The following is a 57,671-nucleotide window of genomic DNA, read 5'->3' on the forward strand; positions in this document are numbered from 1 at the left end:
TGTTGTGTGCGCCATGCACCCCCCTTTTTTTTGTGTGTGTGGGTGCCCCGGGGGTGCGGGCGACACCACAGTTACACCCCCGCCCAGGCACGCAGCCTTCTTCTTGCCTCATCAATACTTGCGTCACCCTTACAGAACGACCAACGAACAAACGACCGATAACGTTCCTCATGATCGACAAACGCGGTCACAGGAAGTGCCGCAACGCCACCGCTCTTCGGCAAATCCAAACAAAACTCATCCGCACTCATCCCCACTGCGGCATCACATGTTGAAATATCAGTAACAAAGAAGTACGAACCAGTGCTCGGATACACCGTCATCCCCACCTCCCGGCACGTCGCTGCTAGATGCTTGTAATTCCCTTCCAAACGCTGGCATAACTGCCCCATCCATGTGGACTCATGCCGAAGCGCATACGCAACAGCAGGCTGAACCGGCGTCGTACCCACAAAAGACATGTACTGCTTCGCAATAACGACACTATCCACGAGAGACGCAGGACCCATCACCCACCCCGTCTTCCACCCCGTCGCATTAAATGACTTCGCCGCTGACGACACCGTTACCGTACGCTCACCCAATTCACCAATCGTCCCAAGTGGAATATGCCGCCCACCATGGAATACCAAGTGCTCGTACACCTCATCAGACAACACGACACAATCATGCTCTACAGCAACGTCACGAATAGCCTTCAACTCGCTCACAGTAAACACATGACCCGTCGGATTATGTGGAGTATTCACAACAATCATGGCCGTCGCATCCGACACAATCCCACCCAGCGCATCAACATCAAGAGCCCAACTAGTGTTCCCCACAGAATCCGTCATAGGCAATAAAGAAACCGACCGATGACGCGCACCCGCCAAACGCACCGCAGCAGCATACGCGTCGTAATACGGCTCAATGAGCACCACCTCGGCACCCGGCTCGACCAAAGCTAACACCGCCGCCGATATACCCTCGGTTGCGCCAACGGTCACCGCGATCTCCGTATCAGGATTAAACACCTGACCATACGACTCGCGCCGATCCCATGCAATGGCCTCACGCAAGTCATACACACCCCGACCAGGTGCATACTGGTTATTCCCCGACAAAATCTCCTCAGCGGCAACCTCAAGCATCCTGCGGGGGCCATCGTCGTCAGGAGCCCCCTGGCCCAGGTTAATCGCATCATTCTCCACGGCGATACGCGTCATACGAGTAAAAATCGTTTCCGATATGCCCTGCAACCGGGAAACAACGGGGGAACCAGAAAATGAACCGCTCTGTTCAGTCATGAGGTCATTCTAGGCCCGACCGGATACCAGGCGTACCAAAACCCAAGGTACCCGCACCACAAATCTGCGGACCTAATATCCGCGGCTCAACCGCCGAGACTGAATTGAAGCCAAACGGCGACCAGACTGTCGCCGCGACAACACCCCCACAATGAACGGGCACAATGCAGACCCCACCACAAACCACATTATGGGCACGAGTGCGGCAGCTAATACTTCAGCAGCATTTAATACACCAAACGTCCCCGGGGCAAAAACATGGCGAGACAACTCACCGAGCCAATACACAGGAAAAACCTTCGCAATTCCCTGCACCGTCTCCGGCATGGAACCAAGAGGAAAAATTATTCCCGACACCCAAATCAGAACAAAACCAGCGATGCACACCGGGAGTGACATCATAGGACTACGCGCTAGCCCCCCAAGAATAATGCCTACCGGTATGGTTGAAACAACTGAAAGAACGACGACCGGTACAAACTGTACCCACGACAGGACTTCACTGGGAAAAACACCACCGATGGCGAGATGCGCTGCCGATAATGTCAAGAACGCATTGATACAACCCACAATGGAAAGAACGATCATTTTTCCCACAAGATACGCTGGGATACCCCCCGGAATGACCTTCGCACGGAGGAGGGTCCCATCATCTTGATCCGTCATCAACGTAGACGATAATGTCAGCATCCCCGTCATTGATAAGGAAACAGGCACGTACGCCGAGGCGAGATAACGGAGCGATGACAGACGCGAAGGATCCTCACCCAGGACCTGATAGGAAAAATACGCAGCGATCGGAGTGATGAGCAACCCAAGAAGAGGAATCAACCGACGTCTGTGACGAAGATCAATACGGCTTTGAGTAAGTCCTAGCCGCACAGTGTGCACCACTGAACTACGCCACAAGACAGAATGATTTCCATCATGGTGGCTCTGAGTCGTCGCTGCTAACTGACTAAAAGACGTGCCATGGTGTGTCTCGTTGTTCACTAATCAAGAGCCCTTCCCTTATCAGTACCGCGGATAACTTCTAGATATATGTCTTCCAGTGATCTCGTCCTGACCTCAATATCTGAGACCCCTGGCGTGCTAGCGACCTCCACAATCACGGGGTTCGGGTCCACCTCATTAACGACGTGTGTGGCCCCGGAACCGTCACGCCACGAAATCCTGCTGTAACTACCATGAAATTCTCGTAATTCAGCCGGGGACCCGTCGGCAACAATGGCCCCCCTGGATAACATAATGATTCGATCACATATGTCCTCGGCCTCACCGAGATCATGAGTTGCCCACAGCACGGTCTTGTCCTCCGCTAACTCCCTGACCGCCTGCTGAAAAGACTTTCGCGATTCCACATCAAATCCAGTCGTAGGCTCATCCACGATAAGTATCATCGGATCACCCATCAGAGCAGCGGCGACATCAACACGCCGACGCTGACCACCCGAGAGAGCATCTAATCGAGTATTCCGCTGCTCCACGAGATCAAGCGCCCCAAGAATCCTATTCATATCTGCATGCACCTGACCATGAGCCCGCGCGATGTAATGAAGGAATTCCGAGACGACCCACTTACCGTGATCCTTCCAATTCTGGAGCATAAGTCCGACGTTCTGCCGAATATAACGAGAATCAGATAACGGATTATGACCACAAATTCGAGCCTCACCTGACGTGGGTGCACGAAGACCGGCCATAATTTCGATGAGTGTCGATTTACCAGCACCATTCGGCCCTAAAAGAGCAATCTTTTCACCTACCCTTACATCAAAGGACACACCCTTAAGTACATGTTTGCTTCCATACGACATAACAATGTCATCTAAATGGATGACCGGTTCCCCGGCTATCGAAGCAGACTCGCAGGGAGCGGCTTCCGTCGTCGTCATTCGATGTCCTTTCTCATTGGCAGCCCATCAGAACTCTAGTTCCGGGGGGGGGCAACGCCAGTCGTAATGTAACACTCGCAGCCCCATATACACTGGCTACATGCCTGTTCACTCCACCCCCGACCATCTCCCCGCTGCCGCCGCATCAGATCCCAACCGGGCAGTGACCCCTCCCTCAGACGTTCCACCGGTCGGCACGAGGCAGAGAATCCCGATATCATCGCCACAGAGGTCCACCGGGGGAGCGTCGACCCAGTCCGGTGGGCTCGTCGATCTCCTTGCAGACAACGACATCCTCACCCCGGCGCAGCAGCTCGATCAGATCGCCAGCTTTATCTCTGTTCACTACACAGACGTGTGGGCCGTGATGTTCGGCCCGAGCGAGTTCTCCGCCCAACATGAATGCCACGCGCCCGGGGACCAAGCCCAACTTCAGTTCGACGCAGAACACGCCATCGGCCGACTCAATGATATCGTGACCCACACATCCCAGCTGGTACTAGGCGCTGGCCTTGATCACTCCGTCCCCGGAGTAGCCTTCACCACGACCGGGCCCGACCTGCACATCGTGGGAAAAAACACCGCAGTCTTCGCGCCATCGTCCCCCACCGGGACTGTAGCGGTATCGCTGCACGGCGGCCCCGGATGGCATGGGTCGGGTGAAGAACTCGACATTTTCTGGCGCCCCACCATCGCCGCTATCGCGGAACTATCGGGCACCACCATTGTCGACGTTGACTACCATCTACCCCTGTTACGGCGGCGCGTAGCAACAGACGACAGTGGCAACGCACAGTACGCGGACACCCCGGAAGGCACCGCCGGGATCATCCGCGATGCTCTCTCCGGAGTAGACGCGGCAGAAAGTGTACTCCAAGACCTCATCGGAGACAGGAAATGCCAGAACAGCTACGACATTGTGACGTTTGGGTCGGGCACAGTGGCTGGCTTGGAACTAGCTGCTCAGTTGAACCCCATGCGGATGGTTGTGCAGCATCCTAGGTTGCTTGACCCAACACCGGGAGACACCACCTGGCGGGACCATGATTTTGGTGGAGTCGACGTGCTGATTCAGAAGGCAACTCGGGACACCATCGCTGTGGACGTTGACAACGTTACCGATGACCTCACGCGCGGAGGTGCTCACGTCACTGTGAGAGAGTACCTGGGGTACCACGTGCTCGCTACGCCGGCAGTCCAGCGGCACCGCGCCCAGGATGCTGCAGCATTCCTCCGCCAGAAGGGGTATCGAACTCACCATGATGTGGATTTAGGGTCAGGCGAGGCTTGGTGAAAAATGTTCGAAACATGATATTTAACGTATGTTCGTGATAATTGTTATCGGAATGGGTTAAATTAAATCCAAGAGTTTGCCTGTTAATAGTATGTCTGGAGGAAAGTGAAGACTAGAAATGCTGTCTCGCCGATACTGGCTTTTCTGCTAGCTCTTGTTGTTGCAGTAGGTGTTGCTCCTCAAGCTCCGGCGACGGAGACTTTGAAGGGGGCCACGCTGTCAATTGCGCGAGGTTCTCTGCAAGAAAAGGGGTTAAAGTGGGATAATGCCCAGGTTAATCGAGTAAGTGATACAAAGGCTTGGGTTACTGTTGCTCCTGATCAAAAGCAATTTGGGGGAGGAGCGGAATTCTATCGTGTCGCAGTTGACACGGATCATGGTGTTGCTACCGTTCAGAAGTATGTCGTTTCGAAACCAGATGCCAAGAGTGGCGTTGCCCATGCGAAACTGTATGCAGACGGTGAACTGTTTTGGTCTGGTTCTGTCTCGAAGGACGGAGTCCTTGCTCCAGATCCTGATAGTCCGAAGGTTGACACCACACGTACCAGAGGCGTCTGTAAGTGGGCAATGAATGCAATCTGTGGTACTGGCGGTGGAGCGGCTTGCTATGGTGCATGTATCGGAGTTGGACTCGCTTCGGGACCTGGTGGTTTAGGCTGCGCCGCAGTATGTAGGCTAATTTCCGCTCTTGGGTGCTCTGCGGCGACTAAGAAGGTGTGTGGTTAGAAATGCAGAACTTTTTCACGATATTCTTGTTCATATATTCGATTGTAGTCACTCTAATGCTCCTGCGGAAGGGTAAATAAAGATCAAAAGGGATGGTTGTTAACGTCTGAGAGAAGATTTCTCAGTCCCTCAAAGGGTGAAAGAGTTGAGAAATGATCTCATCTTCGTTGAGCCGATGGCGATGAGCTAGCAATTTTCAAGGAAATATCTATTCCGCTATGAACCTAGTCGAATTGTTGGTGTTGATGCTCGGCTTGGATATCGGGCATAGAGCTGTTTCATAATTCGTGTCGTTTAACTCAACCTTATAAGCCTGAGTGACGTTTGGGTCGGGCACAGTGGCTGGCTTGGAACTAGCTGCTCAGTTGAACCCCATGCGGATGGTTGTGCAGCATCCTAGGTTGCTTGACCCAACACCGGGAGACACCACCTGGCGGGACCATGATTTTGGTGGAGTCGACGTGCTGATTCAGAAGGCAACTCGGGACACCATCGCTGTGGACGTTGACAACGTTACCGATGACCTCACGCGCGGAGGTGCTCACGTCACTGTGAGAGAGTACCTGGGGTACCACGTGCTCGCTACGCCGGCAGTCCAGCGGCACCGTGATGCGCGGTGCCGCTGTCACCGGGGCGTCATACCTCGCCTGGGCGCTATAAAAGAGAGCTCATGGCGACAGCAACAACCCGGCAACATCGGCCACATGACGAAAAATGGCACCTCTAGGCGTGTGGTGCAGGTCGGGTGGCTCGCGTCGAGAGAACCAACCCCACACCAATGAGAAGCAGGCCGAACACCTCACCCCCAAAGCCCGGAAGATTAATCGCACCCAGCGGCATCACGCGGAATGACAGCGCCCCGACACCCGCCAGGAGGCCACCAAGAATAAACAACGCGCGTACCGCCCCCGTGTGGAGAACACCGACAACCGCCGTCACAAAGGACAACACTAACCCAGCCCAGAACAGCATAAAGAACAGTGGACGACTATCGACTGCTGCCACGCTCACCCACGAAGCCAGTGAGAAAACAACGGCAAGAATCGGAACAAGCTTCGTTTTCAACGAGGACAACTCCTGAGACAGTGAACGTTCCAGAGAACACAGTGCTTGTACACGGGGTACCCACACCTTAGCATTCAGTACGATCCTCCCGTCTCACCCGAACAAACAACCACACAAAACACTCATCACTAGACGCTCCCACCCCGCCAGTATCTCGTCACACTCACCACACACTACAGCGGCAGAAGATTCCGCTTCGCTGCCATCACACTGTCAATGCGATCCAGGTTCTCAGCCAGTGTTTTCCACTGAGCCGGCTCAATAGTGCCTTCCGCATCACGGACCACATTCTGATCCTTCGTCGCCCACCCAATCGGCATCGGACTCACCTCGTCCCACCGCTCCTTATGCTGCACCGAACGCGTAGCTGTTACCGCCACTGACGGAATACGCTCACCAACCTCACGCACACTCCCCGGCACCCGCGCGACAGTACGCGCCGACAAGGCCCACCGCGGTTCATCATCGGGACTCACCGACACATTGACCAGGGCCATAATCTCCACATCATGAGGATTCACACGAGCAACCATCGCCGGCACCAACTCATACCGGTCATACAGGGACTGACCAGAGCCCACCTTCTTCGGAATAACCTGCACCATCACCAAGCTAAACAACCCGAAGAGCCCAAGAACAATAGCGAACAACACCCACGCACCATCGTCACCAACAAAAAAGAAAATGAGGACCGCCGCAACAACCAAAAACGCACCCAACACCCCCGCGCCAAACTGCAAACGACGAGAATCCCTCACAAACTCATTATGCTGGCGGTTAAAAGCCTCATCCACAGTGAAATGAAAAGTGCCCATGGTGCTAATCATCCTCAAGGTCCGGTAAATCCGCCGAGTCCACAATCCGGTACGCGTAACCCTGCTCAGCCAAAAAACGCTGACGGTGAGCAGCATACTCTGTGTCGATGGTATCGCGTGACACCACCGTGTAGAAATGTGCGCCCCCACCATCCTTCTTCGGACGCATCAACCGACCCAACCGCTGCGCCTCCTCCTGCCGCGACCCAAACGTCCCCGACACCTGAACCGCCACCGACGCCTCCGGCAAATCAATAGAAAAATTCGCCACCTTGCTCACCACAAGCGTCGAAATCTCCCCAGAACGAAAACGATCAAAAAACTCCTCACGCTTCCTATTCGCCGTCTTCCCATCAACCAGCGGAGCATCAAGCTTCTCACTCAACTCCTCCAACTGATCGATATACGCCCCAATAATCAACGTCGGTTCCCCCGCATGCCGCTGCATAATCTTCCGAACCACACGAACCTTCGCCCCCGAACACGCAGCCAACCGATACCGATCCGACCGCTCCGCCGTCGCATACACCATCCGCTCCGCATCAGTCATCGCCGACCGCACCTCAACACACTCCGCCGGCGCAATCCACCCCTGAGCCTCCACATCCTTCCACGGCGCATCAAAACGCTTCGGCCCAATCAAACTAAACACATCCCCCTCACGGCCATCCTCACGCACCAACGTCGCCGTCAACCCCAAACGACGACGCGACTGCAAATCAGACGTCAAACGAAACACCGGCGCAGGAAGCAAATGCACCTCGTCATAAATAATCAACCCCCAATCACGCGAATCAAACAACTCCAACGCCCGATACTCACCCCGCGTCTTCCGCGTCACCACCTGATACGTCGCAATAGTAACCGGACGAATCTCCTTCTTCTCACCCGAATACTCACCAATCTCATCAGCCGTCAACGTCGTCCGACGCAACAACTCATCACGCCACTGCCGACCCGACACCGTATTCGTCACCAAAATCAACGTCGTCGACTGAGCCTTCGCCATCGCAGCAGCCCCCACCACCGTCTTGCCCGCACCACACGGCAACACCACAACACCAGACCCCCCAGCCCAAAACGAATCCGCAGCAAGCCGCTGATAATCACGCAACCCCCACTCCACAGACTCCGTCGACAACGACATCGCATGAGCCTCACCGTCAACATAGCCCGCCTGATCATCAGCAGGCCACCCCACCTTCACCAACTCCTGCTTCAGACGACCACGCTCAGACGGATGAACAGTCCACGCATCATCCGCAATCGCCGACCCCAACATCGGCCTAATCTTCTTATGCCGCGTGACCTCCACCAACACAGCCCGATCCGTCGCATGAAGAACCAACCCATGAATCGGATCCTTATGCAACGTCAACCTGCCATAACGACCCATCGTCTCCGCAATATCCACCAACAACGGCTGCGGAACAGGAAAACGCGACAAACGCTCCAACACATCAACAACCTGCTCCGCATCACGCCCCGCCGCACGCGCATTCCACAACGCCAACGGCGTAATCCGATACGTATGAATATGCTCAGGCGCCCGCTCCAACTCCGCAAACGGAGCCAACGCAGCACGAGCCTCCTCCGCCCTCGGGTGCCCAATCTCCAGCAACACCGTCTTATCCGACTGAACAATAAGAGGACCATCAAAGGAGCCACCGCTCTGCGTCATACAAACCCTTCCCTCTGAAATCACCGCTCCAACAGCGAAATACTCGTCACATGATGGAACGCCACACGCCGAACCTCCGACGAATAAACATCAATCCCATCAAAATACCCCGACCGCACCGTCAACGGCTCCAACCGATACCGATGCGTCGCACCATCCTTCCCAACGCACGTCACCATCACCCGCATTCCCGACCGCGCACACTCAGACAACTGAGCAACCCAATCCTGCGGCTGCCTCAACACCCGACCACCCGCATCATCAGCATCCTCCTGACGAACACAAGCAACCGCGCCGGGAATACCACCCTCAGGGGCAGAAACACCAGTGCACGAATAACGAATCAGAGGATCAGCCTCACCCACAGGACACCGGTCAACGCGACGCTCACAACGGGCCACGGAACCCGATTGCACCGCCACACCACCAGCGTCCACCTCCATCACATGGAAACCTGCGGCAGAAAGGTCCCGCAAGACCATCGCCAACGGCACCGACCCCACCAGCACAGTCGGCGCAATCATCCGCAGCCCCGCCGGCGACGCCACCGGCGACGCCACCACATCGTCCATCACCTGAGGATCATCAACACACACGTAACACGACGCCGCCCCGCCGCGCACAGAACCATACAAACGGCCAACATCATTAATGAGGTACGTCACCGCCTGTGGAACACCATTGAGAACCCGCTCCGACAAAAACGACGACATCTCATCAGGTGTCAACCCCGAGACCATGCCCCGTCGAATGCTGTCCTCAGACACTCGATACAAGGTAGCTAGACCAGGACTCTCGACCTCAGCGATACGATCCATCACACGCCCAGTCTCACTATCCAGAGGCCCCGGCGCTAACACAGTCATATCACCCTGTGCAATCAACGTCGACGATGCAGCAGGAAACGACTCCTGACAATGACGGATGAGAGCGACAACATAGTGGTCATAGAGGGACAACTCCGACACCTCAGCAGCAGCACCCGAACCTGCCATGCTCTCACCGTCCACTACCCCGGCACCGTCCAACTCCGCAGGACTCGAACAATAAAGGCGTGACAAACGAAGCACGTAATCCGCCATCGCAGTAGAATTCGTCCCACCAGAAGGAGAAACGTCGTGAAACAGTGGCAGTACGATCTCCGCCACACCGGTCGTTGTTCGTCCGGACAACAGCCCCACGTGTTCGGCATTCGCCGCCACATCGGGTATAGCACGAGGATCCATATACACCACATGCTGCGGATACATGAATCCATATGCTGTGTACGTGTCTTCCCTCGCCCCCGTTGTCAACGGATCAAAACCACGCGCTGCCAACAACACCTGCCGTCGCAGAACCAGAGCCCCGGGTGACGCCGTCTCCTCGTCGAAAACATTGACGTTTTTGCCATCCGCATCCTTGCCGACCAGCCACGTCTGCCCCAGCGAACCAAACCACCCCATCGCAAGAATCGCCCACTGTGTGCCAGCGTCAGCATCCATCCATTCGTCAGCCAGTCGAGTGGGGGCCCACCACCCATAAGTCGCATCGTCATACAACGTGTCTGGATCACCCCAATCCAGAAAGCCAAGACCACGGGCAAGTTCAACGATAAACACGAGCTTCGCACGAGTGACACCCATCGACGACAGCTCTTTTTCCGCACGACGGAGTTCTCGAACCCCAATCTCACCATTGCGTAACGCCTTAAAAGGAGTATGCGCGGCAAAACGCAGCACCTCTCGCATATGGGCCAACGTCAGGGCAACCTCAGACACGGCTGCCGATGACACTGCCGCACGATCTTCCGAGATAGCAGCGGCAATGTCGTCAGCTGTCTGCGCCACAGGAACAGGAGGCGGTGGAAAAAAGAAATCTTTAGGTGGACGCAGTGACGTTGGTACGAAGTTCTCATGCCGGCCAGCAACATAGTTATGCACACGCAACGGTAGCCGGACATAGACATCCGCGGATGGTTCAGACGAGGCTGCGTCATACACCTCCAGAAGACCTAGCGAAATAAGGTGAGGGACAGGAGCAGACGGATCCGAATTCTTCGCAGGCGAATGCACACCGCGCCCCCCAGCATCATGAAGACGGTGTAATACTCGGCGCTCATGTTCGGTCAGCCCATTCACAAGTTCGCTCCACGCATCACCCACCGGTAACGGAGGCTCAATAAATGCACACTGCGACGATCGTGACTCCAGTGCCTCGGGGACTACACGGAATGAGGACGCCATATCAGCGTCCTCAGTTGTGGTGGGGAAGGGGAGACCCCACACGATCCCGTGTACAGACAAATAGCCCAAAGCGGCGAGTACATCACGCTCGGTAGGCTGGGCCGACGCGTTCACTCCGGCATCAGTGAGCAACTCTGACAGACAGTCGTAAACCTCGGACACCGTCAGTGTGGCTGTACTGTCGTGGCCATCAAGGACATGCGCCATCGCCTCAAGGCAGGCTGATGACAACATATCTAACGCTTCGACAGTGTGTCTGACGGTAAAAGGGCTGGCCAGGCGTGCGGCCAAATTCCCGCTGCCGACAGGCATAGGAAAGAGATTGTCCAGACGCTCACGGAGAATCAACGAGAGTTGATTGTCGCTTATCTGTGATAGCCACTCAGACAAGCGTTCAGGGACAGAACCGGGAGACGACATAAAACCTCATTCTAACCGGGGGGAATAGAGATCAGCAGGATGACTAATGTGCGATGATCTGAAAAGATGGAAGTATGGCGAAAGAAAAGAAGCACTATGTTGATCCGGGCTGGCCTCAGCATCTCAACGAGGGTGAACACCCGGTGACAGAGGTGATCTCCCACATGGCCGGAGCAACAAGCCCGTATGGTGACGACACGAAGTTCCCCGTCAACTCCGACGAGCTCAACTATGTTCACCCTTACACTCCGGTAAATAGGCCTCATAAGCGTTAGATGCCGACAGACTAGGCTCTGATGCTGTGCTAGCGGCACTGTGCTACATAGGGCTGTGTGGCCGGATAATTAAAGACTGATCCCCTCGGAAGAACCGACTCACAGCGGTGTTCGTCCGAGGGGATGATGCTCGTCTCTATGATGCGTTCACTTACGCGTTATTGAACGTGGAAGCGGTAGCGTACGGCATCGTAAATCTTTGATGCGTTGGCGGCAGCTTGGGTGTAACCATCGACTGCGGCACCGACAGCCTGGTTGTAGGCGCTGGTGAGTTCATCACGGTGAGCATAGTAATAGTCCGTGATGACAGCAGGGAGTGGAAAGCCTGCGTTGGCGAAGGAATCCTGGATAGCCTCGAAAATGTGATCAAGGCTAGCGATGTTCTGTGTGCGTGCCATCTCGGTAACAGCAGCTTGTGGCGTAGGAGCTGGGGGTGCGGTAGGAGTAGCATCCTCAGCGGGCGGAGCGGGCTGAACCGCGGCTTGAGTGCCATTCGCGTAGGCGTTGTCACGCGGCGTGGAACCGGTGCTCAAGCCCAGCTGTGCGGAACATGCGGGCCACGCGTTCCAGCCCTGTGAAGCCAAGACGCGCTCGCCGACAGTGATCTGTTGCTCGCGGGTTGCCTGGTCGGCGGTCGCGGCGTATTCGTTTCCGCCATATGCGGACCACGTGGACGGGGAGAACTGCAACCCGCCGTGGTATCCATTGCCGGTGTTGATGTTCCAGTTGCCGCCAGCCTCGCATTGAGCCAAGCGATCCCAATCGGAGTCCGGTGCGGCGGAGGCTGATGGCGCAACGGCAATGCCGCTAGCTGTGAGGGCCAAGCCGGACAGGGCGACCTTGGCGCCGGTTGGAATACGGTTGGTGTTCTTGGAGTGACGTCCCATGAAGGGGTAAACCTCTCTGTGCGGTAATCAGCGTTCGTACGGAACGGCTGCTTGCGTACTGGCTGGCCACGGTACATGAAGGTAACGGAAAGGTCACATTCCGGTAGCGAATTGGATGCGTCGGTCAGTAGTTAACATTAATAACAGTGCAGTATATGGCCGATTTTCGCCAATGGTAATGAAATGAAAGTTCATTAAAATGTGATTAAGAACACACAAAAACCGGTAGCGGAGCACAACCTCCCCCGAAAAGAACACCCCCACCCGCCAAGGGTGGGAGAAAACATACCAATCGAGTAAAATACGTAGTTTCGCCCAACAGCGCAGGAGGCATCCGCAGCACCATCACCAGCCGGCACGGTGAAACCAGCACTAATACCCTCCAGATGCGCCACCACACAGCACCATCACCACAGAGAAAGGAAAACCCTCATGCCAATCGGAAGAGTCAAATGGTTCGATCCCGATAAAGGATTTGGGTTCGTAACCAACCCGGGCAACGACGACGTCTTCGTCGGCGCCCAAGTATTACCCGACGGTGTAGAAGAACTGCATCAAGGACAAAAAATCGAGTACGAATTCGCGGCAGGCCGAAAAGGACCACAAGTGCTCCGGATCACTGAGATCCAGGAAACACAACGCCCGCGCCGTCGCCCCACCCACAAACACAAACCAGATCAGCTGCAAAGCATGATCCAAGACTTAATGACGCTCTTAGAAAACCATGTACAACCGAGCCTCCAAGCAGGACACTACCCAGGGCGTAAAGAAAGCCACCAAGTCGCCGAAGTTCTCCGTGCCGTAGCACGAGAACTCGACGCTTAAGACCTTACATCGGACTTGCTACGACGTCGGGCTGATAGCCCACACCATCGTGTAGGCATCGTCATCACCAGACGAATGATCCCCGTGGGAAGAACCACCCACAAGAACAGCATGAACCTCCGCAACTTTCAGTCGGGAACCATCTTTACTTCCTTGGATGGTGACCGACTTTTTTCCTTTCGACTGATAGACCACCTCGTCATTTTTGGAGTTGTCCTCATAAATAGTCAGCAATGACCATCGCGTATCAGAGACCATCGACGGAACATCGATAGTCGCCTTCCCATCAGCAGGAATCGCAATTCTCGTCGTCTCCTGCTCCTTACACTCCGTCGACCCCAGTGCACACGCCTGAAAAGGCCGAGCAGCCACCTTATGCCCATCCGCGCCAGTAACAGACAACGACACCGTCGTCGGATCCACCGAACTACGCCGTTGCTCCCAATACGTAAAAGCGATCCCCGCCACAATCGTCACCACCACAATGACCGCCATGACAGACCCCACGATGACCATGGTGCGACGTTCTCGCTGACGCTCAGCCTTCGTTCGCCGCCGCGAACGACGACGCACCACCTGCGATGCAGACGCTGGCACTGACACATCAGAACATCCCGTCGGCTGCACCGACTCCGACGACAGTGATGGTTCTGAGCTGGTGGATGAACCCGAATCGGACATAGAACCCACAATAGCCATGGGCTACCAGCCCCGTAAACGCGGGATATCCACAGCCACACACCAACCGCAACCCCCACACCAACAATGAGGGGCAACCCCCACCACGCTGCACCCGAAAACCAGACTGAGATAGGGCAGCACGTTCCCACCCCCGGGGCATGACAGTCAACCACACCCGGGGCAACACGGTCAGTCTACGCCCTCCTGAACCCATTGAGCTCCACGGCGAACCGCCTCCCGCTGCCACATGTACACGCCGTAGCCCAAAACCCCCGTCACCGCGCCGATGATACTCGTCCACACAAACTGGTCACCCCACCCACGTACGAGCCCACACACCAGCGCACTCACCCCCCACATCATGATCCCGACGATGAGTGCAGGCCGTGGATCTTCAAGAAACCACGGAAGCCTAGGCAGAGGAACATCCCGAAGTGGTGTTGCGCGGAATTGGAATTTACGGCTCACACATGCCAACTTACCCCTGTAGGGTTTTCCCAACCCACATGTCCTCGTCCCACCCCCGTACCCACCACACCTCGGTACGGCCCCACCTGTGTGCAGGAGCTCCGATGCCCAACAACACGTCCCCTACGGACGCCACAACGGCTCCGACAAAGAAAAAACTCTCCGCATTCGACAACTACTTCCAAATCACCGATCGCGGATCAACAATTGGTACTGAAGTTCGTGCAGGTATCGTGACTTTTTTCGCAATGGCCTACATCGTGCTTCTGAACCCGCTCATTCTCGGGACAGTGCCAGACCACACGGGAACACAACTGGGCATTCCCCGCGTCGCCGCTGTGACAGCCTTGGCAGCGGGAGTAATGACCATCTCCTTCGGACTCATTGCGAGGTACCCATTCGGCATCGCGACCGGCCTCGGAATCAACACACTCGTTGCGGTAACACTCGTGTCAACGGAAGGACTCACCTGGCCACAGGCAATGGGCCTCATTGTTATCGACGGCATCATCATTGTTCTCCTTGCCGTCACCGGATTCCGCGTAGCCGTGTTTAACGCCATCCCAGCACCAATGAAGACAGCAATGACCGTCGGCATCGGTCTATTTATCGCCATTATCGGATTCGTCGACGGCGGCTTTGTTCGCCGCATCCCGGACTCAGCCCACACGACCGTCCCAGTGCAATTGGGCACAGATGGATCTATTGCATCCTGGCCGACGGCGGTCTTCCTCGTTGGCCTCCTCATCTGCGGTGTCCTGGTCGCGCGAAACATTCGCGGCGGATTATTCATCGGCATTGTGAGCACCACAATCATCGCGATGATCGTGGACGCTATGGCCAACCCCGGACCATCCGTCGAGAACGGGAAACCCCGCCCCACAGGATGGAACCTTGCCGTGCCGAGGATCCCGCACTCATGGGCAGGGATGCCAGATTTGTCCTTGGTCGGCAACGTTGACCTCGTCGGCGCATTCAGCAAAGTCGGGGCTCTCACCGCGACACTGCTCATTTTCACCCTTGTACTAGCCAACTTCTTTGACGCCATGGGAACCATGACCGGGCTCGGCAAACAAGCCGGACTAGCCGACGACAACGGCGTCCTACCCAACATGAAGCAGGCGTTGGTTGTTGAAGGAACAGGCGCCATTGTCGGCGGAACACTGTCATCCTCATCGAATACGGTATTTGTAGACTCCGCAGCCGGAATCGCCGACGGCGCCCGCACGGGCATGGCCAACGTCGTCACCGGAGTGTTGTTCCTCGCCGCCATGTTCCTCACCCCACTCTACGAAATTGTCCCTACAGAAGCTGCTGCTCCAGTGCTAGTCATCGTGGGAGCGTTGATGGTAGGGCAAATTCGCGAGATCGACTTCTCCCACTTCACAACAGCCCTTCCCGCATTCCTAACCATCGTTGTCATGCCCTTCACATATTCCATCGCCAACGGCGTCGGCATCGGCTTCATCACCTACGTCGTGATGGAGACCGCGGCGGGACGGACGAAGAAAATACATCCACTGATGTGGATCGTCGCAATTCTGTTCATCGTGTACTTCGGGATTAACCCCATCCGGGACGCGGTGAGCTAAATGAACCACCCTCCCCACCAGACCATGGACGCCCTCAGAATTGAACCCATTAGCACCGCATCCGATCCACGTCTCGATGACTTCCGCAACCTCAACCACTCCGACAAACGCCCCGATATGCCCGGCGGAAAAGGACTGATCATTGCTGAAGGTTTGCTGGTAGTACCACGCCTGATCCGCTCACGCTACCCGGCGCGCGCCATCATGGGAACCGAAGCGAAACTCCGGTCTCTCTGTACTGACCGCGCCCTAACGGCAATACTTGCACAGAACAAAATTCCCATGCTGTGCGTGACCCGGGAAGTCATGGCGGACGTGGTGGGTTTTGACATGCACCGTGGCTTGTTGGCCTCAGCAGATCGCGTTCAGGCCCCATCCGTCGAAGACATTCTCGACTCCCTTGACGCCAACAGTGCCCGAAACAACCACGACAATTATGATGGCCAACCCAGTGCTGTACAACAGCAGATCAGCGGAACAATCGCTGTGCTTGAGGGTGTGGGTGACCACGAAAACATCGGCGCCGTATTCCGCAATGCTGCAGCGCTAGGCGTCGATGCAGTACTGTTCGGAGCGGGCTGTGCCGATCCCCTGTATCGCCGCGTCGTCCGTGTGTCGATGGGGCATGTTTTGCGCGTCCCCTTTGCGTACTTCGACGGAAATCGTTCCACCTGGCAGCGTGGATTAGTGGCTCTTCAGCAGCGCGGATACCGTTGTGTGGCACTCACCCCGTCCGCTGATGCACGCATGCTTTCTGACGCCCTCGATGGAGCAGAGAAAGTCGCACTCCTGGTGGGCGCTGAAGGTCCAGGATTAACCGAACACGCTATGCGGGCAACAGATGTGAGGGCGCGCATCCCCATGGCACCAGGAACAGATTCACTCAACGTGGCCACGGCAGCAGCGATGGGATTCTACGAACGGTCGCGGTAATGTGCATCGTTCATGGGCGACTCGGGCTAGCGGCGTGGAGTCCGTCGCCCACTTTTACGAGCGCGAGCGCGAACACGATCACCGATCGCGTGAGGAAACGAGGCCACCACACGGCCACCACGACGAGCCGCATTCCCCACGACAACGGCAGCACGTTTCATGAACGCAGCCACATCAGAGCGGTCAATGTCAGCCCATTCCCGCACCGAGAACGGTGGAACATGGGCGTAGTCGTCATAGTCAGCCTCATAATCATCGGAACGGTGTTCACTAATCCACTCATGGTCGTGGAAGTGACGCGACTCCTGTTCCACGGACGCCACCCCTTGGGCATGGTGAGTGGCGGATTCGCCATGCCGTGGGGGCGTCTGACGGCCACGTCGGGAGGATGACTCGGCGGACAGGTCACGCGGTAAACGCGATGCAGGGCGACCATCAACAGCGAATGCCGCAACAGGAACATCCCTCGATGTTGGGGACAGTGAGAACCCAAGCCAGGACTGAAGCGCATCTCGAGCAAGTTCCGCCGGAAGGAAAGGAAGTTCAAGCGGCTGATGCGTACCGTGGTTTCGTTCACCAGCCCAAAAAGGGCTCTCGAACGATTCTGGTAGACCAGAATCCTCAAAAATGGTGACCCGGTTAGAGCAGAAGGAACGCACCAACGTGCCCTCATGCCAATGCGCAAACCCACCGAGTGGGCTGTGTTCGTCAGCGGCAAACGCATAAATGTCAGTTGCCGGAATAGGCTCAACCAGCTTCAATGGCAAAGTAGAAAGGCAGGCCACATCAAACTCGTACCCAGGAAACGATGCGGGAACATACTGAAGAACAGCCACACCATCGAAGCCGCCGATGTATATTTCACCGGGCCCAGCAGACGTCGACCGGTTCAGAGGGAAATCTCCCATGTGAGTGACGGGCCACTGCGGGTTCAGCTGGGCAAGGAGTTTCCTGCCAAAACCCCGGTCAGGTATGGGATCGCTGGGGAAGGCGCGTTCCGGGTTGTTTGTGGACACACACCAAATAGTGACGGTGGCGGAAGGAAACGGATACTTCTCACGTGGGCTTGACACGTGTGTTGTGAAATCGTGGTTAGAAGCCGATCCAGCTGAATCTGGTACGTGAGCCATGTCATCCCTCCATCTGAGTCACAGTTACACTTCTCCGCAGGTGGGCCTACTTGCGGGCGGGTGGTCCTAGCTTAGTCATGATCGCGGCTGTGGTGCCCTCGATTGCGGGGTGGTTCTGAGCGGTTTGTTCGTACGCCAAGCAAGACATCTTCCCAGTGGGGAGTGACAGCTTTCCGACGACGCCGTGGCCGTGATCCGTTATCAGGATTCTGGACACCTGAGTCAGCGGCTGACGGACATACAGGTCCGCCTTGAGCTACCGAATCGTGCCGATCTGGGTTCCCACTGATGGTCGCATCATCGACGGCAGATGCGGTTTCGCTGTGTTCTGATGTGTCCGTGCCCGGTGTGCTGTTGCCAGCGGATGTGGGGTCACCGCGTCGGGTTCGGTGTTCGTCAAGGCCGATGATTTCCATCCGCGCTTTGCGGCGCCGCGTTCGTCGTCCGCGCGCTGTTCGTGGACTGGTGTGGGGTGGGTGAGATTCGCTGGCGAGGCTGGCCCTGGCCGGTATGCTCGTCGACGTGCGGTCGTTGTTGTTCGATGGGGTGGTAGGAGCATGTGGCGCATTGGTGGTGTCGTTATAAGCGAAGTCGGGGTCGCCTTCAGTGTGTAATCCGTGGAGTGGGGAAGCGGACTCCTTCTGAGGTGACGGTCCATATGGGGACGCGCTAGGTTCGTTGTTTGATCCAGTGTGAGGACGGTCACGGCCCGGTGAGGGGCGTCCGAAATCTGGGTCGACAAGGTCGGTAGCGGCTTCGTTGCGCGCGACTGTCGTGGTTGAGCGTCCGTCAGTGTGGTAACTCCATTCAGCGGTGATCTCAGAGAGCTCGGATGTCCAGGTCAGGGTGATAATCCAGAGTCGGGAGTCATCGCGGTAGGCATTCCACGATGCATCTGTGAGGTTCATGCTGCGCGCGGTGAACGCTGTGGCCACAACATCGTCGAGAGTGAGTGTAGATGGGCCGTCTTGACGAACCGGGTGGGATTGACGAGCAATGGCTGTCATGCGCTCACGTTCTGCGAGGATTGGATGAGCGAATGGTTCGATTTTGTATTCCGGCATGCCAGAATCGCGAGCTAGATCGTGGATTGATTCGCCACCGCGTATCCGTGTTTGTATCTCGCGGGGAGTGAGGGTGAGAGCAGGCTCATCTGTATCGAGGCCTGGAGAGTTGTCATCGTCAGGGGGTGGGGTGTTGTGAGCTGGGGGTTCTGCAGGGGGGACGTCTCCGCGGTCGGCGCCGTTGTTTTCCGTGCCGGTGGATTCAGTAGTGGCACTATTTTTATCGTGGTCCCGTTCCGTGATGTCCGCATCGACGACCTCCGCCTCGATTACGGTGTTCAGGAAGGGAGGAGTTTTCTCACTCTGGGTGGGGGTGTCATCGTTGATGGCTGGGTAGTCACCGTCGGGTATATCGGGTAGTAAGCGTTGGAGCGTGCGGGGGAGGTCGCTGGTGAGGGGGAGTGTGAAACGCGGTGTTGTTTCGGAAAGCTCAGCTAATTGATGGTCGTCATTCTGTGAATGCGCCACCGTAAAGACCAGGTAGTCGTCTGTGCATTCCTCAGGTATGAGGGACAGTGTCTGCATTACTACCTCCTGGTCGACCACATTGTACTTTCATTCCGACCCTGTTTCTTAGATCACCCCTTACCTTAGCTGGATTAATCAAATGACGGTGGATACGCGCTGGACGGAGCGTGCATAGCTGAGAAAAACACTGTTTGCGCGTCGACAAAGCGCATGAGTAAAACTAGTTCTTGGTTGCTAATTCATTGTCAAAAATGTAATCAAGAGCAGACACAAGCTTTTCCACATCACCAGTGTCGATAGCTGGAAAAGTACCAATACGCAGCTGGTTTCGACCGAGCTTACGGTACGGTTCGGTGTCTACCACGCCATGAGCACGCAGAATCGCAGCTATCTGCGCTGCATCGATTCCGTCATCAATATCAATTGTTGCCACAACAAGCGATCGATTTTCAGGATCACTGACAAACGGTTGAGTTTCCGAACGTTTGTCAGCCCAGTTGTAAATTACACGTGACGACGCTGAGGTGCGACGAACCATTTCCTCTAATCCACCGGAGTTATTCATCCACTGTACTTGCGCATCCATCATGATGAGCGTGGCGACCGCTGGCGTGTTATATGTCTGATTCTTTCGCGAATTATCAACAGCTGTCTGCAGATTGAGGAATGCAGGAATAAAGCGACCAGAGCGGGAAATCTGTTCAATTCGATCTAATGCTGCGGGACTCATCGCGGCGAACCACAGGCCTCCATCTGATGCGAAGCACTTCTGGGGAGAAAAATAGTAGGCGTCTGCGTTGCTAACATCGACGGGTAAGCCGCCAGCTCCTGAGGTGGCGTCGATGAGGACGAGTGCATCACTGGAGGGGCGTTCGACTGGAACCATGGCGCCGGTGGACGTTTCGTTGTGTGCCCAGGCAACGACATCAGCGTCAACGTTATTGAGTTCACACGGCTTGGGGGCGCTCCCGGGCTCGCTGTCACAAACAATGGGAGCCTCTAGCCATGGTGCTCGTTGGGCGGCTGACGCAAACTTCCCAGAAAATTCTCCATACGTCAGATGCGCAGAACGATTCTCGATGAGCCCAAACGTTGCCGCATCCCAGAAGGCGGTCGCCCCGCCGAGAGATGTGACTATTTCATACCCATCAGGGAGGTGAAAGAGTGATGTCAAACCATCTTGAATAGAGGCGACGATGTTCTTGACGCCTGGTTGACGGTGAGATGTTCCCATCGTAGTCAGGGCAGCGGCGCTGATGGCGTCAATCTGCTCGGGGCGGATTTTAGATGGTCCGCACCCAAAGCGTCCGTCGGTGGGGAGGAGTTCGTTGGGAATACGGGGCGCCTCATGCGGTGTGGGGGAGTCGGTGGTGTGTGTCATGGTGATTCGGCGTGGTCTCCTCATGTAGGGAATGTGGGAATGGTGGGTTCTACTCGACCATAAAAATAATGATGATGTGAGTGGTTGCGGACGTACCGACGTAGTGTGGCCCCAAAAGAGGGTGGATTTATGTCGGTTCCCTGGGGTGTGTCACCCACGTCACAGCCTTTGTTACACTGTGTGACATACCATTAACAGGGTGTGTCTGCTGTCGTCCCGCGCGTGCGGTTCTGCTCTGGCCTTCAGAGATGGGGCGTCATCGTCATATGGTGGTCGCGCTGGAAAGGTGCGCAACCCGCGCCGATGAACGCGGCTGTCAACTGGGAATCTGCCCTCTATGATGTGCGAGCGCGGGGAGTGTATGAGTGAGCGTCAGTTCCGCACGGCATAACCACTGCTCTCGGAGAAAGGGAAAACATGGCTAACAACAATGCTGCAGAGGCCAAGGATAAGGCTGTACTTACCTACCCTGGAGGCAGCTATGACATGCCGATCATCAAAGCCACTAACGGAAACGACGGCATCGCCCTGGGTAAGCTACTCCAGGAAACCGGCTACGTCACCCTCGATCCCGGCTATGTCAACACCGGCTCCACGCTCTCTAACATCACCTATATTGACGGCGCCAACGGAATCCTACGCTACCGCGGGTACCCTATTGAGGAACTCGCAGAAAAAGCAACCTTCAATGAGGTCTCTTACCTCCTGATTAATGGCGAGCTTCCCACCCAAGAGCAACTCGACGAATTTAACCGCAGTGTTCGCCGTCACACACTGGTTGACGAAGATTTCAAAGATCACTTCTCGATCTTCCCCCGCACGTCACATCCGATGGCAGTCATTGCCTCCGCACTGAACGTCCTATCCACCTATTATCAAGATTCCCTTGATCCACTCGATCCGACCATGCAGAAACTCAACACCTACCGCCTGATGGCGAAGGTGCCGGTCCTCGCTGCCTACTCCCACCGTGCACGCCGTGGACAGCCGTTCATGTACCCGGATAACTCCCTGAACGCCCGCCAAAACTTCCTACGCATGATGTTCGGCTATCCGACCGAAGACTACGAGGTTGACCCCATCCTCACAAAGGCACTTGACCAGCTCCTCATTCTTCATGCCGATCACGAGCAGAACTGCTCCACATCCACCGTGCGCATGGTGTCTTCTGCTCAAGCCAACATGTTCGTTTCCATCGCAGCGGGCTTTAACGCCCTGTCTGGCCCGCTCCATGGTGGCGCCAACCAAGCTGTTTTGGAAATGCTTCAGACCATCAAGGACAACGGTGGCGATGCCACCGAGTTCATGAACAAAGTGAAGAACAAGGAAGATGGCGTGAAGCTGATGGGCTTTGGCCACCGCGTCTACAAGAGCTACGATCCGCGGGCGGCGATCGTCAAGAAGATTGCCGACCGTGTCCTCAACCATCTCGGCATCAACGATGACCTCCTGGAGATCGCCGTCAACCTTGAGCAGATTGCTCTCAAAGACGACTACTTCATCGACCGTAAGCTGTACCCGAACGTCGACTTCTATACCGGTCTCATCTACAGAGCAATGGGCTTCCCGACAGACTTCTTCACTGTCCTGTTCGGAATGGGCCGCCTGCCAGGATGGATCGCCCAACACTTGGAGCTCGTCAACGACAAAACCTCACGAATCAACCGCCCCCGCCAGGTCTACACCGGCTACACTGAGCGCCACGTCATTCCACGCAACGAGCGCTAGAACTCATTGAATAGGCCCCGCCAAGCACCCCCACTGTGAGCCAAGTCCGCCACCACCAGCTAGTGTGGTGAGCCGAACTTGGCTCATTGTGCGTTCAACTACCCTGCACATAGTGAGCCTCCAACCAAAGGAGAAAAACCCATGAGCAAGCCAACGATTGAAGTTCAGTCTGGTCCTGCGCCGAAAGAACTCCTCATCGACGACATCACCGTCGGTGACGGTCCCGAAGCACAAGGTGGCGCCGAGGTGGAGGTCCATTACGTTGGGGTGGACTTTGAAACTGGCGAAGAATTTGATTCCTCATGGGATCGGGGGCAAACCATCACCTTCCCCCTCACTGGCCTGATCGCCGGGTGGCAAGAAGGAATCCCCGGCATGCGCGTCGGTGGACGCCGCAAGCTCACCATCCCCCCAGAGCTGGCCTACGGCCCCGCTGGCACCGGTCACCCGCTTGGCGGTCGCACCCTCGTCTTCGTCATCGACCTCGTTGACGTTAAATAATACCCACCAGTGGGCGGGCAGTGCTGTCATCGACCCGCATGAGCCGTCATTGGCAACAAGGAAGCAGACATACACGGTGTGAACCGAGGCTGCAGAAGAAATATATCGCTGCTGGCTACAACAATGCAGCGAGCCTCTCATAGTGGGCACGGCGCTGCTCGCGCCCACATCGCACCGTGGAGGTAATTTTCACCTCCCACAGAGCATGTGCGATGGCCTCGATAACGGTAGTGCTGTCGGCGTCCGCGTCGCTCGTGCCCAACGCCGGGATAATCCGATCAATAATGCCACGATCGTAGAGTTGGCCCGCTGTCACTGACTGACTCTCGATCATTTCTGCTGCATGACCGACATCGCGGTGAATGACCGCGCTCGCGCCCTCCGGGGGAAGAGGCGCCAACCATGCGTCCTCACACGCCAACACCTGATCGGCAGGCACCAATGACAATGCAGCACCACCGCATCCTTGACCGATAATCACTGATACTGTTGGCACATCAAGATTCACAACCTCGGTCAGAGTTCGGCCAATGGACCATGCCATTCCGGTTTGTTCCGCATGGTCGGACACTTCACCACCAGGCGTATCGATAATGCTGACCAACGGAATGTCTAACTCGCGCGCCAACATCACTCCGCGTCGCGCACACCGCATTGCTTCCGTACCCAGCGGAGTTCCCCCCAAGGGTTTTTGCGCCCTACGATCCATGCCAACGAGCACCAAAGATTGGCCACTGATCCGCGTCACTCCAACAATCACGGCATCAGAGGTTCGGCCATCGCCACTACCTGATAGTGGAATCCACTGGTCAGACAAGACATTGACAAGATCTGCGGTTCCGGTTCTCTGTGGGTTGCGGGTTCGTGTGACAGCATCCCACGCAGACATCACGGTGCCCGATAACGACGCTGGTTCGCACGCTTCACGCATCTGGTCGGGCTGAATGAGAACATCAAAAAGTTTGGTGACGCGATCGCGAAGACCGGCGGGGTGGATTACCCCATCAATAACTCCATGATGAGAGAGGTGTTCACTGGTCTGCACACCCGGAGTCAGCGGGGTGCCTGTTGTCAGTTCGACAACACGCGGTCCAAGAAAACCCACTGTGGCACCAGGCTGTGCGAACGTGAGGTGTCCTGCCGCACCCCATGACGCCATGGCGCCACCTGTTGTGGGATGTCTCAAGTACACCAGGTAGGGAAGATGATGGTCTTTATGTCTGTTGATCGCCGCGGTAATTGAAATTACGAGAACGAAGGCCGATGACCCCTCTTGCATCCGTGTTCCACCTGAGGCGGGCGAAATGAGAAGGGGTAGCCGTTCGGCGGTGGCACGGTGGATGGAATTGATAATTCGTCGGGACGTCGCTGCGCCGAGGGAGCCACCGAGGAAAGAAAACTCTGAGGCTATCACGGCGACGCGGTACCCATTGATCGTTCCCTCACCGGTAACAACGGCTTCATCGACGCCAGATTTTTCACGTGCGTGAGCTAGCGTTGCTATGTAATGATCGGGAATGTCACCATATTCGGGTGGGGTGTCCCAGCTGGTCCATGAGTCGGGATCGAGAACATCGTCGATGAGTTCGTAGGCGGACAGATGCGGGGGATAAGTATCTGGCGTGAAGGCTGCTGGTGGGTTGGTGGTAGATGAGCCGGATGGCGACGTGGGGGACGTGTCTGAATCTGATGCCATTGTTCCAAGCGTAGCTGGTCAAGCTGGCGACGGGGGTGTGTCTGTGACCAGGCCTTCTGCGAGGGAAGTGTGTTCCGTGTTCAATGGATCGCATGGCTAATGATATGTTGACTGGACACACGCCACCACCCATTGGAGGCCCGACTGCCACCTTAAGTGACGGAATGATCATCCCACGACTGGGCTTTGGCACATGGGAGCTCTCCGAGGATGAGGCATATGCCTCAGTGCGCACCGCGATTTCCGCTGGGTTCCGGCGTATCGATACCGCAATGATCTACAAGAACGAGGAATCAACCGGTAAAGCTATCCGCGATGCGATCACCGAGGGAGAAATTACCCGCGAGGAACTCACAGTCTCCACTAAGCTGTGGAATGCAGACCAAGGCTATAGATCAGCCATCGATGCCTTCAATACCAGCGTGAATAAGCTCGGCCTCGACTATATCGACATCTACTTCATCCACTGGCCCTGCCCTGAGAAAAACCAGTACAACGAGTCATTTCGCGCCATGACTGAGCTGAAGAACCGGGGCCGTGTCCGATCGGTCGCGGTGTGTAACTTTTACCCAGAAGTGTTGGATGACCTTGTGGCAGAGAGTAGTGCGATGCCGACGATCAACCAGATTGAGCTTCATCCAGGTTTTTCGCAGCAGGCCATGCGTTCCTATGATGACCAGCACTCTATGTTGACGGAATCATGGTCCCCGTTGGCTCGCGGTGCGTACTTCGATGAACCAGTTATTCAGGAGTTAGCGAGCAAATACGGGAAAACTCCAGCACAAATTGTATTACGCTGGCATCTCGACCTCGGCTTGTCGGTATTGACGCGGTCTAAGTCGCGGGATCATGTTCAGTCCAACGTGGACATCTTTGACTTCTCATTAACCGATGCGGAAGTCGAGTCAGTGACGGCACTCGACCGCGAGGATGGGCGAATCGGCCCGGACCCCAGTACGGCGAATTTTGAGTAGAACAGTGTGACGCGGCGATGTGTGTAGTGAGTGTTTCTCTACAATGAGCACATGCCCCAACAACAGTCCGACACTCAGACGTCATGGAACCCTGCTGTCGAGGATACCCGTGAATATCGCACGGACCCCTTGGTTGGGTTGACCTCACAGCAGGTTGAGGAGCGACGTCGGGAGGGGAAGGGCAACGCGCTGCCTGATCGATCCGGGCGTTCTACCTGGTCAATTATCAAGGCTAATGTTTTTACCCGTATCAATGCGATGTTGGGTGTCCTTCTCGCCATTGTGGTGGCGACGGGCTCATTCATCAACGCGATGTTCGGGTTACTGATCATTGTGAACTCTGCCATCGGCATCATCCAGGAACTTCGCGCGAAGCGAACCCTAGACACACTCACCATCGTCGGTGAGGCGCGTCCCACGGTCCGTCGAGATGGAGAAGACCGCGAGATTTCCCGTGATGAGATTGTTGTGGATGACCTCATCGTCCTCAAATCCGGGGTCCAGGTCATCGTGGATGGGGTTGTCGTCGACTCCGAGCATGTGGATATCGACGAATCAATGTTGACTGGAGAATCCGATCCCGTCGAGAAAACACCAGGTGACGAGGTTTTCTCGGGGTCATTTGTGCAAGCCGGACATGGACTATACCAGGCAACAAAAGTCGGAGCAGATTCATATGCCGGAAAGCTCACTGCCGCCGCGAACAAGTTCGAGCTTGCTGATTCTGAGCTCATGACCGGGATCAACAACATCCTCCGAATCATTACATGGTTGTTAATCCCGACCGGAATACTCACAATCTGGACTCAACTGTTCCGCTCGGGGGATTCACTTCACGATGCCGTCCTGGCCATGGTTGCAGCTCTCGTCCCCATGGTTCCCGAAGGCCTAGTCCTGATGACATCGATCGCGTTCGCCGTCGGAGTTGTCCGGTTGGGGAAGTTTAAGGCATTGGTCAACGAACTCCCCGCTATCGAAGGCCTCGCCCGTGTCGACGTCGTCTGCACCGATAAGACAGGGACACTGACGGAGAACACCATGGTGCTCAATGACGTGCTGGAGCTGGATACGGCCCACCGAACCGCAGCCAGCACCGAAGAGTCCAGAAATGGCGACGGTGACACCAACGAGGAGACAACAAGGAGACCATCATCGGACGGGCCAGCACCGGCGCGCTTGTCTGAAACTGATGAAGGATGGGTTCGAGCAGATCGCGACGCGCTACGCGCCTTGGCAGCATTAGTAACAGCGGATAACGATAAAAATGACACCTCAGAGGCCATTGCCGAAGGAATCAAACACCTTGATCCCGATGCAGAGTGTGATCCTGACAAGATGGTGCCGACCGACACGAAGGCGTTTTCCTCGGCACGGAAGTGGTCTGGTGCGACCTTCGGCGACGCTACCTGGATCATAGGTGCACCCGATATCATTGCTATGCCGGGCTCTGACGCTGCTCGCGTTGCCGACGCTGTGGGGCGAGAGGGACTACGGGTCCTGCTGCTCGCACAGACATCGAAGAATGTGAACGACATTACGGCGACACCGAAAAAACCTGGTGATGACGACCTCACACCACGTGGACTAATTGTGTTGGAACAGAAAGTCCGGGATGATGCCCCAGAAACAATCGCCTACTTTGATCAAGAAAAAATGCATGTCAAAGTCATTTCCGGGGATAATGCCGAATCGGTCGGGGCGGTTGCCGCATCTGTTGGTATTAACAACGCTACCACCATTGACGCCCGCGACCTTCCGGACGTCGACACTGATCAGGCAGGATTTGACAGTGTTGTCGAAGAATCAACCGTCTTCGGCCGCGTGACCCCAGAACAGAAACGCGCGATGGTCGGAGCTCTGCAACGCAATAATCACACGGTGGCCATGACGGGCGACGGAGTCAATGATGTGTTGGCACTCAAAGACGCTGACACCGGCATTGCGATGGGCGCCGGGTCGCCTGCGACCCGATCCGTGGCCCAACTCGTGCTATTGAATAACTCGTTCGCAACGTTGCCGCACGTCGTTGCAGAGGGGAGGAGGGTGATTGGCAACATTGAGCGTGTCGCCAATCTTTTCTTAACAAAGACAGTCTATTCCGTCCTGTTGGCGCTCGTAGTCGGCGTTTTCGGTATGAGCTATCCGTTCCAGCCAATTCACGTGACGATGACTGGTTGGTTCACCATTGGCATTCCAGCGTTTATTTTATCGCTCGCACCAAACCATGAACGGGCGAGATCGGGTTTCGCGCGCCGTGTTCTCATGGTGGCTGTTCCATCCGGTGTGCTTATTGGTGCGGTGACGGTGGGTTTCTGGGCCTGGGTGATGCAGGGGAGTAGCACGCGGTCGCAAGCATCGACTGCAACCTTGGCAGTGATGATCATCATGGCACTGTGGGTGCTTGTTGTGGTGGCCCGTCCATATCAACTGTGGAAAATCATGCTCTTGGTCGTGTCTGGGTGCGCGTACGTTCTCATTTTTTCTATACCTTGGATTGCTCATGTTCTGCTGTTAGATCCAACGAATCTGGGCTTGATGTCTCACGCCGTCATCGTCGGCGTGTGTGGATGTGTGGCGATCGAAATATCGTGGTGGATGAGCCATCTCACACGCGGGGATGCCAGAGTGTGGGAAAAATAGTATCCCGTTTGTTGTAGTAGATTCGTGATGATCCACACAGTATGCTTGTGGGCCATGATTCCAGTCCATGCAGCCGACAACGCAATGGCGGTCTCGCAGACGGTGCTGGCTGCCGGCCAGGCAAATACAGACACCATGATCTCGTTGACCGCTATTTTGGCTGTGGCATTGTTGGCACCGATCTTGTCTTTTATGACGGGAAAACGTATTCCGTCGGTTGTTTTCCTGATCGCATGTGGCGTGGTGATTGGCCCAAGCGTGTGGGGCGCCGCGGATATTGATTCGGGAATTTCAATTTTGCGTCAACTGGGGTTGGGAATGTTATTCCTTTTGGCTGGCTATGAAATGGATACGGATTCGTTGCGTAGCAAAGAGGGGGCGAACGCGGTGGTGACCTGGCTGATGTGTTTAGCATTGGCCTTTGCTGGAGCATTGATTTTCCTGGGGGGAGATAACGCGATGACTGCGGTCACGTTTGCCATCGCGGTGACCTCGACAGCTTTGGGTACCTTGTTGCCAATTTTGAAGCAATCGGGCCTTCTCCGGACGGATGTTGGGAAGTCTGTCATGCTTCATGGCGCTATTGGCGAATTGATGCCGATTATGGCTATTGCCTTGTTGTTGTCCGCACGGTCGACCGGTGTGACGTTCCTTATTTTGGTTGCGTTTTTCGCGATCGCGGCGATGGTGGCGATTGTGCCGCGTACCGTGGCCGCAGTTGTGCCATGGGTCGGGCGTGCCATTATCGACGGTGCGTCAGCGACTAATCAGTCGATTGTTCGCATGGTTGTGCTGATGTTGGCCATTTTGATGACGGTAGCTGCCGTGTTCGATCTTGATGTTGTTTTAGGTGCTTTCGCTGCGGGTATCGTGTTGCGCGGACTCGTGCCTGATCGTGCTCGTGGACTTATCGAAGAGCGTTTGGATGTGGTGGGGTATGGATTCTTCATCCCAGTATTCTTCGTTTGTTCGGGTATCAGCATTGATGTTGAGACTGTGGGTGCCAACCTAGGGATGTTGTTTGCTGTGGTGGGGGGCATTTTGGTAGCCCGCGGCCTTCCGGTGTTTGCGCGGGACATGTTTATGACGACGGGATCTAAGCTCACCACCACGAAACAGAAACTCCAGCTTGGCTGTTACGCGGCCACGGGTTTGCCAATCATTGTTGCGGTGACGGAGGTGGCGAGACACGCAAAGTTGTTGGATGCGTCGGCTGCGTCGCTGTTAGTCGCTGGTGGTGCGGTCACTGTCCTGTTGTTTCCACTCATTGCCGCCGTACTACAGCCCAAGGGTGGACGGGAATAGTAGGGGGCGGGTTTCCTGCTTTCCACACCGGTCGGCTATCCTTGTTCTTGCATTCGTTCCATTGGATGATCAAGAATATGGCTGTCAAAAACCATGTGACCAGTAGGAATGTGGTGTGTTGTAGTGTTTTGCCCTAGTAGCTCAGTGGATAGAGCACGGCTCTCCTAAAGCCGGTGTCGGAGGTTCGATTCCTCTCTGGGGCACCAAACAGACGGTGGAGGCCCTTATTACCGTGCCGCGGTAATAAGGGCCTCCAGATATGTATAGCGGAGGGGCCATGGAAAAATTCAGTGTGCTCGTAGGCCGCTGGTGTCGCAGATATGAGTGTTCATACGCCTATGGAGATCAGTATCCAATGAAAGAGTTAAGTCTATTCTCGAATAAGCCAATTTTGGGATTCTCTGCGGTTACTGCCACTGCGTTTATTTCGATGGCTGCATCCGGTACTCCGTCTCCGCTCTATGTTGCTTACCAGGAGGCAGGAGGGCTTTCGGTGGTCTTGTCCAGATTTTAATCGCATTATCCAAAAAACAAAAATAGCAGATTATTTGGAGCTGGGCTGTCAATTTTAATAGCCAGTATGATTCTTATTGATGTTTCAATGCGCACGAAAGGAGTTTATATTTTCTTTTTAAGTGCATGTGTTGTTGGCCTTGGTTTTGGAGTTACTTTTATGGTCTCCACAGCATTGGCGCAGCGTTCAGTGGCGCCGGATGCAGTCGCAGAAAGCATGTCGACATGCTTTCTTATTGAGTATGCCGGCATTAGTGTTCCCGCGCTTCTTGCTGGTATATCCATTTCATGGTTTGGTATTCAGTCTGTAACCGATGTATTTGTTGGATCTATTATTCTCCTTTCAGTTGCATTTTTGGTTAAGAATCACCGTATCGTGTCCCAATCAGCCGTTGGATAACGTAAATATGAGTCGACCGTTGCGCCTTCCATGTCCGGTGGTGGAGTGGAGTCTTTCGAGCGCTGGTGGCAGAGGAAGTTCGCGTGGCTCAGTGGTTTAGTAAGGAAGAAGCCCGCCGTATGGAGGGTGCTAAAAAAAGGGGGAGCGGTCAGTACTTTCACCGCAATTGTCTGTGGGAGGATAACTGATCGATACATGGGTGCATGGGGCTCTCCCGTGACCGTAAGGGCTACCGATCCGTATAGATATTGTGCTCCCACATGAGCGACAACGAATTGAATCAGCCGGCGGAGGGAACAACAGTGACGACTAGCCGGAATGTTCCCTCATAAAAGGTTCGGCGCCGCCCGGCCGATTGTCTCCAGGCAGCGGAGGCCCACTCGACCCTTTCTAAGGATGGCTAAACATATTTTCGGTTGAGGGGGCTACCGGGTTAGCCTTCCCCGCATGACAGAATCTATTCGCCCCGTCGAACGGCTGACAGCGAGCGTTCAGCCCCCGAGGCTCCCGGGAATTGATGTTGCCCGTGCCTTGGCGATTTTCGGGATGGTCGCAGCCCACGTGGCTTCCGGCCCCCCGGCCGTAGACATCACACACCCATCAACCTACCCAGCTCTTGTTCATGGACGCCCCTCCATTCTCTTCGCGCTCCTCGCCGGTGTATCACTGAGTTTGATGACAGGGCGAGGCACACGCCCAGCAACACCCGACGCTGCACGAATAACCAGACTACAACTCATCGGGCGCGCCCTCGCCATCTTCTTCGTCGGGTTGCTCTTGGAACTCCTCGGCACCGGCATCGCAGTCATCTTGACGTTCTACGGCGTCTTGTACTTCGTATCACTGCCCTTTGTCTGGGCGAAGACACGAACTCTCGTGGCTACTGGCCTGACTTTGGGCCTAGTGGGCCCATCGGTCCTCGCAGTCATTGACTACCTGGTGCCACAATCAACCATGAGTACGGCAACTGACCTTGTATTGGGCGTGGCATACTCACTCCCCACCTTCTGGGGAATTCTTCTCCTCGGAATGGCCATTGGCCGGCTCAACCTAACAAACACTCGTGTCCTCGCCGGCATGGTCGCAGTCGGGGTATGCGCAAGTACCGTGGGATACGGTGTGGGAACAACCATTGGCAATACTGATGGTCCCACCGGTGCCGGGATGAACCACGGCGATCGACAAAGCGGATCCACATCAAAATTGGCGCAGCTCATCTCACAACTGAAACAAAAGAAACAACAGCAGCCTAACGGCAACCAGAAACTGGATCCCTCACCTGAAAAACCCGAAGAAGGGACGCCGGCACCAGGAATCGTGAGCAAGTGGGGTCAGTACCGAGAGTCCCTTGGCAGCGCACAAGAATTCGGAAAATCCATTAAAGATTCCGTGGTGAGTTCCACACCACATAGCGGGGGAGCCGCAGAATTCATCGGATCAGGCGGATGCGCACTCATCATTGTGGGCCTATGCCAGCTTGTGGTGACACGGGCACGCCGCTGGTTTATCCCACTCGCGGTAACAGGAGCCATGCCGTTAACGATTTACACCGCCCACGTCATCGTCGTATTCGCCGCCGTCGGCCCAGGAGGGAGGATCTCCTCCAACCTCCTCTATTGGACCTTAGTCATGGGTTCCATTGCCGGTGCTAATGCGTGGATGGCATTTTGTGGGCGCGGGCCATTAGAGCGGTTTCCGCGTTGGCTGGGCGGCAAGATCGCTGGCCAGTAAGGTTACTACCTTCGGACCGCTGAATTTCCGATTGGCGCAATAAGATACACCACCGGAAGCCCGACAACCAGATTCATGAGGGACTCGACGACACCGTTGTACAACGGTGTCGTCAACAATAACGGAAGAACAACTGCCGCGACCAGTAGAACCCCAACGATCCAACTGTAAAACAGCGACGGAAGCGTCGTTCCAATATTGAGAACCCACCAGAGCAACGCCGCCAAAAGAGCCACCACCGCAGCGAAAATCGCGTAGTAGGTGCGATCAATAGGAGGATAAGCCCAGTCCACATACGTGGCGATCCGCTCCATGACAAGCTCAAGGATCCACGCCACCACATACGCGGTAATCGACGCCACAGCGGCAACCGCGACAACAGAACCAATAAATTTCGGAATATCAAACTGATCACTCACAGACGGAGAAACCTCCTGTGAGCGCGACTGCTGCGGCACCGATGATTGGTTCGACACCTGCTGATAGTCCTGATAACGCGCATACTGCTGTGTCTGATGCTGCTCCTGGCGCTCGCGGGGATCAGAGTAATAACCATCCTGATAGCCAGAGTTGGCACGGCCCGAAAAACGGTCGGAATAACTGCTAGGGAAAATCTCCGTCTCGTCATTCGCGTTGCTGTAACGGGGATCATAGTCACGGTGAGGCATGAATAATCAGTCCTTGTCGTTATACAACAGTCGTGCGTGGATATTCTACCGACACCAACTACGCAGAGAGCTCATCAATGGTGCGACGAACCTCGCCCGCCGACGGATTCGTCGCTGTAGAACCATCAGAAAACCGCACCGTTGGCACAATACGATTCCCATCGTTGACGCTCTCCACCCACCTGCTAGCCTCATCAGACTGATCAACGTCGATCAGAGAATAAGGAGTATCAGTGCGATCCAAGTTCTCTAAGAGTTTCTTACAGAACGGACACCATGGTGCGTAATACACGGTCGCCACGATGTCACCACCGGAAGGATTATTTTTCTGAATAACATCACTCATAGTGACACCACTATAGCCCCACACAACGAACACCACATTCAGAACTTTGACAACACCCGAACCCACAAGCACCACACCACCCCATGGAGAACAGCGCACCAAGCTCACATCAACAGGACACACTATTTGCTAAAGAAGCAAAACCGGTAACGAAGCGGAGACACCTCCTCCGATGGAACATGCCCACCAACGATCTCCGCATCATGTGATGTCTTCCACTCAGTGCGTGATGAAGGAACCCATCCCTCTGGCAGCCGAGCCGTCACAGGAGTCTCGAAATAGCGGCCAACCGAAGCATCGATCTCCGTCAGCACAGCAAGCCGGACATCTGACCGAACAAGCGCCTCACGGTAGACCTCACCACCACCAATGATCCAAGCATCAACATTTTCAGGTGCGACGCGCCGGGAAAAACCCGGGCGAGGGACAGTATCAAGTGCTGACTCTAACGAACGATGAAGCGCGACATTCTCAGGAACATCATCATCACCCCATCGACGAGAAAGAACAATATTGGGGCGGCCAGGAAGCGGCCTGAAACGTGACGGAATACTTGACCACGTCGCACTCCCCATGATGACAGGAACACCCCAGGTCAAATGCTTAAAATGGGCCATATCCTCGGGCACATGCCACGGCATCCGCCGACCATCGCCGATAACACCATCCCTATCCGACGCCCATATAACACCAATGAGCGGATCCTCGGGCAAAACCGCTCGGTGATTGAACTGACAAGAATCGGATGATGTAGACACCAAGCTCACCGCCTGTCCGTTACAGTCTTCTACACCGCGACCGGTGCCGTGATCGTCGGGTGCGGGTCATAGTTCAGAATATCCACGTTGTCCCACGAGTACGAGAAAAGATCCGCCGCCCGCGTCAGCGACAACGTCGGATATGGACGCGGATCCCGAGACAATTGAAGATCGACCTGCTCCCGGTGGTTGTCATAAATATGGCAATCCCCACCTGTCCAGATGAATTCACCAACACCGAGCCCCGCTTGTTGAGCCATCATATGGGTCAACAGTGCATACGAAGCAATATTGAAGGGAACTCCCAAGAACATATCAGCACTACGCTGATACAGCTGACAGGACAACCTCCCATCGGCAACATAAAACTGAAAAAGAAGATGGCAAGGCGGCAACGCCATACTCGGAACATCTGCCACATTCCAGGCCGAGACAAGAATCCGCCGAGACGTTGGATTATTCTTAATCATATCCAGCGCTTGAGAAATCTGATCGATCGTTCCACCATCAGCCGTCGGCCACGAACGCCACTGAACACCATAAATGGGGCCAAGATTCCCATCAGAATCGGCCCACTCATCCCAAATATGCACATTTTTGTCGAGCAACGAGCCAATGTTGGATTCGCCCCGGAGAAACCAAAACAACTCCTCCGACAGCCCCCGCATAAACACCTTTTTTGTTGTGATCAGCGGGAAATACCGAGAAAGATCGAAGCGCATCTGCTGACCAAACAGACTTGTCGTGCCCGTGCCCGTACGGTCACCCCGGTGACTACCATCAGCCAAGATCTCACGAAGAAGATCCTCATATGGCGTTGGGATATCAGAACATGAGCTCGCAGACATGCCAGCCATCGTAGCGCTTTTTGGCGTGATGGCCTACACAGCAGCACGACGCCTGGCGCCACCACAGGACACACAACACGCTACCCCATAGACACAGGAAAAGTTAGTAGTGGCCATGGCGCTTCTTGAAATCCGCAGCCGCCGCGAGAATCGTATCCTTTACCTCAGGACGACAAATAACAACATCGGGGAGATAAACATCCTCGTTGTTGTAACGCAACGGCGACCCATCAAGACGAGAACAATGAAGCCCAGCGTCCGTGCACACACCGATAGGTGCTGCAGAATCCCACTCATACTGCCCACCAGCGTGAATATAAGCGTCATAATCACCCAGCAACACATGCATCGCCTTCGCACCAGCAGAACCCATACGGACAATGTCACTGTCCAACCTATCGGCCACCGTCTGAGCAACCTCAGGCTGCCGATTATGTGACACCACGATTTTATTCGCCCGCGGCCCCATCACCGCTTTCGCTGAACCCGTATGGAACACCTGGCCAGCATCGGGAAGCCCCACTGCCGCATGCGTGGGGACCCCATTTTCAACAAGTGCGACATGAACAGCCCAGTCCTGGCGCCCACTCGCAAACTCCTTCGTACCATCGAGCGGATCAACAATCCACACCCGATTCTTATTCAAGCGCTCTAAGTCATCAGCAGCTTCCTCGGACAAAAAACCATCGTGAGGACGATGACGTGACAACACACGCTCAATCCAAGACTGGGCCAAATCATCACCCGCGGTACCAAGCCCAGGGCCATCGAGTAAACCAACGGAACGGACTCCCTTGAGAATCTCACTAGTTCCCGTCGCAAGGCGGAGGGCAAGGGTGGCATCGTCAACGTAAGCACTCACGTCAACGACTCTAGCCTTTCACCGGGGACGACCTCCACCAAAGGACGCGGGGGAGTACCACCTGAACCCAACACCGCTGGCTTGCGAGGAACAATTAACGGCGACCAAGCGCACTCGGGATCATCGATAACCGTCGCATCAAGTCCAAACGAGGACTGCAACAACTCCTCAGTGAGAACCTCAGACGGCTTCCCAGCCGCCGTCACCTTCCCCTCCGCCATCACGATCACATGATCCGAATACCGCGCCGCCAAATTCAAATCATGCAAAACCATCACTATAGTCCGGCCCAACCGGTGCTTGAGCTCGGTCACCAAATTCAGCACCTCAATCGAATGCGAAAGATCCAGATACGTCGTCGGCTCATCCAAGAACAACACCTCAGTATCCTGAGCCAACACCATGGAAATCCACACACGTTGACGCTGCCCACCAGAAAGCGACGCCACAGGACGATCCGCCAACTCCGCAACATGAGTAAGCTCTAACGCCCGCGCTACCTCCTCCTCATCATCCGACGACCACTGCCTAAACCATGACTGATGCGGATGCCGACCACGCGCCACCAAGTCACTCACCACAACCCCCGGCGGAGCCACCGGCGACTGCGGTAACACACCAATCCGCCGCGCTAACTCCTTGCGACGCAGCGACCTGACATCAACATCGTCAAGAAAAATAGACCCCGATGACGTAATCAACTGCGCAGCTGCCCGCAACATCGTGGATTTCCCACAGCCATTGGGCCCAATGATCGTCGTCACCGCACCACCGGGGATAGAAGCGTCTAAATGAGGGATAATGGTGCGATCCCCATACGACACACTCAACCCAGACAGCGTGATCGCTCCTGCCGACACAGTGTTCGTCGCCGCGGGAACTCCCGCTGACTGCGCCGGTACGGAACCCGATGCGGCAATGGACGATGAGATCGTAGAGTTGCTCATATCGTCGCCTTTCGTGACGTGCGAACAAGAAGATAAATAAGGAAAACACCACCAACAGCTGAGGTGATCAAACCGACCGGAAGCTCCGTAGGAAGTACCGTTTGAGTGGCAATATCTGCCACGAGTAAGAGCACGGACCCCGTAAGCAACGACGTGAACAACGGGGGAGATGTCGTCCCCGCAAGACGCATGGCAACCTGAGGCGCAACAAAAGCCACAAACCCGATCGGACCACCTGCTGACACTGCACACGCAGCCAACACCACAGACATGGCCAGAATCGCTGATTCCACCAGTCGCCTCGACTGACCCAATGACGACGCCACGTCCGGGCCAAGCTCAGACGCGCGAAGCTCAAAGGAAATCCACACACACAACACGACACACACAGCCAGAACAACCATCAGTGGCCGCACACGCTCCCATGACACAGCCGACAGTGACCCTGTCAACCAGAACTTCGCATGAGCTGCATCACTCCGCTCAGCGCGAATCATGAGGAAATGGATATACGACGTGAGTAACGCGGTTACCACAATGCCCAACAAAACCACGCGGTAAATATCCATCTGACGGCCCCGAAAACCAATCAGCCACATCACCATCGCTGTACCGAACGCCCCCATCAGCGCAGCCGCGGGAATACCAGCACCCGCGAGCCAACCAGCAAAGCCAGTGCCAGACCCCAACACAATGACCGTCACCGCACCTGCAGATGCACCCGATGTGACGCCCAACAAATCAGGACTCGCCAACGCGTTACGCGTGACCGACTGTGTCAACGCCCCCGACAGTGCCAGCGCAGCACCCACCATTACTGCCGATAACGCGCGAGGCATCCGCCATTCAAATACAACCAACTGCTCAAGACGCGTGCCTCCACCAGTGAACACCACAGACAAAACGTCCAACGGAGCAATGGGGAAATCACCAATGCCAATAGCCACAGCAAAAAGGAACACCCCAGCCACAACAAGCACAGCACACACCAGCAACGGTCGGGGCGAAACGACACCCGACACTGGTCCCCACCGAAAAGCAGATCGGCGACCCAGCACATGACCCATACGCGCTCTCATCCCCGTCATACTTCCACCACCTTGTTACGGCTAATGAGGTAGATAAAGAACGGAGCTCCCACGAAAGCCAACACAATGCCCACTTCCACCTCACCTGGGCGCGCAATCAGCCGGCCGACAATATCAGCAACGAGGACCAACACAGCTCCCGTCAACGCTGAATACGGCAAAATCCACCGATAATCTGGGCCCGTGATCGAACGAACCACATGCGGAACAACCAAGCCGACAAAACCAAGAGGCCCCGCCGCCGCCGTAGCGGCTCCCGCCAACAGAGCGATCAGGACGACCCCCATAATCCGTGAGCGCTCGATATGAACACCCAACGATGCCGCCGCGTCATCACCCAAATTAAGCAGATTCAATGTGGGGCCAGTAGCAAATGCTGCGACAAGGGCTATGGCAACCACCGGCGCCGAGATCACGACAATATCCATATCGCGACCCGCGATCGCTCCTACAGTCCAAAATCGCATACGATCCAGATTCTCGTTATCGGTCAGCACCAAGGCGCTGGTGAGAGAGGACAACACAGCAGCTAAGGCAGCGCCGCCAAGAACTAAATTCAGCGGACTCGCCGTCGCCTTACCCACTGACGCCAAACCAAACACCAACGCAGTAGCCCCAATCGCACCGCCAAAAGCCCACAGCATCGTTGCAATATTTCCCGTCACACCCAAAAACGCGAAACTAGCCACCACGGCACATGCCGCACCAGCTGATACGCCCAAAATGCCCGGGTCTGCTAACGGGTTGCGGGTGTGCCCCTGAATCAGTGCACCGGCACAGCCAAGCGCCATTCCCACAATGACGCCAAGTAGTGCCCGTGGAATCCGCAGGTCAAGAATGACTTGGGTGTCGGTGTCCTTGTCTGAAAGCTCAGACGAGGATCCCAAATGGCTGACAACATCCCACACTGTGGTGAGTGGGATATCACGAGACCCCAATGCCATTGCACCGCACAGACACAGTGCTAGAAGAACAACAAGAACAAAAAGACCGGCTATTCGGCGCACATGCAGCCGCATACCAGCCCTGCCGCCGCATGGGCGGGAGGAACCATCAGCAGACACCGTCATTCCGGAATCCGCCGGTGAATGAGAAACAGTCATAAGTTCGCGCAAAAATCAGTAGAGTGTGAACGCCAGTGACAGGTCAATAGATCATCACAGACGGGTTAGGTAACAACCTAACCAGGTGCTCACATAGCTTAGCCGTAGCTTATGACAACACGGAATCTACGATCTGTTCTCTCGATACCAGGAGATAAGGGAATCTGTACTTCCATCACCAGTGTCCACCGCCATCTCCCCAGTAACCGCAGGAAGAAGCTCACCGGCCTGCTTCTTCCCCAGCTCCACACCCCACTGATCAAACGAATTAATGGACCAAATTGCCCCCTGCGTGAACACAATGTGCTCATACAACGCGATAAGCTGCCCCAGCGCCGATGGAGTAAGCGCAGGCGCCAGAATCGTCGTCGTCGGACGATTACCCGGCATCACCTTGTGAGGAACAATCTCCCGATCAACTCCCTCCGACGCAATCTCCTCCGCAGACTTGCCAAACGCCAAGACCTTCGTCTGCGCGAAGAAATTCGACATGAGCAGATCGTGCATACTGCCCGTTCCATCAGCAGTGGCGAGGTCATCATTCGGCCGAGCAAAACCAATGAAATCAGCTGGCACCAGATGCGTCCCCTGATGCAACAACTGGAAAAACGCATGCTGGCCGTTCGTGCCCGGCTCCCCCCAATAAATCTCGCCGGTCGGTACTGTCACCGGAGTGCCATCCGCATGAACAGACTTCCCATTCGACTCCATCGTTAACTGCTGCAGATAGGCAGGGAACCGCCCCAAATCCTCCGAATAGGGCAGCACAGCATGAGATTGAGCCCCCAAGAAATCGCCATACCAAATCCCCAAAAGACCCATCAGAACAGGAACGTTCTTCTCCAAAGGAGCGGTACAGAAGTGCTCATCAACCGCGCGGAAACCCTCCAAGAAACTCATAAAATTTTGAGGGCCAACCACCGCCATCAGCGATAAACCAATCGCCGAATCCACCGAGTAACGGCCACCTACCCAATCCCAAAAACCAAACATATTCGCAGTATCAATGCCGAATTCTGCAACCTTTTCCGCATTCGTCGACACCGCAACGAAATGTTTGGCAATAGCAGCACGTGCCTCATCGGTACCGTCCTTCACATGAAGACCATCCAAGAACCACCGCCGGGCAGCATGCGCATTCGCCAGCGTTTCTTGAGTGGTAAACGTCTTCGATGCAATGACAAACAACGTCTCAGCCGGATCTAAATCCGCTACCTTCCCCGTGAAATCTGCCGGATCAACATTCGAGATGAAACGTCCCGATATTCCCGCCGTCGCGTAGCTGCGCAGAGCCTGTGTCGCCATCGCAGGACCAAGATCAGACCCACCAATACCGATATTCACCACAGTCTTAATTGTGTGACCAGATACTCCCAGCCAATCACCAGAACGCAACGCATGCGCGAAATCACGCATCCGGGACAACACGTCATGGACATCAGCGGCCACATTTTGCCCATCCACGTGCAACGATTCCTCCACAGGAAGGCGCAAAGCTGTATGAAGAACAGCGCGATCCTCCGTGGAGTTGATATGCAGACCCTTCACCATCGCATCACGGCGACCCTCCACATCGGCCTTCCTAGCCAGAGCGATCAGCGAGCTCAGCGTTACGTCGTCAATAAGATTTTTGGACACGTCAACGTGCAGGTCAGCGGCAGAAAAACTTAACTTTTCCGCACGGTGTGGGTCAGCAGCAAACAAGTCCCGCAGAGTCGTCGACCGGATTGACTTTGCGTGGTCCTTCAACCGGGACCATTCGTCGGTGGCGGTGATATCTGACAATGGTGAATTCATGAAAAATCCTTCGTATGACGATAACCGTGGCACAATCCGAGACAGTGCGCTCCTGTAGCTATAGTAGCCCTGACAAGGCAATACCCCGCCCAATCAGCTCAATGACCTCACCCAAATGTGAACCGAAGAGACTCAACCGAGTCGGCCCCGACCCATCCGGAGCAGCGCCGATGCAATCGCAGGCCCCTCCGCACCAAGCGCCTCGCGAAACTTATTAATGATGGCGACTTCCCGAGCATGAACCAAACGAGTCCCGCCAGATCCCATACGTGACTGCCCAATACGATGGGAGATCTCCGTCCTCCGTCGGATAGCGGAGATAATTGCCTCATCCAGCTGATTAATTTCTTTCCGCAACTCCTGGATGTGGTCATTCGATAATGGGTCACTAGTCCCACTAGTGACCTCGTTCGATGCAGGTAACGAATCGCGAGACTCGGACATAGATCTCATTGTGTCATACCCGCGTTGTAGGTTGGAGTGCAAGCACGAACAACTGCACGAACTGCGTCCTCGTCATCGATACAGGCGGTGCGTGAGGTAAGAGGTAAAAGGGAGAACCACACTATGAAACACAGCCTTCCGTCCCACATCCCAGATGGCGAACCGCTCACCCCAGAACAGCTGCTTAACGGGCTCAACCCCCAACAACGGCAGGCTGTCGAACATAGTGGGTCCCCATTACTTGTCGTCGCCGGGGCAGGGTCAGGAAAGACCGCGGTCCTCACGCGGAGAATCGCCTATCTCATCGGTGTCCGCAGGATCGCGCCGTGGAGCATCATGGCCATCACCTTCACCAATAAAGCCGCCACAGAAATGCGCGAACGAGTTGCAAGTCTTATCGGTCCAGTCGCTGACCGCATGTGGGTATCCACTTTTCACTCCATGTGTGTGCGGATCCTTCGCTCACAAGCAAGTCTCATTCCTGGGTTAAACACAAACTTCACTATTTATGACAGTGATGATTCCCGACGATTACTCACGATGATTGTTCGGGACATGAATCTAGATCTCAAGCGGTTTAGTGCACGAACGGTAGCCTCAGCAATTTCACATCTGAAAAATGAATTGTGCACACCCAATGACGCCCTCGTCGATGCTGTCGATGAGAAGAATTCGTTTAACGAAACGATCGCAACGATATATGACGAATATCAAAAACGGCTCCGCGCATCGAATGCGGTTGATTTCGATGACCTTATTGTCGAGGTCGTCCGTATTTTCCGCGAATTCCCGGATGTTGCAGCATACTACCGGCGACGCTTCCGACACGTGCTGGTCGACGAATACCAGGACACCAACCATGCCCAATACGTCTTGGTATCTACTCTTGTCGGCAACCTCAATACAGGTGAAGACAGTACGGCGCCGAGTGAATTGTGCGTCGTTGGCGATGCCGACCAATCTGTGTACGCATTCCGCGGGGCGACAATCCGCAACATCGAAGAATTTGAACGTGATTACCCTCACGCAGAAACGATCCTGTTAGAGCAAAATTATCGGTCTACCCAAACGATCCTCTCTGCTGCGAACGCTGTGATCTCGCAAAACGCCGGTCGACGTGAGAAAAACCTGTGGACAGCTCGAGGTGATGGCGAGCCCATCACCGGGTACGTTGCAGACAATGAACATGATGAGGCTCGATTTATCGCCCGTGAAATTGAGCGTCTCGTCGGAAATTCTTCAGTAAAATACGGTGATATTGCTGTCTTCTACCGCACGAATAGCGCGTCCCGTGCTGTGGAAGATATATTCATTCGAAACAAACTTCCATACAAAGTCGTCGGCGGTACCCGGTTCTATGACAGAAAAGAGATCCGGGACATCATTGCGTACCTGAAAATACTAGACAACCCCGACGATACGGTGAGTATCCAACGAATCATCAACACACCACGACGTGGTATTGGTCACCGAGCACTGTCATTGTTGTCGTTGTATGCAGAAGACAACAATGTCAGCATCAGACAGGCACTGCGGGCGGGAGCAGACGGCGGCATTCCCGCATTAGGAACTCGGGGCACTAAAGCAGTCAGCGCATTCGTCGACATGGTGGATGGACTTCGCGACAGTATCGCGGACATGTCACTGTCCTCAAAGAACGGTGACAATGTGGGCGTCCCAGATCTTGGTGCCATCGTCAACGAAGTCGTCGAACGTAGTGGTTACCGTGACAGTCTCCAGGGGTCGGACGACCCACAGGATGGCGCGCGGCTAGATAACCTCCAGGAGTTAGCGTCTGTGGCACGCGAGTTCGCATCTGAAGCCGCGCACCAATTGGCGTATCGACACATGCCGGCAGCAGCCACCACATTCGATAACATGCCACCAGCACATACACCGGACATGAACACTGATCACCACAATGATCTCAACCACGACGATGCACGCAGCAATGAATTCCTCGAGGACGAGGAACCAGCACTGGGAAGCCTCCAAGCATTCCTTGAACGTGTATCACTCGTCGCCGATGCCGACCAGATACCCGACGAAGACCAGGGGGTCATTACCCTCATGACCCTTCATACAGCAAAGGGCCTGGAATTCCCGGTCGTCTTTGTAACTGGATGGGAAGACGGACAGCTCCCGCATATGAGAGCCCTTGGCGACCCATCAGAGCTATCGGAAGAGAGGCGGTTGGCCTACGTTGGTATCACTCGCGCACAGCGTCGTCTATATATTTCCCGCGCAGTGACCAGGGGATCCTGGGGAAAGCCGGTGAACAACCCGGCATCGCGATTCATTTCAGAAATTCCCAACGACCTCATCCATTGGGAACGGGAGGAGCCCGAACTGGGGTGGGGCAGTGGTGATTGGTCTCTCGGATGGCCGAGTGAATCATATCCCCGTGGACACTCTAGCTATCGCGGTTCGCAGTCTAACGTGTCGGATTCCTTGTGTGATGACGCTCGTACGCGTCGAACCAGTAGACGCAGCGGTGGCCGGGTTTCGGCAGAACGCCGCGCTGGGACTTCTGCAGCTACGCTTCATTTAGAAGTGGGGGACCATGTTAACCACGATAAGTATGGTTTGGGAACCGTGGAAGCTATCTCAGGGTTAGGAAAACACACCACTGTGGTTATCAACTTCGGAAAAGAAGGCACGATTCGCCTGATGCTGGTCGGAAACGTTCCTATGGAGAAACTCTAAAAAAAGAGGATTATCGCTGAATTGGCCCGAGGTCAATACCGTGCGCAGCCAGCCACGGAAGCGGATCGATCGGTTGGCTGCCATTCAAATGGACCTCGAAGTGGCAATGTGATCCGGTGGAAAAACCGCGTGAACCCATCCCCGCGATAACATCGCCAGCCTTCACACGTTGCCCAACGGATACGTTGATGGTTTCCATGTGTCCGTAGACGAAGACAGTGCCATCGTCGGCACGTAGGCGTACCCACTGGCCGAACCCGGACGCGGGCCCAGCAGAGATAACAGTGGAATCCATCACAGCGTACTCAGGGGTGCCGAGCGCATTAGCGATATCAATGCCCTTGTGGAACGAACCCCACCGCATCTCGAAGCCGGTGGTGAGAGTGCCATGTGCGGGCCTCACCACACCAAAATTATTCAAACTGGCTGAGACGAACTGTGCCTTGGGCTCAGGCTTCCGTGCAGCGGCATCAGCAGCGACACGCTGCTTGTTGAATTCAACAGTTTTTGCGATCTGGTCACGGAAATTAGCAACAGGCTTCGTTTGGGGAAGCTGAAGAATCTGAGGTGATGATTCAGCAGCGGTTTCCACTGGTGCCGCATCGGCGTCAGCTACTAAACGAACACCATTGCTATGGCCGAGAGTTGCCGCCCCAGCGCCAATGGCGCCGGTGGTGCTCAGTGCTCCCGCGGCAACGGCGACCGATGCTACTCGCCTAGCCTTAGGGGTCGCCTGGCGACGATGCGTTCCAACGTAGTCGCTGCCCCGATTCGTCTGCACGTGTACCCCTTTCCAGCAAAAATGTCAGCCAGCCGGGCCGCGCGCTCGGCTGGCAACCTTGTGTTTCCTTGTGACCGTGATGCTTAACTGATTTAACAGGTTAGCGTAATCGTTTTGTAATCTCCGGACGAAATAGTAACGAACGGGTTGCTTCGCAGCAAGCTGATGTGCCCAATTTCTTTATAAATTTTTGAGTTTTTAGTCACGATTCAGCCTCGAAGGGGCACCCTCGCGGGAGGTATGAATCGTTCGGGGTGGGCACATCCGTCACAGAGGACTACAGTTGTTTCAGCTGGCCTGGACTTTTTACGTCAACGCCGGTCAATTACGGAGTGCCTCATGCGACTCATGCGCGGAAGGTGTCAGGATAGAGAAGTGAGAAATACCACCCCATCGAATTCTCGACGCCCAGGGGACGGGCGATCACGCGTTAGTGGTCGTCGGTCCCGCGGTACGGATACGCAACGTGTCGCAGGGGAACCCCCGGCTACGGTGCGCGGCAATGAGCCTGTCCCACCCTCACCGGGCTCGGGATCAGTACCACGGAAATCGGACACCGGGTTTGGCGGTCACTCCTTTGATGACATCTCACGCCGTGATCCTTCACGTCCGCGTTCCACTGCTGGAGATTCTCGGGCGCACCAAGCTCCCCGGTCACCTGACCAGTATGTTCGCGAGCAGCGTCCGCAGGCTCGGGCAGTGCGTGGGCACCGCGGGCCACGTAGCGGAGGTTCAGCCGCACACAATGAGAGCACGTCGACGCGTCGATGGGCGCGGCGTTGGAATAACAGTAATGCCTCGGCACGGGGAGCCGCTGGAGGGTCGTTTAGTATTCGGCTGAGAAAATTCTTGCCGGGCGTCATTGCCACCCATGTTGCTGTCATTGGTGTCATGGTTGCCGTTGCACTCATTATCTTATTGAGCCTGGATGTGTCGTTCATTGCTGCACCGGCAACGATCGGTTCCTTATGGCTGTCCTGTAACACAGCTCCACTGTCGATGTCAGGGGCGGAACTTGGGCTTCTACCTCTATGTCCAGTACTAGCGTATGCAGCATGGATAGCGGTGCGCATCCGGTCAGTGGTGCGCGAACGAATCAGCGTGAGTGATGTGCGGATGCTTGTGACGTGTTCGCTGGTCGTTCCCGTGCTCGTCACGTTAACCGCGCTAGCGATTATATGGAACGCCCAGTCCATGCTTCCTGTGCAGGTTCCGTCGGTGTGGGCGTCAGTACTTTCGACGATGGCAATAAATGCGCTTGCGATCATCTTTGGATTGGGGACGCGGTTGTGGCGCGCGTTGTTACGTTTCTATGGTTTGCCGCAATGGCCGGTGGACGCTGCTCGGCTTGGGCTGGCGTTTCTCGGGGCAATGTGGGGGATCGGCGCCGTTGTTGTCGTTGTTAGTCTGATTGCGCATTGGTCTGCTTTTACGGACGCGTATGCGATTGCATCAGGGGTTGGGGGGAAGATCGGGTTGACGTTGTTATGGATGGCGTATTTTCCGAACGTGGCATTGGCTTCGGGCGCTGTCCTTGCAGGTGGAGAAGCTAATTTTGGTGCTGCGCAGGTGAGTTTGTTTACGGCGACTCGCGCAGAGATGCCACCGTTGCCCGTGTTGGCTGTGATGCCAGGTGATGTCCTCGCTGGTGCGTGGTTGGGCCTTCTTGTTCCTGCTGCGGTGGCAATTCTTGTCTATCGGCGTTTTTTGAATCAGCGCAGCGTTGTGGTGTCACCGTATGCAACCGTGGGTGTCGCAGCAGCCACAGCCGGTAGTGTTGGATTGGTGTCTGCGTGGCTGACCTCTGGTGTTGTTGGTGCGTATGGGTGGTCTGGCCCGACAGCATGGCTGGTTGGCGGTGTATCCGCAGCGTGGATGTTGGGTGTTGGATTAATCACGATGGCTGTGACTGGAATTCGCCGTGGTGGGGGGCTAGCGCAGCAGAGGATAGTTCACTCTGGCGCTGGTGAGAAGGCTGATATCGCGTCCGAGGACGGGTCGGTGGCGCGGGAGAGGCGCTCGTCGGTAGCGACTGGCTACACCGCCGTCAGCGAACCTGAACCCGGTGATGGTAATGAGACTGAGTGTCTGGCTAACCCCAACGAGGGGGATGATGCCGGGGACGACGCCGACAGTAGTGAGACCAATCATGGTGTGGTGGCAGACAAAGACACGGATACCAAAGAGCATTGCAGCGACGACAACCTCCAAGACGAGCCTGATGACACCGAAACTGATGACGGAGAATCCACTGACTCTGAGGCAGACACCACAGCATTAGATGATGAGTCGGACGCCAGGAATACTATCGAGGCCGATAGCACCGAGGACGACCGTGCAGGAACGGCCACGGGGGGCGGGGCTACAGAGGACAGCACATCGGATGAAACCGCAGGCGGCGAGGGTGCCCCGACGAAGTAAACCGATCCGCCGGACGCCGGTACTTCACCTTGTCGACGTCAGTGCAAGCGCAGGGCTTATCCTGGACCATGTTGCTGTTTTCGTGAGCATCATCGTTGATGGCAACACCCCCAGCACTGTCCACCGGCGCATCAAGGTAGCTAAACAGCCTTTTCTCGAATCGACTGCTGGTAACGACCTCGGATGCGATGGCGCGACGTCATTATTTTTCTGACGGACGAAAGGCATCTTTCCTTCCATGACCGACATGTCATCCGCACATCCCGCACCCGCTTCACCCACCTCTCGTATTCCCATCACACGCGCACTGATCAGCGTTTATGACAAAACAGGCGTGACAGATCTGGCTGCGTCTCTTCACGCAAATGGCGTCGAAATCGTCTCCACGGGTTCCACCGCAGCCCACATCACCGACGCCGGCATACCTGTTACTCTTGCGGAAAATCTCACTGGATTTCCGGAGTGTCTTGATGGGCGTGTGAAAACTCTGCACCCCAAGATTCATGCAGGGATTCTTGCGGATACGCGTAACCCGGTTCATGTGAAACAACTTCAGGATATGGGGATTGATGGCTTCCAGCTTGTTATCGTCAACCTGTACCCGTTCTCTGAGACAGTGGCCTCGGGCGCAGAACGTGATGCCTGCGTGGAGAAGATCGATATTGGTGGACCATCAATGGTGAGAGCCGCGGCGAAAAACCACCAGTCGGTTGCAGTGGTCGTAAACCCCGATGATTACGACCGCGCCACACACGCAGCGCATGCCGGCGGATTCACACTACAGCAGCGTATTGACCTTGCATCTCGTGCTTTCCAGCACACAGCTTCCTACGACGTTGCTGTGGCCACGTGGATGGCGGAGCAGTCAGCGGCGATTCAGGCTGCAACATCGTGTGATGATGCCACGAACCCCGGCCCGTCTGACGGGACAGGGAACCAGAAGACAACATTCGGCGAATTCGTGGGCGCCACGTATACCCTGTCGCGTCCGCTTCGGTATGGGGAAAACCCTCACCAGGCGGCGGCCCTCTACATTGATTCGGATGGCCACCCAGGCCTTGCCCATGCTGAGCAGCTGCATGGAAAAGAAATGTCGTATAACAACTACACCGATGGCGACGCCGCATGGCGTGCTGTTTGGGATCATCCGGATGAGATCTGTGTATCCGTCATCAAGCACGCGAATCCGTGTGGCATTGCTATCTCACGGGAATCGGTGGCGGATGCTCATCGGAAAGCCCACGCGTGTGATCCTGTGTCGGCCTATGGCGGGATTATTGCGGCGAACCAGCCTGTCACGGTGGAGATGGCTGAAGCTGTGAAGGAGATTTTCACCGAGGCCATTATTGCTCCGTCTTTCGACGACGACGCCCTCGAGGTACTGAAGACAAAGAAGAACCTGCGGGTCTTGGTGGCTCCGAAGCCTGAGCGTGACGGTTGTGAGTACACAGAGATCTCTGGTGGTGTGCTCGTTCAGCAGCGAGATATCCTTGACGCGCCGGGTGATGACCCAGCGTCGTGGGAATTGGTGGCGGGGGAGCCTGCAGATAGTGATACGCTGACCGATTTGGTCTTCGCGTGGAGGTCCGTGCGAGCGGTGAAATCCAATGCGATTGTGCTGGCCAAGGATGGGGCAACCGTTGGTGTCGGAATGGGTCAGGTCAACCGGGTTGATTCTGCACGGTTATCTGTGCAGCGTGCCGGTGTTGATCGTGCTCGTGGTGCGGTCGCGGCATCTGATGCGTTTTTCCCGTTCGCTGATGGTTTTGGTGTTTTAGCAGAGGCTGGTGTCCGTGCTGTTGTGCAGCCAGGGGGTTCTATTCGTGATGAGGAAGTTATCGATGCTGCCCGCCAGGCTGGGGTGACAATGTACCTGACGAAGGAGCGTCATTTCTTCCACTAAGTTAGCTACGGTGTGCGGCCCTGTGGAGTGCGTGTGTTCGTGTGCGTCTGAGAGATGCGAGATCCGGGGAGTCTGCTGAGGGGACGTGAAGGATATATTTTCTCGATAACTTGCAGTGACGCGGGTCATTTATGGCTAGTGTGAATGTGATCTGTCGTGCATAAATAGAGTGGAGGAAATATGTCTGTTCCCGGTTCTGCTCCCCAGGCCTGCCCAGACGATGTTGTTATTGTGGCGGCCCGGCGTACCCCTCAGGGTAAATTGTTGGGGTCATTGGCGTCGAAAACGTCGGTGGATCTTGGTGCTGCGGTTGTGTCGTCGGCCCTGGCTGATTCGGGAGTGCCCAGTAGTGATATTGACTATGTTGTGTTGGGTCAGGTCATTGTGGCGGGGGCGGGGCAGAATCCGGCGCGCCAGGTGGCAGTGAGATCGGGAATCCCATTGGATGTTCCGGCGGAGATTATCAACAAGGTATGTCTGTCTGGGTTGGATGCCATTATTCATGCGACTCGTATGATCCGGGTTGGCGACGCATCCATCGTTATTGCTGGTGGCATGGAGTCGATGACACATGCTCCGCATATCGCTGCGGGGGTGCGGCAGGGTAAAAGCTATGGTGATCTGCGGTTGGTAGATGCAATAAATCGTGATGGTCTCCATGATGCTGTGAGTGGCAAAACGATGGGGGAGGAGACGGATCGGGGCAATGTCGAGCGCGGAATTACCCGTGAGGAGCAGGATCACATTGCGGCGCTGTCTCACCAGCGTGCTGAGAAGGCGCGGGATGAAGGCTTGTTTAAGGGGGAGATTGTCCCCATCGAGGTTCCTCAGCGGAAGGGTGACCCGATTGTTGTTAGTACGGATGAAGGGATCCGTACGGGTGTGTCGGCGGAGGGACTAGCGAGCCTTCGCCCGGTGTTTGTGAAGGACGGCACGGTGACGGCGGCGAGTTCTTCGCAGATATCTGATGGTGCGGCGGCGGTGGTCGTGATGACGCGTGAGAATGCTGAGCGGCGAGGTTTGCGCATTTTAGCGACCATCGGTGAGTATGGGCAGACGGCCGGGCCGGACACGTCGCTTCTTCATTCCCAGCCTTCCCGAGCGTTGAAAGCTGCGCTTGATCGGTCGGGATGGGCAATCGATGATCTTGACCTTATCGAGATTAATGAGGCTTTTGCTGCCGTTGTTGCGCAATCTGTGAAAGATCTGGGGGTGGGTCTGGAGCGTGTGAACGTTCATGGTGGTGGAATTGCTTTGGGTCATCCTGTGGGCGCGTCGGGAGCTCGGTTGGTTGTTCACATGGCGCATGAGTTGTCGCGGCGTGGTGGTGGCCGTGCGGGCGTCAGCCTCTGTGGCGGTGGTGGCCAAGGTGATGCCCTAACCCTGTGGGCGTAGCCTTAGTGAACGTGTGGTGAGATTGTTTCCCATACCGCGGGTGTGTGGGCCGGGTCCTGAAGCCTTATGGCACATGCGGTGTTGTGAGGAGATATGCTCCTGCCCAGCGGTCGAGGAATGATCGCCCGTTGTTGTTGCGGTAGATCGACACTGCGATGGCGAGAAGCCACAAGACGAGGAGGAGCTGTAGTCCCACCGCGACACTGCCGATTGTCGACGGCTGGTGATGGTCTGACAGGATTGCGAATATGCCGAATGGTAGCCAGCAGACGTTTCGCTTCAATGCTTGGGCGTGGGTGAGGTGGGTGCCGCTGTTGTTGCAGACTGTAATGCGGGTGACTGCTTTGCCTAATGTTCCTTGTGTGCGGCCATCCATCAGGAAGCGGTACAAGAAAAATAAGATTCCGCCGATGATTGCGGTTGTCCAGTGTTGTGCGCCTTTGTCGGAGACGAGGAGTGTGACGGCCATGGTGATCGGTACTATCGCGATACCGACCACGCATGTATCAAACAAGTAGCCTAGTCCTCGTTCCCACAGAGCTGGCCGTTGTGGCTCGTGGTCGTTGTGTGATGATGTCGTCGTGTCTGTAGTGCTGTTATTCATCATATGGATGGCAGTAGTGGTAGAGGATCTGGCGAATTCGATTCGTCCTGGCCATGTGTAGGGGGTTACTCGATTATAGGCATATATGATGCGGTGGGGTGTGATGCACGGTCAATTCACCTGCTGTCACCGACTCTGGGACTACGCGCAGAGTTGCTGTGTCGTTGGTGATCCACGAGTGCTGGATGAGGTCTTGGGTGTTGCCTTGTGTGGGGGAGCCTTAGGTGAAGATGGTGGCGAGCACCATAATCATAATGAAGGAGGCTCCGGTGGTAATGACCCCTGCGTCGCGTGCCAGGGTTAATCCGCGCCCGTATCGGGTGGCGTAGGTGTATACATTTTGTGCTGTGGGTAACGAGGCCACGACGCATGCTGCGAAGAGGGCGTGTCCGGTCATGTCGCACACGAAGTAGGCGATGAGGAAAGCCGCGAGTGGTTGTCCGAGGATTTTGGCGGTGGCGACGACTCCGATGTCGAGGCGTGGTGAGGTGGAGGGGTCGAGAACTTTGTGTCCGGCGAGAGATATTCCGAACGCAATGAGTGCCACGGGGACTGCTGCTTGGCCGATAAGGTGAATGGGTTCGACAATGGGCGCCGGGATGGTGACACCGGCGTGGGCGTGGAGGAGTGAGATGACGAGGCCGATGAGTGCGCCGAGGAGCATAGGGTTTTTCAGCGGCGTCATGATGAGGCGTCGGGTGTTGAGGTGTTGAGGTGTGCTGTGCTTGTGTGATTCTTTGGCGCTGATGACATCGAGGGCGGCCAGGACGAGTGGGCCATAGAGTACGATTTGGAAGAGGAGGGTGGGGACGATGACGCCGCTGTTGCCGAGGACGTGTGTGGCGACCGGTATCCCCAGGTTGGAGGCATTACAGTAGGAGCTTCCAAGGCTGCCGATGGTTGATTCGTGGATGGGGCGATGCATGATGGTGCGTGCCCAGATGAAGTAGATAAGGCCGACGGTGAGTGCGGAGCCGGAGGCGACGATGAGTTGGGGGCCGACGACGTTGAGGGGGTCGGTGGTGTAGAGCTTGTCGAGCAGGAGGGCTGGTGTCGCGAGGAAGTACGCGAACATTTGGAGCGTGAACTGTGCGTGGCGGCCGAGGAGGCCGGCTTTGCCTGCGCCGAAGCCGATTGTGATGACAATGGCGATTGTCGCGAATCCGGAGAGAACGTGCGGCACGTGTTGACCTTTGCTTGCTCGTAGGTATGCGAAACCGCTCCGCGGTCGAAACCGTGGAGCGGTGGGTGTCGAAACCTGCTGTTATCGCTTCCAAACGTTCACACTGTTCGGGGCTCAACGGGCCGTGGCCTGTGGAGGATCCTCGACTGTGTGAGGGCCACGTTGGTTATCCTGAGGAGTTACCTAGGATGGGGGCCAACGGGCGGGTGCCGGTTAGCGGCTGGTGAACGGAAGGAGAGCCATTTCGCGTGCGTTCTTGACGGCGGTCGCGACCTGACGCTGTTGCTGCGGGGTGAGACCGGTGACACGGCGTGAACGGATCTTGCCGCGCTCAGAGATGAACGTGCGAAGGGTTTCAATGTCCTTGTAGTCGACGGTCTCGATGCCGCGAGCTTTCAAGGGGTTCTTCTTTGGGCGGCGGGTCTGCTCAACCCGAACCTTCTTAGAGTTATTGCGTTTCATACTGCTACTCCTCACCAGCTGGACTTGCGGACGCCTGGGAGCTCACCGCGGTGTGCCATTTCACGGACGCGAACACGGGACAGGCCGAACTTACGCAGGTAGCCGCGGGGGCGGCCGTCGGCGGCGTCGCGGTTGCGAACACGAACCGGCGATGCGTCGCGGGGCTGGCGGTTCAGTTCGTACTGAGCCTCCATGCGCTCCTCGTCAGGAGTGGCCGGGTTCTTGATGATGGCCTTGAGTTCCTGGCGACGCTGAGCGTAGCGGGCAACGATTTCTTTGCGCTGCTCGTTCTTCGCAATCTTAGATTTCTTAGCCATTCTTAGCGCTCCTCGCGGAATTCAACATGCTTGCGCGCGATGGGATCAAATTTCTTCAGAGTAATGCGATCCGGGTTATTGCGCTTGTTCTTGCGGGTGACGTAGGTGTAGCCGGTGCCCGCGGTGGACTTCAGCTTGATGATCGGGCGAATATCGTTACGTGCCATTAAATCTTCTCCCCACGTGCGCGGAGCTTTGCGACAACGGACTCAATGCCGTAGCGATCGATGGTTTTCAGACCCTTGGTGGACACATTCAAAGTAATGGTGCGTCCTTCAGAGGGTAGGTAGAACGACCGACGCTGGATATTTGGATTCCAGCGACGGTTCGTGCGGCGGTGCGAGTGCGAGACGGACTTACCGAAGCTCGGCTTCCGCCCCGTTACCTGGCAATATGCCGACATGGGCTTCTCCTTCCGCCCACCATTGAGTCTGCAAAGCACCAACCGATTTCCTTCGACGGGGGAATACATTTTTCTTCGACACTAAAAATGCAGGTTAAAGCGCTAAGATGCCTAGCTAGTGGGCGATGACGTTTGCTTTTCGACAACAGCGTCTTGACACCTTACCGCCCCTGAGGGGGATTCCCAAATCTCAGTTCCTTTAGCTCCTGGTGAGCGCAATTTCGCAGTCGGCGTTTCTATCTGTATGATGAGCCGATGCATGTGCGCCGGAGGCGTGTCGCACTGTTACCCTCTTCCCGTTTTCGTAAGCGTGGCTACAGAGTTACGTTGAGTTCGGGGGCAACATTGCTGGTTATCAGGCTTTCCTGAGCTTAGGCATAAGGTTGTTTTACTCGAGGACTCAGTGCGCGACCGGTGCAAGGCGCTGAGCCAGCGTCGTCGATCGCACTGGGTGCGGTTGGTCACCTGCGCATCGCATCGATGTTTGTGGTGTCAGTGACGAAGCAAGTCAGCGCAAGCAGCACGCCAGACTAGCATTGTCCATGTTCTGTAATAAGGATAACGATGAAGAAGAATATTCATCCGGATTACCACCCGGTTGTCTTCAAAGATGCCAGCACCGGCCACCAGTTCTTGACTCGGTCCACTGCGACGTCAGATCGAACTGTGGAGTGGGAAGATGGCAACGAATACCCGCTGATCGTCGTTGATGTGACCAGCGAGTCTCACCCCTTCTGGACGGGTGCTCAGCGCGTGATGGATACCGCTGGCCGTGTCGAGAAGTTCCAGCGCCGTTACGGCAGTCGCCTGCGTCGCGCGAAGAAGTAAGACGCATATCCGTCACCATTTAATTTCACTTTTTTCACAGTGATCTTGCCTCGCCCGTGATGTGATTGGGCAGGGTTTAGGAGGAAATCATGGCAGTACCGAAGCGACGTATGTCTCGTGCTAACACTCACGCTCGTCGGTCCCAGTGGAAGGCTGATAACGCCCCTCTTCAGGAGGTGCGCGTGAACGGTAATACCACTCGTTTACCGCGTCGTCTTGTGAAGGCCGCACAGCTCGGCCTGGTCGAGACTGACTAATATCTGTGAACGCTCACATGAGCGTGCGTAACTACGTATGTGCTGGGCATAGATTTATGCTGGTCGCATATGTGGCTGTGTGAGTAGTTGTTTATCCCGCGTTGGTCCCACTGGTTCCAGCGCGGGTTTTTATTTAGGGGCGCTGAGGGTTCACAGTCAAATTTCAGGTGACTCTAAGCGCGTGACGTGCATAATGAGTAAGAGTTATAGACCATGAGCGACGAAAAGCAACGATCGGCGTGGGGAATCGATCCTTCCTCCAACAATTCCATTCACAATAATTCACACCACACTAATCCCACTCAGGACGTTCATAAATCGGACGCTTTATCTCCGTCTTCGCCGGATCAAATCGGTGATTCTGGCCAGGTTATGAATTCTGAGACGTTTCCTGGTGGCGGGCATCAGGGCACCGGAGCTGTCCAGTACACGCAGCCCGTAGCGCAGCAAAAGACTAAACGTTTTAGCACTCCTGCAGTTGCCGCGCTTGTTCTTGCGGCAGCGGTAGCATCGGGAGCGGTGACAGGGGCAGTTGTCAGTGGCCGAGATTCTCAACAATCAGGCTCGGATAACAATAACGCAGCGGTGTCAACACTGAACGCTACTCCGGCGAAGACAAAGAATGTCGAAGCTAACGGGTCTGTTCAATCCGTTGCTCAAAAAGTTTTGCCGTCCGTTGTTTCAATCTCGGTTCAGGCAGGCAATTCGGGGGGGACCGGGTCTGGATCGATCATTAGCGCAGATGGCACGATTATCACGAATAACCACGTTATCGCTAGCGCAGCCAGGGGCGGAAGAATCTCCGTGACGCTCACCAATGGTTCGAGTTTAGACGCGGACATCGTTGCTCGTGATCCCGAAACGGATATCGCCGTGATTAAGGCAAAAGGCGCCTCGGGGTTGACGCCTATCTCGTTGGGTGATTCGTCCAAACTTCAGGTTGGCCAGGGTGTAGTGGCTGTTGGGTCCCCCTTGGGTTTGAATGCTACGGTCACCAGCGGAATTATTTCAGCCCAAAACCGCCCGGTGCAGGCGTCATCGGAGGAGTCGTCGAACCAGTCCACGCTCATCGATGCTATTCAGACTGATGCTGCGATTAATCCGGGTAATTCGGGTGGCGCGTTGGTCGATATGGATGGAAACCTTATTGGTATTCCGTCCGTTATCGCCTCATTGAGTTCGGGTCCTATGGCTCAGCAGTCCGGTTCGATCGGTTTGGGTTTTGCTATCCCGATTAACCAGGCCCGTGATATTGCTGAACAGCTTATCAAGAATGGCAAAGTCAAGCATCCTGTGATTGGCATTCAGGTTGCGAAAGAATCGACAGTGCACGGCGCAGTCGTTGTTGATGTTCCTGGTGATAGCGATGCAGCGAACGCTGGGCTGAAGCGGGGGGACGTGGTTACTAAAGTTGATGACCGCACCATTGACTCCGGGGTCTCTCTCATTGCTGCGATTCGCTCGCATAAGGTGGGCGATACCGTCAAGATGGAAGTCACCGATCAGAATGGGAAGAGTACTCGTACTGTGTCGATGACTCTCAGATCCCAAGAGACGTCGGGCGAGTAAGCGGGCCGGTACCGGTCCTCTTATTGAGAGACGTCACCACCATATATTTCTAACTGATTCCGGGTATCTATTGACTAGGTTTCGGTCAACTGGTGAAGTGTTCTGTACAAGTTTTTATCATCAGTCCGCGTATATGGTCCGATCACACTGTGAATAGCAGAGTCGGTTGCGCGACGCCATGCGGAGCCATATGTGCTGAAGGCTGTGTGGCCTGACGACGTATGGTGCTCGCGGTGTGCCCATGTGTTGAAGATTTGGCGTTAGTGGTTGTGGCGTCGCACAGAAGGAGAGAATCCAATGAGTAAACACGAATCTGCTGATTCCCGCCGAAGGGAAGGATTGACTCGAGGCTCATCGGATACACGGGAGATGCCTGAATCATTGCGTGGTATTAATCATGCGGACGTTGATCGTCTCGGGGAAGTCATCGTTGAACCTGACGACGCTGTGCTGATGGATCTAGAGCGGGCTGAGGAAGCCGCTCATGCGAAGATTGTCGAGGAATCGCAGGATTCAGTGGAGCAAGTACCGCGGGCTCTTGTCATTATTGTCGATGACAATGTTGGTGAAGAGTCCGATCGTCTAGGCGGTCTGGTGGCGGAGTTGCTTGCTGAAGCACACTTTGGTGTGGATGCTGTGGTTGGTGTTGCGAGCCGAAAATCAGAGGTTCGCGGTGCGTTGGAGACCGCCGTGATTGGAGGGGTTGATCTCGCCGTCACGGTTGGTGGTGTTGGCGTTGGCCCGCGGGATAAGACGCCTGAGGCTACAAAGTCTGTGTTGGATCGGCGAATTCCCGGAATTGCTCAGGCGTTACGGGCGTCTGGTCTGGCGTGTGGTGCGACCGATGCCGGCTTGTCGCGGGGTGTAGCGGGAATTTCGGGTTCGACCGTGGTGGTCAATTTAGCGTCCTCTCGGGCTGCGATCCGTGATGGTGTGGCTACACTGACGCCACTGGTGAGGCACGTTATCCATGATATGGACCGGTGGGATCAGTAGGGGAGCCATATAGTATGTTTTCTTCTCGGCGTTCCCGCAGGCATGTGCGACGGGTGTCAGCAACAGATTATGATCGCTCAGGTGAATCCGCGTTGGAGAGTGTTGTCGACGCTGTTCGCGCGATGGAGGATCAGCCGCGTCGAGGGGTCCATGATGATCGTATGGCGTCCCTGACGGTGGAGGATCAGGCAGTGGGTACTGCCCTCGATGATACTGGGGTAGGTGACGGAGGGCCGCTAATTCTCCGTGATGACTACGCAGATGCACATCCTGGTGAGCCGGCCGACGGTGGACAACAAGACACCGGGGCGATGACACGCCGCGAATGGCAGGAAAATCGGCCGCCCCACTGGGGATAACGGCAGTGCCCTCAGGGGTTATTT

56 protein-coding genes and 1 tRNA gene (1 of these 57 running past the window's edge) are annotated in these 57,671 nt (G+C 55.6%); 25 read left to right on the top strand and 32 right to left on the bottom strand.

What is annotated here, in order from left to right:
- Positions 1–71 precede the first annotated feature (71 nt).
- The 3 genes from V5S80_RS03865 to V5S80_RS03875 all read right to left on the bottom strand — a co-directional run bounded on the left by V5S80_RS03865 (position 72) and on the right by V5S80_RS03875 (position 3,184).
- A complete protein-coding gene (locus tag V5S80_RS03865) occupies positions 72–1,289 on the bottom strand; it encodes an aminotransferase class I/II-fold pyridoxal phosphate-dependent enzyme (protein WP_395169465.1) in 1,218 nt (405 codons plus the stop codon).
- Between the two features lie 72 nt (positions 1,290–1,361).
- Complete coding sequence (locus V5S80_RS03870) at positions 1,362–2,282, bottom strand: ABC transporter permease (protein WP_395169466.1); 921 nt, start codon at positions 2,280–2,282, stop codon at positions 1,362–1,364.
- Complete coding sequence (locus V5S80_RS03875) at positions 2,282–3,184, bottom strand: ABC transporter ATP-binding protein (protein ID WP_395169467.1); 903 nt, start codon at positions 3,182–3,184, stop codon at positions 2,282–2,284. Before V5S80_RS03875 ends, V5S80_RS03870 begins: the two co-directional genes overlap by 1 nt.
- 100 nt (positions 3,185–3,284) lie before the next feature.
- Between V5S80_RS03875 and V5S80_RS03880 the strand changes: the two genes are divergently transcribed.
- Together V5S80_RS03880 and V5S80_RS03885 are read left to right on the top strand one after the other, a co-directional pair.
- Complete coding sequence (locus V5S80_RS03880; RefSeq protein WP_395169468.1) at positions 3,285–4,478, top strand: hypothetical protein; 1,194 nt, start codon at positions 3,285–3,287, stop codon at positions 4,476–4,478.
- A 105-nt stretch (positions 4,479–4,583) separates the two neighbouring features.
- Positions 4,584–5,204, top strand: a complete 621-nt coding sequence (locus V5S80_RS03885; RefSeq protein WP_395169469.1) for a halocin C8-like domain-containing protein — start codon at positions 4,584–4,586, stop codon at positions 5,202–5,204.
- A 723-nt stretch (positions 5,205–5,927) separates the two neighbouring features.
- On the opposite strand, the gene V5S80_RS03890 is transcribed toward V5S80_RS03885, so the two are convergent.
- The 4 genes from V5S80_RS03890 to V5S80_RS03905 all read right to left on the bottom strand — a co-directional run bounded on the left by V5S80_RS03890 (position 5,928) and on the right by V5S80_RS03905 (position 11,410).
- Complete coding sequence (locus tag V5S80_RS03890) at positions 5,928–6,269, bottom strand: hypothetical protein (protein WP_395169470.1); 342 nt, start codon at positions 6,267–6,269, stop codon at positions 5,928–5,930.
- A gap of 173 nt (positions 6,270–6,442) precedes the next feature.
- Entirely contained in the window at positions 6,443–7,084 is a 642-nt protein-coding gene (locus V5S80_RS03895; RefSeq protein WP_395169471.1) for a DUF3239 domain-containing protein, read from the bottom strand.
- 4 nt (positions 7,085–7,088) lie between these two features.
- On the bottom strand, positions 7,089–8,765 hold the full coding sequence (locus V5S80_RS03900; RefSeq protein ID WP_395169472.1) for a DNA repair helicase XPB: 1,677 nt from the start codon (positions 8,763–8,765) through the stop codon (positions 7,089–7,091).
- Positions 8,766–8,785: 20 nt separating this feature from the next.
- Positions 8,786–11,410: a helicase-associated domain-containing protein gene (locus tag V5S80_RS03905; RefSeq protein ID WP_395169473.1), complete on the bottom strand. Its 2,625-nt coding sequence runs from the start codon at positions 11,408–11,410 to the stop codon at positions 8,786–8,788.
- 74 nt (positions 11,411–11,484) lie between these two features.
- Here V5S80_RS03905 and V5S80_RS03910 point away from each other — a divergent pair, with 74 nt between their 5' ends.
- The gene (locus tag V5S80_RS03910; RefSeq protein WP_395169474.1) at positions 11,485–11,685 is read left to right on the top strand and encodes a hypothetical protein; all 201 of its coding nucleotides are present in this window, start codon (positions 11,485–11,487) and stop codon (positions 11,683–11,685) included.
- Positions 11,686–11,843: 158 nt separating this feature from the next.
- Here the strand turns inward: V5S80_RS03910 and V5S80_RS03915 are convergent, their stop codons facing one another.
- Positions 11,844–12,572, bottom strand: a complete 729-nt coding sequence (locus V5S80_RS03915) for a resuscitation-promoting factor Rpf1 domain-containing protein (protein WP_395169475.1) — start codon at positions 12,570–12,572, stop codon at positions 11,844–11,846.
- 432 nt (positions 12,573–13,004) lie between these two features.
- Between V5S80_RS03915 and V5S80_RS03920 the strand changes: the two genes are divergently transcribed.
- Positions 13,005–13,397, top strand: coding sequence for a cold-shock protein (locus V5S80_RS03920; RefSeq protein ID WP_395169476.1), 393 nt, complete (start codon positions 13,005–13,007; stop codon positions 13,395–13,397).
- Positions 13,398–13,415: 18 nt separating this feature from the next.
- Here the strand turns inward: V5S80_RS03920 and V5S80_RS03925 are convergent, their stop codons facing one another.
- Both V5S80_RS03925 and V5S80_RS03930 read right to left on the bottom strand, forming a co-directional pair.
- Entirely contained in the window at positions 13,416–14,078 is a 663-nt protein-coding gene (locus V5S80_RS03925; protein WP_395169477.1) for a DUF2771 family protein, read from the bottom strand.
- A gap of 189 nt (positions 14,079–14,267) precedes the next feature.
- Positions 14,268–14,546, bottom strand: a complete 279-nt coding sequence (locus V5S80_RS03930) for a DUF2530 domain-containing protein (RefSeq protein ID WP_395169478.1) — start codon at positions 14,544–14,546, stop codon at positions 14,268–14,270.
- A gap of 104 nt (positions 14,547–14,650) precedes the next feature.
- Here V5S80_RS03930 and V5S80_RS03935 point away from each other — a divergent pair, with 104 nt between their 5' ends.
- On the top strand, positions 14,651–16,138 hold the full coding sequence (locus V5S80_RS03935) for an NCS2 family permease (protein WP_395169479.1): 1,488 nt from the start codon (positions 14,651–14,653) through the stop codon (positions 16,136–16,138).
- Positions 16,139–17,071, top strand: coding sequence for a TrmH family RNA methyltransferase (locus tag V5S80_RS03940; protein WP_395169480.1), 933 nt, complete (start codon positions 16,139–16,141; stop codon positions 17,069–17,071).
- A 26-nt stretch (positions 17,072–17,097) separates the two neighbouring features.
- Here the strand turns inward: V5S80_RS03940 and V5S80_RS03945 are convergent, their stop codons facing one another.
- The 3 genes from V5S80_RS03945 to serC form a co-directional block, all read right to left on the bottom strand.
- On the bottom strand, positions 17,098–18,201 hold the full coding sequence (locus V5S80_RS03945; RefSeq protein WP_395169481.1) for a DUF6928 family protein: 1,104 nt from the start codon (positions 18,199–18,201) through the stop codon (positions 17,098–17,100).
- 71 nt (positions 18,202–18,272) lie between these two features.
- Entirely contained in the window at positions 18,273–19,790 is a 1,518-nt protein-coding gene (sepH, locus tag V5S80_RS03950; RefSeq protein ID WP_395169482.1) for a septation protein SepH, read from the bottom strand.
- 163 nt (positions 19,791–19,953) lie between these two features.
- Positions 19,954–21,114, bottom strand: a complete 1,161-nt coding sequence (gene serC / locus V5S80_RS03955) for a phosphoserine transaminase (protein WP_395169676.1) — start codon at positions 21,112–21,114, stop codon at positions 19,954–19,956.
- 417 nt (positions 21,115–21,531) lie between these two features.
- On the opposite strand from serC, the gene V5S80_RS03960 reads away from it, so the two are divergent.
- Both V5S80_RS03960 and V5S80_RS03965 read left to right on the top strand, forming a co-directional pair.
- Positions 21,532–22,842 (top strand): citrate synthase, encoded by a 1,311-nt coding sequence (locus V5S80_RS03960; protein WP_395169483.1) that lies wholly within the window; start codon positions 21,532–21,534, stop codon positions 22,840–22,842.
- Between the two features lie 141 nt (positions 22,843–22,983).
- The gene (locus V5S80_RS03965; protein ID WP_395169484.1) at positions 22,984–23,343 is read left to right on the top strand and encodes an FKBP-type peptidyl-prolyl cis-trans isomerase; all 360 of its coding nucleotides are present in this window, start codon (positions 22,984–22,986) and stop codon (positions 23,341–23,343) included.
- A gap of 115 nt (positions 23,344–23,458) precedes the next feature.
- Here V5S80_RS03965 and V5S80_RS03970 read toward each other — a convergent pair whose 3' ends face one another.
- A complete protein-coding gene (locus V5S80_RS03970) occupies positions 23,459–25,039 on the bottom strand; it encodes a carboxyl transferase domain-containing protein (protein ID WP_395169485.1) in 1,581 nt (526 codons plus the stop codon).
- Between the two features lie 92 nt (positions 25,040–25,131).
- Here V5S80_RS03970 and V5S80_RS03975 point away from each other — a divergent pair, with 92 nt between their 5' ends.
- The 7 genes from V5S80_RS03975 (at position 25,132) to V5S80_RS04005 (ending at position 32,602) form a co-directional block, all read left to right on the top strand.
- Positions 25,132–26,013: an aldo/keto reductase gene (locus tag V5S80_RS03975; protein WP_395169486.1), complete on the top strand. Its 882-nt coding sequence runs from the start codon at positions 25,132–25,134 to the stop codon at positions 26,011–26,013.
- A gap of 51 nt (positions 26,014–26,064) precedes the next feature.
- Positions 26,065–28,653 (top strand): HAD-IC family P-type ATPase, encoded by a 2,589-nt coding sequence (locus V5S80_RS03980; RefSeq protein ID WP_395169487.1) that lies wholly within the window; start codon positions 26,065–26,067, stop codon positions 28,651–28,653.
- Positions 28,654–28,737: 84 nt separating this feature from the next.
- Complete coding sequence (locus V5S80_RS03985; protein WP_395169677.1) at positions 28,738–29,958, top strand: cation:proton antiporter; 1,221 nt, start codon at positions 28,738–28,740, stop codon at positions 29,956–29,958.
- Positions 29,959–30,088: 130 nt separating this feature from the next.
- Positions 30,089–30,164, top strand: a tRNA-Arg gene (locus V5S80_RS03990).
- Between the two features lie 149 nt (positions 30,165–30,313).
- The gene (locus tag V5S80_RS03995; RefSeq protein ID WP_395169488.1) at positions 30,314–30,472 is read left to right on the top strand and encodes a hypothetical protein; all 159 of its coding nucleotides are present in this window, start codon (positions 30,314–30,316) and stop codon (positions 30,470–30,472) included.
- Positions 30,473–30,538: 66 nt separating this feature from the next.
- Positions 30,539–30,871: a hypothetical protein gene (locus V5S80_RS04000; protein ID WP_395169489.1), complete on the top strand. Its 333-nt coding sequence runs from the start codon at positions 30,539–30,541 to the stop codon at positions 30,869–30,871.
- A gap of 447 nt (positions 30,872–31,318) precedes the next feature.
- Complete coding sequence (locus V5S80_RS04005; protein WP_395169490.1) at positions 31,319–32,602, top strand: heparan-alpha-glucosaminide N-acetyltransferase domain-containing protein; 1,284 nt, start codon at positions 31,319–31,321, stop codon at positions 32,600–32,602.
- Positions 32,603–32,607: 5 nt separating this feature from the next.
- Here V5S80_RS04005 and V5S80_RS04010 read toward each other — a convergent pair whose 3' ends face one another.
- From V5S80_RS04010 to V5S80_RS04055, 10 genes are all read right to left on the bottom strand, one after another.
- Complete coding sequence (locus V5S80_RS04010; protein WP_395169491.1) at positions 32,608–33,270, bottom strand: hypothetical protein; 663 nt, start codon at positions 33,268–33,270, stop codon at positions 32,608–32,610.
- A gap of 58 nt (positions 33,271–33,328) precedes the next feature.
- Positions 33,329–33,616, bottom strand: a complete 288-nt coding sequence (locus V5S80_RS04015; protein ID WP_395169492.1) for a mycoredoxin — start codon at positions 33,614–33,616, stop codon at positions 33,329–33,331.
- Between the two features lie 122 nt (positions 33,617–33,738).
- The gene (locus V5S80_RS04020; protein ID WP_395169493.1) at positions 33,739–34,374 is read right to left on the bottom strand and encodes a dihydrofolate reductase; all 636 of its coding nucleotides are present in this window, start codon (positions 34,372–34,374) and stop codon (positions 33,739–33,741) included.
- A gap of 29 nt (positions 34,375–34,403) precedes the next feature.
- Entirely contained in the window at positions 34,404–35,231 is an 828-nt protein-coding gene (locus V5S80_RS04025; protein ID WP_395169494.1) for a thymidylate synthase, read from the bottom strand.
- A 94-nt stretch (positions 35,232–35,325) separates the two neighbouring features.
- Entirely contained in the window at positions 35,326–36,084 is a 759-nt protein-coding gene (locus tag V5S80_RS04030; RefSeq protein WP_395169495.1) for a 3'(2'),5'-bisphosphate nucleotidase CysQ, read from the bottom strand.
- Positions 36,081–37,031 carry an ABC transporter ATP-binding protein gene (locus tag V5S80_RS04035; RefSeq protein ID WP_395169496.1) on the bottom strand — a complete coding sequence of 317 codons (951 nt, stop codon included), beginning with the start codon at positions 37,029–37,031 and terminating at the stop codon, positions 36,081–36,083. The genes V5S80_RS04030 and V5S80_RS04035 overlap by 4 nt, the downstream gene beginning before the upstream one ends.
- Positions 37,028–38,119 carry a FecCD family ABC transporter permease gene (locus tag V5S80_RS04040; RefSeq protein ID WP_395169497.1) on the bottom strand — a complete coding sequence of 364 codons (1,092 nt, stop codon included), beginning with the start codon at positions 38,117–38,119 and terminating at the stop codon, positions 37,028–37,030. The genes V5S80_RS04035 and V5S80_RS04040 overlap by 4 nt, the downstream gene beginning before the upstream one ends.
- On the bottom strand, positions 38,116–39,138 hold the full coding sequence (locus tag V5S80_RS04045) for a FecCD family ABC transporter permease (protein WP_395169678.1): 1,023 nt from the start codon (positions 39,136–39,138) through the stop codon (positions 38,116–38,118). Before V5S80_RS04045 ends, V5S80_RS04040 begins: the two co-directional genes overlap by 4 nt.
- 210 nt (positions 39,139–39,348) lie before the next feature.
- Positions 39,349–41,019 (bottom strand): glucose-6-phosphate isomerase, encoded by a 1,671-nt coding sequence (pgi, locus tag V5S80_RS04050; RefSeq protein WP_395169498.1) that lies wholly within the window; start codon positions 41,017–41,019, stop codon positions 39,349–39,351.
- A 132-nt stretch (positions 41,020–41,151) separates the two neighbouring features.
- Positions 41,152–41,463 (bottom strand): chorismate mutase, encoded by a 312-nt coding sequence (locus tag V5S80_RS04055; protein ID WP_395169499.1) that lies wholly within the window; start codon positions 41,461–41,463, stop codon positions 41,152–41,154.
- Positions 41,464–41,586: 123 nt separating this feature from the next.
- On the opposite strand from V5S80_RS04055, the gene V5S80_RS04060 reads away from it, so the two are divergent.
- Complete coding sequence (locus V5S80_RS04060; protein WP_395169500.1) at positions 41,587–44,169, top strand: UvrD-helicase domain-containing protein; 2,583 nt, start codon at positions 41,587–41,589, stop codon at positions 44,167–44,169.
- A 10-nt stretch (positions 44,170–44,179) separates the two neighbouring features.
- Here the strand turns inward: V5S80_RS04060 and V5S80_RS04065 are convergent, their stop codons facing one another.
- Positions 44,180–44,950 (bottom strand): M23 family metallopeptidase, encoded by a 771-nt coding sequence (locus V5S80_RS04065; protein WP_395169501.1) that lies wholly within the window; start codon positions 44,948–44,950, stop codon positions 44,180–44,182.
- 375 nt (positions 44,951–45,325) lie between these two features.
- Between V5S80_RS04065 and V5S80_RS04070 the strand changes: the two genes are divergently transcribed.
- The 4 genes from V5S80_RS04070 to V5S80_RS04085 all read left to right on the top strand — a co-directional run bounded on the left by V5S80_RS04070 (position 45,326) and on the right by V5S80_RS04085 (position 50,669).
- Complete coding sequence (locus V5S80_RS04070) at positions 45,326–47,371, top strand: DUF6350 family protein (RefSeq protein ID WP_395169502.1); 2,046 nt, start codon at positions 45,326–45,328, stop codon at positions 47,369–47,371.
- Positions 47,355–47,585, top strand: coding sequence for a hypothetical protein (locus V5S80_RS04075; RefSeq protein WP_395169503.1), 231 nt, complete (start codon positions 47,355–47,357; stop codon positions 47,583–47,585). The genes V5S80_RS04070 and V5S80_RS04075 overlap by 17 nt, the downstream gene beginning before the upstream one ends.
- 24 nt (positions 47,586–47,609) lie before the next feature.
- Positions 47,610–49,274, top strand: coding sequence for a bifunctional phosphoribosylaminoimidazolecarboxamide formyltransferase/IMP cyclohydrolase (purH, locus tag V5S80_RS04080; protein WP_395169504.1), 1,665 nt, complete (start codon positions 47,610–47,612; stop codon positions 49,272–49,274).
- A gap of 180 nt (positions 49,275–49,454) precedes the next feature.
- Positions 49,455–50,669 (top strand): acetyl-CoA C-acetyltransferase, encoded by a 1,215-nt coding sequence (locus tag V5S80_RS04085; protein WP_395169505.1) that lies wholly within the window; start codon positions 49,455–49,457, stop codon positions 50,667–50,669.
- Between the two features lie 64 nt (positions 50,670–50,733).
- Here the strand turns inward: V5S80_RS04085 and V5S80_RS04090 are convergent, their stop codons facing one another.
- From V5S80_RS04090 to rpmB, 6 genes are all read right to left on the bottom strand, one after another.
- Positions 50,734–51,273 (bottom strand): RDD family protein, encoded by a 540-nt coding sequence (locus tag V5S80_RS04090; protein WP_395169506.1) that lies wholly within the window; start codon positions 51,271–51,273, stop codon positions 50,734–50,736.
- Positions 51,274–51,493: 220 nt separating this feature from the next.
- Positions 51,494–52,456, bottom strand: a complete 963-nt coding sequence (locus V5S80_RS04095; protein WP_395169507.1) for an AEC family transporter — start codon at positions 52,454–52,456, stop codon at positions 51,494–51,496.
- A gap of 213 nt (positions 52,457–52,669) precedes the next feature.
- Positions 52,670–52,918 (bottom strand): 30S ribosomal protein S18, encoded by a 249-nt coding sequence (rpsR, locus tag V5S80_RS04100; RefSeq protein WP_395169508.1) that lies wholly within the window; start codon positions 52,916–52,918, stop codon positions 52,670–52,672.
- Positions 52,919–52,929: 11 nt separating this feature from the next.
- Complete coding sequence (gene rpsN / locus V5S80_RS04105; protein WP_395169509.1) at positions 52,930–53,235, bottom strand: 30S ribosomal protein S14; 306 nt, start codon at positions 53,233–53,235, stop codon at positions 52,930–52,932.
- Positions 53,236–53,237: 2 nt separating this feature from the next.
- On the bottom strand, positions 53,238–53,402 hold the full coding sequence (gene rpmG / locus V5S80_RS04110) for a 50S ribosomal protein L33 (RefSeq protein ID WP_005279910.1): 165 nt from the start codon (positions 53,400–53,402) through the stop codon (positions 53,238–53,240).
- Positions 53,402–53,638 carry a 50S ribosomal protein L28 gene (gene rpmB / locus V5S80_RS04115; RefSeq protein WP_012731145.1) on the bottom strand — a complete coding sequence of 79 codons (237 nt, stop codon included), beginning with the start codon at positions 53,636–53,638 and terminating at the stop codon, positions 53,402–53,404. The genes rpmG and rpmB overlap by 1 nt, the downstream gene beginning before the upstream one ends.
- A gap of 564 nt (positions 53,639–54,202) precedes the next feature.
- On the opposite strand from rpmB, the gene V5S80_RS04120 reads away from it, so the two are divergent.
- The 5 genes from V5S80_RS04120 to V5S80_RS04140 all read left to right on the top strand — a co-directional run bounded on the left by V5S80_RS04120 (position 54,203) and on the right by V5S80_RS04140 (position 57,647).
- A complete protein-coding gene (locus V5S80_RS04120; protein ID WP_395169510.1) occupies positions 54,203–54,466 on the top strand; it encodes a type B 50S ribosomal protein L31 in 264 nt (87 codons plus the stop codon).
- A gap of 89 nt (positions 54,467–54,555) precedes the next feature.
- On the top strand, positions 54,556–54,723 hold the full coding sequence (gene rpmF, locus V5S80_RS04125) for a 50S ribosomal protein L32 (protein ID WP_395169511.1): 168 nt from the start codon (positions 54,556–54,558) through the stop codon (positions 54,721–54,723).
- A 213-nt stretch (positions 54,724–54,936) separates the two neighbouring features.
- Positions 54,937–56,292 carry a S1C family serine protease gene (locus V5S80_RS04130; protein ID WP_395169512.1) on the top strand — a complete coding sequence of 452 codons (1,356 nt, stop codon included), beginning with the start codon at positions 54,937–54,939 and terminating at the stop codon, positions 56,290–56,292.
- Positions 56,293–56,589: 297 nt separating this feature from the next.
- Positions 56,590–57,288, top strand: a complete 699-nt coding sequence (locus tag V5S80_RS04135; protein WP_395169513.1) for a molybdenum cofactor biosynthesis protein B — start codon at positions 56,590–56,592, stop codon at positions 57,286–57,288.
- A 14-nt stretch (positions 57,289–57,302) separates the two neighbouring features.
- Positions 57,303–57,647, top strand: coding sequence for a hypothetical protein (locus tag V5S80_RS04140; protein ID WP_395169514.1), 345 nt, complete (start codon positions 57,303–57,305; stop codon positions 57,645–57,647).
- 18 nt (positions 57,648–57,665) lie between these two features.
- Here the strand turns inward: V5S80_RS04140 and mscL are convergent, their stop codons facing one another.
- Positions 57,666–57,671, bottom strand: partial view of a large-conductance mechanosensitive channel protein MscL gene (gene mscL / locus V5S80_RS04145; protein ID WP_395169515.1) — the end only. Its footprint extends 489 nt past the window's final position; the window shows 6 of its 495 coding nt (coding positions 490–495); the start codon falls outside the window, past its right edge; it ends in the stop codon at positions 57,666–57,668.

Source organism: Corynebacterium sp. PCR 32 (assembly GCF_037464985.1).
In the GTDB taxonomy this organism is placed as follows: Bacteria; Actinomycetota; Actinomycetes; order Mycobacteriales; family Mycobacteriaceae; genus Corynebacterium; species Corynebacterium kroppenstedtii_D.

Excerpts from the sequence above, each read along its gene's own strand:
- V5S80_RS03865 (WP_395169465.1), bottom strand. The coding sequence starts at position 1,289 with ATGACTGAACAGAGCGGTTCATTTTCTGGTTCCCCCGTTGTTTCCCGG.
- V5S80_RS03875 (WP_395169467.1), bottom strand. The coding sequence starts at position 3,184 with ATGACGACGACGGAAGCCGCTCCCTGCGAGTCTGCTTCGATAGCCGGG.
- V5S80_RS03880 (WP_395169468.1), top strand. The coding sequence starts at position 3,285 with ATGCCTGTTCACTCCACCCCCGACCATCTCCCCGCTGCCGCCGCATCA.
- V5S80_RS03895 (WP_395169471.1), bottom strand. The coding sequence starts at position 7,084 with ATGGGCACTTTTCATTTCACTGTGGATGAGGCTTTTAACCGCCAGCAT.
- V5S80_RS03900 (WP_395169472.1), bottom strand. The coding sequence starts at position 8,765 with ATGACGCAGAGCGGTGGCTCCTTTGATGGTCCTCTTATTGTTCAGTCG.
- V5S80_RS03905 (WP_395169473.1), bottom strand. The coding sequence starts at position 11,410 with ATGTCGTCTCCCGGTTCTGTCCCTGAACGCTTGTCTGAGTGGCTATCA.
- V5S80_RS03910 (WP_395169474.1), top strand. The coding sequence starts at position 11,485 with ATGGCGAAAGAAAAGAAGCACTATGTTGATCCGGGCTGGCCTCAGCAT.
- V5S80_RS03915 (WP_395169475.1), bottom strand. The coding sequence starts at position 12,572 with ATGGGACGTCACTCCAAGAACACCAACCGTATTCCAACCGGCGCCAAG.
- V5S80_RS03920 (WP_395169476.1), top strand. The coding sequence starts at position 13,005 with ATGCCAATCGGAAGAGTCAAATGGTTCGATCCCGATAAAGGATTTGGG.
- V5S80_RS03925 (WP_395169477.1), bottom strand. The coding sequence starts at position 14,078 with ATGTCCGATTCGGGTTCATCCACCAGCTCAGAACCATCACTGTCGTCG.
- V5S80_RS03935 (WP_395169479.1), top strand. The coding sequence starts at position 14,651 with ATGCCCAACAACACGTCCCCTACGGACGCCACAACGGCTCCGACAAAG.
- V5S80_RS03940 (WP_395169480.1), top strand. The coding sequence starts at position 16,139 with ATGAACCACCCTCCCCACCAGACCATGGACGCCCTCAGAATTGAACCC.
- V5S80_RS03945 (WP_395169481.1), bottom strand. The coding sequence starts at position 18,201 with ATGGCTCACGTACCAGATTCAGCTGGATCGGCTTCTAACCACGATTTC.
- sepH (WP_395169482.1), bottom strand. The coding sequence starts at position 19,790 with ATGCAGACACTGTCCCTCATACCTGAGGAATGCACAGACGACTACCTG.
- serC (WP_395169676.1), bottom strand. The coding sequence starts at position 21,114 with ATGACACACACCACCGACTCCCCCACACCGCATGAGGCGCCCCGTATT.
- V5S80_RS03960 (WP_395169483.1), top strand. The coding sequence starts at position 21,532 with ATGGCTAACAACAATGCTGCAGAGGCCAAGGATAAGGCTGTACTTACC.
- V5S80_RS03965 (WP_395169484.1), top strand. The coding sequence starts at position 22,984 with ATGAGCAAGCCAACGATTGAAGTTCAGTCTGGTCCTGCGCCGAAAGAA.
- V5S80_RS03970 (WP_395169485.1), bottom strand. The coding sequence starts at position 25,039 with ATGGCATCAGATTCAGACACGTCCCCCACGTCGCCATCCGGCTCATCT.
- V5S80_RS03975 (WP_395169486.1), top strand. The coding sequence starts at position 25,132 with ATGGCTAATGATATGTTGACTGGACACACGCCACCACCCATTGGAGGC.
- V5S80_RS03980 (WP_395169487.1), top strand. The coding sequence starts at position 26,065 with ATGCCCCAACAACAGTCCGACACTCAGACGTCATGGAACCCTGCTGTC.
- V5S80_RS03985 (WP_395169677.1), top strand. The coding sequence starts at position 28,738 with ATGGCGGTCTCGCAGACGGTGCTGGCTGCCGGCCAGGCAAATACAGAC.
- V5S80_RS03995 (WP_395169488.1), top strand. The coding sequence starts at position 30,314 with ATGAAAGAGTTAAGTCTATTCTCGAATAAGCCAATTTTGGGATTCTCT.
- V5S80_RS04000 (WP_395169489.1), top strand. The coding sequence starts at position 30,539 with ATGATTCTTATTGATGTTTCAATGCGCACGAAAGGAGTTTATATTTTC.
- V5S80_RS04005 (WP_395169490.1), top strand. The coding sequence starts at position 31,319 with ATGACAGAATCTATTCGCCCCGTCGAACGGCTGACAGCGAGCGTTCAG.
- V5S80_RS04010 (WP_395169491.1), bottom strand. The coding sequence starts at position 33,270 with ATGCCTCACCGTGACTATGATCCCCGTTACAGCAACGCGAATGACGAG.
- V5S80_RS04015 (WP_395169492.1), bottom strand. The coding sequence starts at position 33,616 with ATGAGTGATGTTATTCAGAAAAATAATCCTTCCGGTGGTGACATCGTG.
- V5S80_RS04025 (WP_395169494.1), bottom strand. The coding sequence starts at position 35,231 with ATGGCTGGCATGTCTGCGAGCTCATGTTCTGATATCCCAACGCCATAT.
- V5S80_RS04035 (WP_395169496.1), bottom strand. The coding sequence starts at position 37,031 with ATGAGCAACTCTACGATCTCATCGTCCATTGCCGCATCGGGTTCCGTA.
- V5S80_RS04040 (WP_395169497.1), bottom strand. The coding sequence starts at position 38,119 with ATGACGGGGATGAGAGCGCGTATGGGTCATGTGCTGGGTCGCCGATCT.
- V5S80_RS04045 (WP_395169678.1), bottom strand. The coding sequence starts at position 39,138 with ATGCGGCTGCATGTGCGCCGAATAGCCGGTCTTTTTGTTCTTGTTGTT.
- pgi (WP_395169498.1), bottom strand. The coding sequence starts at position 41,019 with ATGAATTCACCATTGTCAGATATCACCGCCACCGACGAATGGTCCCGG.
- V5S80_RS04055 (WP_395169499.1), bottom strand. The coding sequence starts at position 41,463 with ATGTCCGAGTCTCGCGATTCGTTACCTGCATCGAACGAGGTCACTAGT.
- V5S80_RS04060 (WP_395169500.1), top strand. The coding sequence starts at position 41,587 with ATGAAACACAGCCTTCCGTCCCACATCCCAGATGGCGAACCGCTCACC.
- purH (WP_395169504.1), top strand. The coding sequence starts at position 47,610 with ATGACCGACATGTCATCCGCACATCCCGCACCCGCTTCACCCACCTCT.
- V5S80_RS04085 (WP_395169505.1), top strand. The coding sequence starts at position 49,455 with ATGTCTGTTCCCGGTTCTGCTCCCCAGGCCTGCCCAGACGATGTTGTT.
- V5S80_RS04090 (WP_395169506.1), bottom strand. The coding sequence starts at position 51,273 with ATGAATAACAGCACTACAGACACGACGACATCATCACACAACGACCAC.
- rpsR (WP_395169508.1), bottom strand. The coding sequence starts at position 52,918 with ATGAAACGCAATAACTCTAAGAAGGTTCGGGTTGAGCAGACCCGCCGC.
- rpsN (WP_395169509.1), bottom strand. The coding sequence starts at position 53,235 with ATGGCTAAGAAATCTAAGATTGCGAAGAACGAGCAGCGCAAAGAAATC.
- rpmG (WP_005279910.1), bottom strand. The coding sequence starts at position 53,402 with ATGGCACGTAACGATATTCGCCCGATCATCAAGCTGAAGTCCACCGCG.
- rpmB (WP_012731145.1), bottom strand. The coding sequence starts at position 53,638 with ATGTCGGCATATTGCCAGGTAACGGGGCGGAAGCCGAGCTTCGGTAAG.
- V5S80_RS04120 (WP_395169510.1), top strand. The coding sequence starts at position 54,203 with ATGAAGAAGAATATTCATCCGGATTACCACCCGGTTGTCTTCAAAGAT.
- rpmF (WP_395169511.1), top strand. The coding sequence starts at position 54,556 with ATGGCAGTACCGAAGCGACGTATGTCTCGTGCTAACACTCACGCTCGT.
- V5S80_RS04130 (WP_395169512.1), top strand. The coding sequence starts at position 54,937 with ATGAGCGACGAAAAGCAACGATCGGCGTGGGGAATCGATCCTTCCTCC.
- V5S80_RS04135 (WP_395169513.1), top strand. The coding sequence starts at position 56,590 with ATGAGTAAACACGAATCTGCTGATTCCCGCCGAAGGGAAGGATTGACT.
- V5S80_RS04140 (WP_395169514.1), top strand. The coding sequence starts at position 57,303 with ATGTTTTCTTCTCGGCGTTCCCGCAGGCATGTGCGACGGGTGTCAGCA.